This is a genomic window from Catenulispora sp. GAS73, assembly GCF_041262085.1.
Lineage (GTDB): Bacteria > Actinomycetota > Actinomycetes > Streptomycetales > Catenulisporaceae > Catenulispora.
The window spans coordinates 1-56,734 of sequence record NZ_JBGCCM010000031.1 but is presented as its reverse complement, the minus strand read 5'-3'; the positions used below and the strand labels follow the sequence as shown (position 1 = coordinate 56,734).

55 protein-coding genes, 1 pseudogene and 1 riboswitch (1 of these 57 cut by a window edge) are annotated in these 56,734 nt (G+C 70.3%); of the genes and pseudogenes, 18 read left to right on the top strand and 38 right to left on the bottom strand.

Annotated features, from left to right (window positions below):
* From ABH935_RS37020 to mqnE, 17 genes are all read right to left on the bottom strand, one after another.
* A protein-coding gene (locus tag ABH935_RS37020) for a bifunctional 5,10-methylenetetrahydrofolate dehydrogenase/5,10-methenyltetrahydrofolate cyclohydrolase (protein WP_370382636.1) crosses the window boundary here: on the bottom strand, positions 1-518 show its 5' portion. Its footprint begins 319 nt before the window's first position; 518 of the gene's 837 nt are visible here — the first part of the coding sequence; the start codon lies at positions 516-518; the stop codon falls past the left edge of the window.
* Positions 519-544: 26 nt separating this feature from the next.
* A riboswitch (ZMP/ZTP riboswitch) is annotated at positions 545-630 on the bottom strand.
* 32 nt (positions 631-662) lie between these two features.
* The gene (locus ABH935_RS37015; protein ID WP_370382707.1) at positions 663-1,982 is read right to left on the bottom strand and encodes a geranylgeranyl reductase family protein; all 1,320 of its coding nucleotides are present in this window, start codon (positions 1,980-1,982) and stop codon (positions 663-665) included.
* A gap of 223 nt (positions 1,983-2,205) precedes the next feature.
* Positions 2,206-3,831, bottom strand: a complete 1,626-nt coding sequence (locus ABH935_RS37010; protein ID WP_370382635.1) for a N,N-dimethylformamidase beta subunit family domain-containing protein — start codon at positions 3,829-3,831, stop codon at positions 2,206-2,208.
* Between the two features lie 4 nt (positions 3,832-3,835).
* Positions 3,836-4,531, bottom strand: coding sequence for a demethylmenaquinone methyltransferase (locus ABH935_RS37005; protein ID WP_370382634.1), 696 nt, complete (start codon positions 4,529-4,531; stop codon positions 3,836-3,838).
* 42 nt (positions 4,532-4,573) lie between these two features.
* Positions 4,574-5,830 (bottom strand): amidohydrolase family protein, encoded by a 1,257-nt coding sequence (locus ABH935_RS37000; RefSeq protein WP_370382633.1) that lies wholly within the window; start codon positions 5,828-5,830, stop codon positions 4,574-4,576.
* Positions 5,831-5,967: 137 nt separating this feature from the next.
* Positions 5,968-7,641 (bottom strand): alkaline phosphatase family protein, encoded by a 1,674-nt coding sequence (locus ABH935_RS36995; RefSeq protein WP_370382632.1) that lies wholly within the window; start codon positions 7,639-7,641, stop codon positions 5,968-5,970.
* 225 nt (positions 7,642-7,866) lie between these two features.
* A complete protein-coding gene (locus tag ABH935_RS36990) occupies positions 7,867-8,712 on the bottom strand; it encodes a hypothetical protein (RefSeq protein ID WP_370382631.1) in 846 nt (281 codons plus the stop codon).
* 104 nt (positions 8,713-8,816) lie between these two features.
* Positions 8,817-10,361, bottom strand: coding sequence for an AMP-binding protein (locus ABH935_RS36985; protein WP_370382630.1), 1,545 nt, complete (start codon positions 10,359-10,361; stop codon positions 8,817-8,819).
* A gap of 124 nt (positions 10,362-10,485) precedes the next feature.
* Positions 10,486-10,926: a DUF1003 domain-containing protein gene (locus ABH935_RS36980; protein WP_370382629.1), complete on the bottom strand. Its 441-nt coding sequence runs from the start codon at positions 10,924-10,926 to the stop codon at positions 10,486-10,488.
* Between the two features lie 22 nt (positions 10,927-10,948).
* Entirely contained in the window at positions 10,949-12,163 is a 1,215-nt protein-coding gene (gene mqnC, locus ABH935_RS36975) for a cyclic dehypoxanthinyl futalosine synthase (protein WP_370382628.1), read from the bottom strand.
* Between the two features lie 53 nt (positions 12,164-12,216).
* Positions 12,217-13,179: a DUF1152 domain-containing protein gene (locus tag ABH935_RS36970; RefSeq protein ID WP_370382627.1), complete on the bottom strand. Its 963-nt coding sequence runs from the start codon at positions 13,177-13,179 to the stop codon at positions 12,217-12,219.
* 105 nt (positions 13,180-13,284) lie between these two features.
* On the bottom strand, positions 13,285-13,833 hold the full coding sequence (locus ABH935_RS36965) for a PaaI family thioesterase (protein ID WP_370382626.1): 549 nt from the start codon (positions 13,831-13,833) through the stop codon (positions 13,285-13,287).
* A gap of 147 nt (positions 13,834-13,980) precedes the next feature.
* A complete protein-coding gene (locus tag ABH935_RS36960; protein WP_370382625.1) occupies positions 13,981-14,871 on the bottom strand; it encodes a menaquinone biosynthetic enzyme MqnA/MqnD family protein in 891 nt (296 codons plus the stop codon).
* A gap of 101 nt (positions 14,872-14,972) precedes the next feature.
* Entirely contained in the window at positions 14,973-15,353 is a 381-nt protein-coding gene (locus ABH935_RS36955; protein ID WP_370382624.1) for a DUF4229 domain-containing protein, read from the bottom strand.
* A gap of 47 nt (positions 15,354-15,400) precedes the next feature.
* A complete protein-coding gene (locus tag ABH935_RS36950) occupies positions 15,401-15,910 on the bottom strand; it encodes an N-acetyltransferase family protein (RefSeq protein WP_370382623.1) in 510 nt (169 codons plus the stop codon).
* 17 nt (positions 15,911-15,927) lie between these two features.
* A complete protein-coding gene (locus ABH935_RS36945; RefSeq protein ID WP_370382622.1) occupies positions 15,928-16,185 on the bottom strand; it encodes a hypothetical protein in 258 nt (85 codons plus the stop codon).
* Positions 16,186-16,738: 553 nt separating this feature from the next.
* The gene (mqnE, locus tag ABH935_RS36940) at positions 16,739-17,899 is read right to left on the bottom strand and encodes an aminofutalosine synthase MqnE (protein ID WP_370382621.1); all 1,161 of its coding nucleotides are present in this window, start codon (positions 17,897-17,899) and stop codon (positions 16,739-16,741) included.
* Positions 17,900-18,026: 127 nt separating this feature from the next.
* Between mqnE and ABH935_RS36935 the strand changes: the two genes are divergently transcribed.
* Positions 18,027-18,785, top strand: coding sequence for a hypothetical protein (locus tag ABH935_RS36935; RefSeq protein WP_370382620.1), 759 nt, complete (start codon positions 18,027-18,029; stop codon positions 18,783-18,785).
* Positions 18,786-18,859: 74 nt separating this feature from the next.
* Here ABH935_RS36935 and ABH935_RS36930 read toward each other — a convergent pair whose 3' ends face one another.
* The 5 genes from ABH935_RS36930 to ABH935_RS36910 all read right to left on the bottom strand — a co-directional run bounded on the left by ABH935_RS36930 (position 18,860) and on the right by ABH935_RS36910 (position 23,657).
* Entirely contained in the window at positions 18,860-19,330 is a 471-nt protein-coding gene (locus ABH935_RS36930; RefSeq protein ID WP_370382619.1) for an Lrp/AsnC family transcriptional regulator, read from the bottom strand.
* 628 nt (positions 19,331-19,958) lie between these two features.
* Complete coding sequence (locus tag ABH935_RS36925) at positions 19,959-20,444, bottom strand: DUF3291 domain-containing protein (RefSeq protein ID WP_370382618.1); 486 nt, start codon at positions 20,442-20,444, stop codon at positions 19,959-19,961.
* Positions 20,445-20,533: 89 nt separating this feature from the next.
* Positions 20,534-21,196 carry a UbiX family flavin prenyltransferase gene (locus tag ABH935_RS36920; protein WP_370382706.1) on the bottom strand — a complete coding sequence of 221 codons (663 nt, stop codon included), beginning with the start codon at positions 21,194-21,196 and terminating at the stop codon, positions 20,534-20,536.
* Positions 21,193-22,161: a menaquinone biosynthesis prenyltransferase MqnP gene (mqnP, locus tag ABH935_RS36915; RefSeq protein ID WP_370382617.1), complete on the bottom strand. Its 969-nt coding sequence runs from the start codon at positions 22,159-22,161 to the stop codon at positions 21,193-21,195. The genes ABH935_RS36920 and mqnP overlap by 4 nt, the downstream gene beginning before the upstream one ends.
* Complete coding sequence (locus tag ABH935_RS36910; RefSeq protein WP_370382616.1) at positions 22,161-23,657, bottom strand: menaquinone biosynthesis decarboxylase; 1,497 nt, start codon at positions 23,655-23,657, stop codon at positions 22,161-22,163. The genes mqnP and ABH935_RS36910 overlap by 1 nt, the downstream gene beginning before the upstream one ends.
* Before the next feature lie 110 nt (positions 23,658-23,767).
* Between ABH935_RS36910 and ABH935_RS36905 the strand changes: the two genes are divergently transcribed.
* Positions 23,768-24,199 carry a PLDc N-terminal domain-containing protein gene (locus ABH935_RS36905; RefSeq protein ID WP_370382615.1) on the top strand — a complete coding sequence of 144 codons (432 nt, stop codon included), beginning with the start codon at positions 23,768-23,770 and terminating at the stop codon, positions 24,197-24,199.
* A gap of 61 nt (positions 24,200-24,260) precedes the next feature.
* Here ABH935_RS36905 and ABH935_RS36900 read toward each other — a convergent pair whose 3' ends face one another.
* Entirely contained in the window at positions 24,261-25,700 is a 1,440-nt protein-coding gene (locus tag ABH935_RS36900) for a hypothetical protein (RefSeq protein ID WP_370382614.1), read from the bottom strand.
* Positions 25,701-26,027: 327 nt separating this feature from the next.
* Here ABH935_RS36900 and ABH935_RS36895 point away from each other — a divergent pair, with 327 nt between their 5' ends.
* Positions 26,028-26,726: a DUF4230 domain-containing protein gene (locus ABH935_RS36895; RefSeq protein WP_370382613.1), complete on the top strand. Its 699-nt coding sequence runs from the start codon at positions 26,028-26,030 to the stop codon at positions 26,724-26,726.
* A 90-nt stretch (positions 26,727-26,816) separates the two neighbouring features.
* Here the strand turns inward: ABH935_RS36895 and ccsB are convergent, their stop codons facing one another.
* The 9 genes from ccsB to ABH935_RS36850 form a co-directional block, all read right to left on the bottom strand.
* Positions 26,817-27,791, bottom strand: coding sequence for a c-type cytochrome biogenesis protein CcsB (ccsB, locus tag ABH935_RS36890; RefSeq protein ID WP_370382705.1), 975 nt, complete (start codon positions 27,789-27,791; stop codon positions 26,817-26,819).
* Between the two features lie 47 nt (positions 27,792-27,838).
* Positions 27,839-29,524 carry a cytochrome c biogenesis protein ResB gene (locus ABH935_RS36885; protein WP_370382612.1) on the bottom strand — a complete coding sequence of 562 codons (1,686 nt, stop codon included), beginning with the start codon at positions 29,522-29,524 and terminating at the stop codon, positions 27,839-27,841.
* 22 nt (positions 29,525-29,546) lie between these two features.
* Entirely contained in the window at positions 29,547-30,371 is an 825-nt protein-coding gene (locus tag ABH935_RS36880; RefSeq protein ID WP_370382611.1) for a cytochrome c biogenesis CcdA family protein, read from the bottom strand.
* A gap of 10 nt (positions 30,372-30,381) precedes the next feature.
* Positions 30,382-30,966, bottom strand: coding sequence for a TlpA family protein disulfide reductase (locus ABH935_RS36875; protein ID WP_370382610.1), 585 nt, complete (start codon positions 30,964-30,966; stop codon positions 30,382-30,384).
* Positions 30,967-31,143: 177 nt separating this feature from the next.
* A complete protein-coding gene (locus ABH935_RS36870; protein WP_370382609.1) occupies positions 31,144-31,797 on the bottom strand; it encodes a histidine phosphatase family protein in 654 nt (217 codons plus the stop codon).
* A 32-nt stretch (positions 31,798-31,829) separates the two neighbouring features.
* The gene (gene hemL / locus ABH935_RS36865; protein ID WP_370382608.1) at positions 31,830-33,152 is read right to left on the bottom strand and encodes a glutamate-1-semialdehyde 2,1-aminomutase; all 1,323 of its coding nucleotides are present in this window, start codon (positions 33,150-33,152) and stop codon (positions 31,830-31,832) included.
* Between the two features lie 12 nt (positions 33,153-33,164).
* A complete protein-coding gene (locus ABH935_RS36860; RefSeq protein ID WP_370382607.1) occupies positions 33,165-33,587 on the bottom strand; it encodes a hypothetical protein in 423 nt (140 codons plus the stop codon).
* The gene (locus ABH935_RS36855; RefSeq protein ID WP_370382606.1) at positions 33,584-35,032 is read right to left on the bottom strand and encodes a sugar MFS transporter; all 1,449 of its coding nucleotides are present in this window, start codon (positions 35,030-35,032) and stop codon (positions 33,584-33,586) included. The genes ABH935_RS36860 and ABH935_RS36855 overlap by 4 nt, the downstream gene beginning before the upstream one ends.
* 17 nt (positions 35,033-35,049) lie before the next feature.
* The gene (locus ABH935_RS36850) at positions 35,050-36,099 is read right to left on the bottom strand and encodes a DUF3027 domain-containing protein (RefSeq protein WP_370382605.1); all 1,050 of its coding nucleotides are present in this window, start codon (positions 36,097-36,099) and stop codon (positions 35,050-35,052) included.
* 133 nt (positions 36,100-36,232) lie between these two features.
* Here ABH935_RS36850 and ABH935_RS36845 point away from each other — a divergent pair, with 133 nt between their 5' ends.
* The 3 genes from ABH935_RS36845 to ABH935_RS36835 all read left to right on the top strand — a co-directional run bounded on the left by ABH935_RS36845 (position 36,233) and on the right by ABH935_RS36835 (position 39,610).
* Positions 36,233-38,032, top strand: coding sequence for an MFS transporter (locus ABH935_RS36845; protein WP_370382604.1), 1,800 nt, complete (start codon positions 36,233-36,235; stop codon positions 38,030-38,032).
* Between the two features lie 103 nt (positions 38,033-38,135).
* Complete coding sequence (locus ABH935_RS36840) at positions 38,136-38,783, top strand: futalosine hydrolase (RefSeq protein ID WP_370382603.1); 648 nt, start codon at positions 38,136-38,138, stop codon at positions 38,781-38,783.
* 8 nt (positions 38,784-38,791) lie between these two features.
* Entirely contained in the window at positions 38,792-39,610 is an 819-nt protein-coding gene (locus ABH935_RS36835; RefSeq protein ID WP_370382602.1) for a 1,4-dihydroxy-6-naphthoate synthase, read from the top strand.
* 62 nt (positions 39,611-39,672) lie between these two features.
* Here ABH935_RS36835 and proS read toward each other — a convergent pair whose 3' ends face one another.
* A complete protein-coding gene (proS, locus tag ABH935_RS36830) occupies positions 39,673-41,115 on the bottom strand; it encodes a proline--tRNA ligase (protein ID WP_370382601.1) in 1,443 nt (480 codons plus the stop codon).
* 102 nt (positions 41,116-41,217) lie between these two features.
* Between proS and ABH935_RS36825 the strand changes: the two genes are divergently transcribed.
* Entirely contained in the window at positions 41,218-41,796 is a 579-nt protein-coding gene (locus ABH935_RS36825) for a dihydrofolate reductase family protein (RefSeq protein ID WP_370382600.1), read from the top strand.
* A 12-nt stretch (positions 41,797-41,808) separates the two neighbouring features.
* Here ABH935_RS36825 and ABH935_RS36820 read toward each other — a convergent pair whose 3' ends face one another.
* Entirely contained in the window at positions 41,809-44,136 is a 2,328-nt protein-coding gene (locus ABH935_RS36820; protein WP_370382599.1) for a helicase-associated domain-containing protein, read from the bottom strand.
* Between the two features lie 118 nt (positions 44,137-44,254).
* On the opposite strand from ABH935_RS36820, the gene ABH935_RS36815 reads away from it, so the two are divergent.
* Positions 44,255-45,256, top strand: a complete 1,002-nt coding sequence (locus ABH935_RS36815) for a hypothetical protein (protein ID WP_370382598.1) — start codon at positions 44,255-44,257, stop codon at positions 45,254-45,256.
* Here ABH935_RS36815 and ABH935_RS36810 read toward each other — a convergent pair.
* A complete protein-coding gene (locus ABH935_RS36810; protein ID WP_370382597.1) occupies positions 45,243-45,917 on the bottom strand; it encodes a sucrase ferredoxin in 675 nt (224 codons plus the stop codon). The genes ABH935_RS36815 and ABH935_RS36810 overlap by 14 nt on opposite strands.
* Positions 45,918-46,061: 144 nt before the next feature.
* A complete protein-coding gene (locus ABH935_RS36805; protein WP_370382596.1) occupies positions 46,062-46,355 on the bottom strand; it encodes a hypothetical protein in 294 nt (97 codons plus the stop codon).
* Positions 46,356-46,412: 57 nt separating this feature from the next.
* On the opposite strand from ABH935_RS36805, the gene ABH935_RS36800 reads away from it, so the two are divergent.
* The 7 genes and pseudogenes from ABH935_RS36800 to ABH935_RS36770 all read left to right on the top strand — a co-directional run.
* Positions 46,413-47,030 carry an HAD family hydrolase gene (locus ABH935_RS36800; RefSeq protein ID WP_370382595.1) on the top strand — a complete coding sequence of 206 codons (618 nt, stop codon included), beginning with the start codon at positions 46,413-46,415 and terminating at the stop codon, positions 47,028-47,030.
* A gap of 206 nt (positions 47,031-47,236) precedes the next feature.
* Complete coding sequence (locus ABH935_RS36795) at positions 47,237-47,632, top strand: cold-shock protein (protein ID WP_370382594.1); 396 nt, start codon at positions 47,237-47,239, stop codon at positions 47,630-47,632.
* A 62-nt stretch (positions 47,633-47,694) separates the two neighbouring features.
* A complete protein-coding gene (locus ABH935_RS36790; protein WP_370382593.1) occupies positions 47,695-48,900 on the top strand; it encodes a PLP-dependent aspartate aminotransferase family protein in 1,206 nt (401 codons plus the stop codon).
* Between the two features lie 60 nt (positions 48,901-48,960).
* Positions 48,961-49,320 carry a hypothetical protein gene (locus ABH935_RS36785; RefSeq protein WP_370382592.1) on the top strand — a complete coding sequence of 120 codons (360 nt, stop codon included), beginning with the start codon at positions 48,961-48,963 and terminating at the stop codon, positions 49,318-49,320.
* A gap of 55 nt (positions 49,321-49,375) precedes the next feature.
* A complete protein-coding gene (locus tag ABH935_RS36780) occupies positions 49,376-49,987 on the top strand; it encodes a MarC family protein (RefSeq protein ID WP_194916361.1) in 612 nt (203 codons plus the stop codon).
* 14 nt (positions 49,988-50,001) lie between these two features.
* The gene (locus ABH935_RS36775; protein ID WP_370382591.1) at positions 50,002-50,613 is read left to right on the top strand and encodes a hypothetical protein; all 612 of its coding nucleotides are present in this window, start codon (positions 50,002-50,004) and stop codon (positions 50,611-50,613) included.
* A 235-nt stretch (positions 50,614-50,848) separates the two neighbouring features.
* Positions 50,849-50,893 (top strand): annotated as a pseudogene (locus ABH935_RS36770) (hypothetical protein); the annotation flags it as partial.
* Between the two features lie 126 nt (positions 50,894-51,019).
* Here ABH935_RS36770 and ABH935_RS36765 read toward each other — a convergent pair.
* Together ABH935_RS36765 and ABH935_RS36760 are read right to left on the bottom strand one after the other, a co-directional pair.
* A complete protein-coding gene (locus tag ABH935_RS36765) occupies positions 51,020-51,403 on the bottom strand; it encodes a hypothetical protein (RefSeq protein WP_194916363.1) in 384 nt (127 codons plus the stop codon).
* Between the two features lie 110 nt (positions 51,404-51,513).
* The gene (locus tag ABH935_RS36760; protein ID WP_370382704.1) at positions 51,514-51,960 is read right to left on the bottom strand and encodes a MarR family winged helix-turn-helix transcriptional regulator; all 447 of its coding nucleotides are present in this window, start codon (positions 51,958-51,960) and stop codon (positions 51,514-51,516) included.
* A gap of 278 nt (positions 51,961-52,238) precedes the next feature.
* Between ABH935_RS36760 and ABH935_RS36755 the strand changes: the two genes are divergently transcribed.
* The 3 genes from ABH935_RS36755 (at position 52,239) to ABH935_RS36745 (ending at position 56,581) form a co-directional block, all read left to right on the top strand.
* A complete protein-coding gene (locus ABH935_RS36755; RefSeq protein ID WP_370382703.1) occupies positions 52,239-53,204 on the top strand; it encodes a hypothetical protein in 966 nt (321 codons plus the stop codon).
* Between the two features lie 94 nt (positions 53,205-53,298).
* Entirely contained in the window at positions 53,299-54,783 is a 1,485-nt protein-coding gene (locus ABH935_RS36750; protein ID WP_370382590.1) for a beta-N-acetylhexosaminidase, read from the top strand.
* Between the two features lie 151 nt (positions 54,784-54,934).
* Positions 54,935-56,581, top strand: coding sequence for a DNA repair helicase XPB (locus tag ABH935_RS36745; protein WP_370382589.1), 1,647 nt, complete (start codon positions 54,935-54,937; stop codon positions 56,579-56,581).
* Positions 56,582-56,734 lie beyond the last annotated feature (153 nt).

The following is a 56,734-nucleotide window of genomic DNA, read 5'->3' as shown; positions in this document are numbered from 1 at the left end:
ATGCCCACCGGCTTGCCCAGGATCGGGCTGCGGCCGACCACCACCGCGTGCTTGCCGGCCGGGTCGACCTCGTACTCGTCGAGCAGGCGCAGGATCCCGCCGGGGGTGGCCGAGACGAAGCCGGGCTCGCCGAAGGCCATCGCGGCGAAGGAGTGCATCGTCACGCCGTCCACGTCCTTGGCCGGGTCGATGGCCTCGAAGGCGGCGCGCTCGTCGATGTGCGGCGGGACCGGGTGCTGGAGCAGGATGCCGTGCACGTCCGGGTCCTGCGACAGTTCGGTGAGCGCGGCGACGAGGGTGCCGGTGGTGATGGTGTCCGGCAGTTCCACGTGCCAGGAGCCGATCCCGGCCTTCGCACTGCGGTTCTGCTTCATCCGGACGTAGGTCACCGACGCCGGGTCCGAGCCGACGAGCACCGTCGCCAGGCACGGCGTCACGCCGTTGGCGGTCAGGGCGGCCGCGTCGGCCGCGGCCTGGTCGACGATGCGCCGGGCCGCGGCGGTTCCATCCATGAGCATGAGCGCGCCTCCTGGGCGGCTTGTCACGAAGTCGCCCAGGCGCACGGCAAAGACACGGTGTCAGGCCGCTCCCCGGTGGTGTCCCACCTCAGCGCCAGTCACGGCCCGACAGCACTCTAATTGAAAAGCCGGCCGACGCGAGCCCTACGCGTCCGGCGCGATCTTCGCCATCGCGTTGATGATGCGGTCCATCGCGTCGCCGCCCTTGGGGTCGGTGAGGTTGGCGAGCATCTTCAGCGTGAAGCGCATCAGCATCGGGTGCGACAGGCCGCGCTGGGTGGCCAGGCGCATCACCTTCGGATTGCCGATCAGGCTCACGAACAGCCGGCCCAGCGTGTAGTAGCCGCCGTAGGTCTCCTTCAGCACCCGCGGGTACGCCGACAGCGCGAGCTCGCGCTCCGGGCCGGAGGGGCGCGCCAGGGCCTGCGCGATCACGTCCGCGGCCAGCTCGCCGGACTCCATCGCGTAGGCGATGCCCTCGCCGTTGAACGGGTTCACCATGCCGCCGGCGTCGCCGACCAGCAGCACGCCGCGGGTGTAGTGCGGCTGGCGGTTGAAGCCCATCGGGAGCGCGGCGCCGCGGATCGGCTCGGTACGGTTCTCCTCGTTGAAGCCCCACTCCTCGGGGGTGTTCTTCAGCCAGGCGCGCAGCAGGTCCGGGTACTTGACGTTGCGGAAGGACTTGGTGGTGTTCAGGATGCCCAGGCCCACGTTGGAGGTGCCGTCGCCCATGCCGAACACCCAGCCGTAGCCGGGGAGCAGGCGCGTGCCGTCCCAGAGCTCCAGCCAGGATTCGAGGTAGTCGTCGTTGGTGCGCGGCGACTTGTAGTAGGTGCGGTAGGCGACACCCATCGGCCGGTCGTCGCGCTTGTGCAGGCCCAGCGCGATCGAGAGCCGGGTGGAGTTGCCGTCGGCGGCGACGATCAGCGGGGCGTGGAAGGCGGTGTCGCGCTTGGCGCCGTCGGCGTCGGTGATGCGCGCGGTCACGCCGATCACCCGGTTGCTGCGCGGGTCCACCACCGGTCCGGTGACGTTCGTGTTCTCGTGCAGCCGGGCCCCGGTCTTCTGCGCCTGCCGGGCCAGGATCTGGTCGAAGTCGGCGCGCGGCCGCACCAGCCCGTAGTTCGGGTAGGCGGCCAGCTCCGGCCACGACATCTCCAGCCGCATCCCGCCGCCGATGATCCGCAGGCCCTTGTTGTGCAGCCAGCCGGCCTCCTCGGACGTGTCGACACCCATCCTCACGAGCGACTTCACCGCGCGCGGCGTCAGGCCGTCGCCACACACCTTCTCCCGCGGGAACTGGGACTTCTCCAGCAGCAGGACGTCCAGGCCGGTGCTGGCCAGATGGTGGGCCGTCGCCGAGCCCGAGGGCCCGGCCCCGACCACGATGACGTCGGCGACGTTCTCCGAGGGCACGGCCTCGCTCGGAGCGGTGGAAGAGGTTTGCGCGGTCACCCGCCCGATTCTAAGCGCAGGCCAGTCGGGCGCCGCGCTCAGGCCGGGCGATGCGGCGCGGTGCAGCGTGATGGGGCGCTAACAGACGCCGACCTGGGCGCCGACAAAGTGGACGGCGTCGGACGATCTCAGCCGGCGCCACGGCGAGCCGGGCAAGCATCCGGCACGAGCAGGCATCGCGATCATGCATCGCGCGCACCCGAATGGTGGCACCGCACGCCGAGCTCACCCGCTACGGCGCGACCCCGCCCCGGCTCGGCGCCGGCTTGAACTTCGCCGTGTTGTCCACCGCCGGGTGCGCCTGGCCGGCCGGGCCGGCGGCGAAGGCCAGCAGCATGTTGGCCGTCACCTGCTGCGCGAAGGTGTGCGCGGCGGCGTCCATCTTGTCCGTGCAGCCGCCGCTGACCAGCGCGCAGTTCCAGCGCATCGTGCCGCTCGCGAAGACGCCGGCGCCCGAGGGCACCGTGTAGTACGCCGAGTCCGCGTAGGAGGCCTTGCCCTGGCAGGTGATCGGCGAGTGCGTCAGCGCCTCGATCGGGTGCGGGGTCGAGGAGTCCGACACCACCCGGTCGTACTCCACGCCGATCAGCCCCTTGAACGACTCCCCCGCGTGCGCGTTCGTGCCGGCCAGGAGCCAGGACGTCGGGTCGTAGACGACCATGTTCGCGTTCGCCGGGTTGCACTCGTAGTAGACGCCGGTCAGCACGTTCTCCGGCCGCGGGTCCGGCGGGTTGCGCCAGTCCTGGGTCGACTCCTCCGGATTGGTCACGTGCATCGGGTCCTCGGCCGCGTCCTTGTAGTCCACCTGGATGCGGTCCTTGCCCAGCGGCGAGTCCTGGAAGCGGATGTGGCGGAAGACGGCGTTGGCCCCGAGGAAGGCGAGGTTCGTCCCGGCGCCGCGCGCCTGCGTCAGGGTCTGGCGCATCTGCGTCGAGTAGTACTCGTCGTGGCCCAGCGAGATGATCGCCCGCGCGCCCTGGAACAGGCCGGGGCTCTCGTGCAGGTCGAGGTCGGTGGCGTAGGCGAGCTGCAGGTTGTGGGACGCGGCCAGCTTCTCGGCGAAGACGATCGAGGACTGCTCGTAGGTCTGGAACCGGTCCGCGCCGGTGGTGTCGTACGGCCGGTCGAAGGACACGATGCGCGCGCGGTGCGCATAGTCGTTCTTCGGTCCGCCGCTGTAGAGGTCGTAGCCGCCGTACGAGTTGTAGGCCTGCCACGTGGTGACGCCGTTGAGCAGCACCACCTTGCCGGCCGTGGACGTCGACTTGACGGTGATCGGCACGAACCGCGCGCCCTTCACCTTCCCGCCGACCGCGTCCAGCCGGATCAGGTACGAGCCCTCGGGCCAGTTGTTCGTGGCCACGGTCAGGGACGGCTGCCACGTCGTGCTGACCGTGTTCACCTGCGACTCGACGGTGTCCTTCGGCTGCACCTTCCCCGGCGTCGCGTCGGACTTCCACACCTGCCGGGCCTGCGTCCCGCCGTAGTAGCCGATCCGGTACGCGGTGGCCGTGAACTGCGGCGCGGTGGTGTTGACGTACAGCTTGAAGCTCTGGCCGGAGGTCACCGCGATCTGGTCGGCGTACCCCTCGATCCCGTGGTCGTCGGCGGAATCTATGTCCTTGTTCCAGTTGGGCGCGCCGGGCTGGGCGTTCTCGGCCGCGGCGTTCAGGGCCCCAGCGGGAGCCCCAGTAGACCCTCCGGGATTGGCCCCGGATGTACCGCCCTGAGTAGTACCCGGCGCCCCGCCGTTGTTCGGACCCGACTGCTTCGAGCCGCCCCCCGAACACGCCGCCGCCGATGCCACCATGAGCACCGCGGCGACGAGAGCTGCCGCCCGGCCTATTCGAGCCTTCACAGGCTCAGTCTTCCTTATACGCGCGATGCAATGCGACGATTCCGCCAGTCAGGTTACGGTGCGCGACCCGGCGCCAACCCGCTGCGCCGATCACGCCAGCGAGTTCGCGCTGGTCCGGCCAGGCGCGGATGGACTCGGCGAGATAGACGTACGCGTCCGGGTTCGAACTCACCTTCGTCGCCACCGCGGGCAGCGCCTTCATCAAGTACTCGATGTACACGGTGCGCAACGGCGCGAGCGTCGGGTGCGAGAACTCGCAGACCACCAGGCGTCCGCCGGGCTTGGTGACGCGCAGCATCTCGCGCAGCGCGCCCTCGGTGTCCTGGACGTTGCGCAGCCCGAAGGAGATCGTCACCGCGTCGAAGACGCCGTCCCGGAACGGCAGCCGCGTCGCGTCCCCGGCGGCGAACGTCAGGTGCGGCAGCCGGCGCTTGCCGACCTGCAGCATGCCCAGCGAGAAGTCGCAGGAGACGGTGTCCGCGCCGGCGGCGTGGAACGGCTGCGTGCTGGTGCCGGTGCCGGCCGCCAGGTCCAGGACGCGCTGCCCGGGCCCGGCGTCCACCGCCTGCCGCACCGCCCGGCGCCACAGGCGCGTCTGGCCGAGCGCGAGCACGTCGTTCGTCAGGTCGTAGCGCTCGGCCACGCCGTCGAACATGGCGGCGACCTCGTGCGGCTGTTTGTCCAGGGATGCTCGGCTCACGGGGCGATTCTCTCACCCGGGGTGCCCGGCTCCCGTACCGCCTCAGACGGTGCGGTGCACGATAGTGCCGCCGAGCACGGTCGCCACGCACGTCCCGTGGTCGATCAGGCGCCGGAAGGGATCGCCGTCGCCTTCCTCAACGGAGAACACCGCGAAGTCCGCACGGACTCCGGGCTCCAGCCGTCCGACCCGGTCCGGCCCCTCGGTCAGCCCGAGCGCGACCGCGCCGCCGAGCGTCGCCGCCTCCACGATGCGCCGGTCCAGATCGTCGGCGGCATACCCCTGGGCACGGGCCACCGCACGCAACGCCCGCGCCTCGTCCAGCAAGTCGAGGGAAGGCGAGGAAGCGGCCGAGTCGGTGCCCACCCCGATCGGCGAACCCTCCTCCAGATACGCGGCCACCGGCGGCTCCCCGGCCTCCAGAATCCGGTTCGAGCGCACGCACAGCGCCACCGCGGTCCCCCGCTCGCGCAGCAGCGCGCGGTCGGACTCGCTGACGTGGATGCCGTGCGCGATGTGGCAGTCGTCGCCGAGCGCGCCGCGCGCGTCGGCCCACTCCACCGGCGTCATGCCGGTGCCGCGGTCGAGGATGTCGGAGAAGTCGAGCCCGAACTGCTTGGCGTTGTCGGCGAAGGGGCCGGTGCCGGTCAGCACGTACTCCGATTCCTGCGTGGTCTCGGCGATGTGCGGGTGCAGGCGCCTGCCGCGCTCGTGCGCGATGGTGACGCAGTCCTCGTACACGCCGGTGCTGATGGTGAACGGCGTGTGCGGGGAGACGCCGCGTGTCGGGCCGCCGGCGCCGTCGACCGCCGCGACGAGTTCGGCCCGCTTGCCGGCCGCCCACGAGGCGTCGTCGGCGAAGACCGCCTCGATGTAGGCCACGCCCCGGATCCCGCTGCGCGCGATCGCCGAGAGCACCACCGGCTCGGTCACGATGTCCGCGACCGCCGTGGTCCCGGTCTTCAGATACGCGTGCAGCCCGCGCCGCGTGGACTCCTGCCACATCGCGTCGGTGAAGGTGGCCCGGCGCTCGACCATCTGGTGCAGCCACTCCGGGAACGGCAGGCCGGAGGTCGCCAGGTCCGCGAAGTCGTAGTACTGCGTGTGCGCGTGGCTGTTGACCAGTCCCGGCGTGAGGATGCCCCGCCAGTCGCGCACGCGCGCCTCCGGGTGCGCGGCGACGAGGTCGGCACGGGTTCCGACGGCGGTGACGCGGTCGTTGTCCACGACGATCGCGCCGTCGGCGATCGGGGCGGAGGTCATCGGGAGGACGAGCGGGGCGGCGTGGAGGGTCAGCACCGTTCGAGGTTAAGGCACGGCATGCGGCCGGGGCCGTGCGAGGGCTTACGGTCCGCGGAAGAACCGCCGGGCCGGTGCGCGAACGCACCGGCCCGGCGGCCTTGTCTCAGCTCAGCTCAGCTGAGCCCGCGATCAGCTCAGTCGCACTCGCGACCCAGAGCCGGCAGCACCTTGGTGTGCTCGATCCGCACCGCCTGCAGGCGCTGCGGGTCCAGGCCGAGCAGGCGCAGGATGGTCGGCGCGATCTGCGTGGTCTCGACCTGCTGGTCGTTCACGCCGCGCGCGCTGACGCCGGCGCCGGAGACCACGATCGGCACGTTGCGGTCGTCCTCGGCCGCGCCGCCGTGCTCGGCGATCTTCGCCTTGCCGCCGGTGAACACCACGCCGTGCTGCGCGATGCCGAAGATGTCCGGCACCCGGGTGTCGCCCGGCTGCACGTGGAAGTACTTGCGAGCCTCGGCGCCGGCGTAGACGGTGGTCAGACCGCTGTGCGTGTACGCCTTCGGGTTGCCCTTGATGTCGTTGCCGGTACCGCTCTGGGCCAGTAGGTACTTCTTGGCGAAGTCCGCGGCGGCCTGGCTGCGGTCGTTCAGCCACAGCAGCATGCCGTCGTCGTCGGTGGACAGCGCGACCAGGTCGCCGGCGCCCGGATGGGCCTTCTTCCAGGCCGCGTTCAGGCCGTCGATGAGCGGCCCGTCCGGGATGCGGGTGAGCGCGGCCGGGTTCTTCGGGGACTGGCCGTGCTTGGCCGACAGGATGACCGTGGTGTTCTTCGCCAGGCCGTCCTTCTTCAGCTCGGCGGTGAACCGGCCGACCTCGCCGTTGACGAAGTCCAGCGCGCCGGACAGCAGCGGGCCGGGGGTCTGGCCGTCGGCCAGGTAGCCGCCGGTCTGGCCGTCGGAGGTCGGCAGCTTCTGCGCGGTGGAGACCGCCTGGAAGTTCAGGCCGAAGATGGCCGGGGTCCCGACCTTGGTCTTTCCGCTGTGGTCGTAGCCGTCGATCTCGTGCAGGACGCCTTGGACCTTGTAGTCGTCGTACTGCCGGGTCGCGCCGTTGTCCGTGGTCCAGTCCGAGCCCGCGGCCAGCGCCGGGTCCTGGCTGTTGATCTCCGGGGAGAACAGGTCCTGGATGCCGGTGCCCTCGGGGCCGGACAGCAGGTCGTAGGCGGCGTGCTTGTCGGACCAGGCGGTGCCCAGGCCGGCGTCGTGAACCACGTTGAAGACCGTGTTCACCTGCAGGTAGTTGTTCGGGTAGACCGGCTTGCAGGTCTTCGGGTCCACGGGCAGCTTCGCCGGGTTGATCAGCGACTTGGCGTCGCCGGTGAGGTTCAGGATCGAGTTCGGCAGGCCGGTCAGGCCTTGGCCTGCGTCGATGGAGTTCTTGTTCCAGTCCAGGTCTTCGGTGTAGTCGACCTCGGCGCCCAGCGGGACGCTGCCGTCGCACTTGGTGGTGCCGGCGGGCAGCAGGCCGTGGTTGAAGGTGTCGTCGTAGTACACGCCGGTGGTGCCCGGGTTGCCGCCGGTGACCTGCGCGGTCATGCCGGGGAAGGAGTCCGACGGGACCGGGGTCGAGGCTGCGGAGTAGTCCACGCCGCCCTTGACCAGCTTGGCCAGCGCCGACTCCGGGTGCTGCTTCACGTACCAGGCCAGGTCGGACTGGTGCAGGCCGTCCACGGAGATCAGGAGCACGTGCTTGGCCGGGGCGTGCGACTTGGTGGGCGAGGCGGCCTGCGACGGGGCGACGGCCAGGACGCCGCCGAGCAGGACGGTGAGGCCGCCGGCGACGGCGAGCCGGGTGACGGTGCGGGACAAGGTTGGGACCCCCTTGTGATGTGCGAGCAGCCCGGGATGGCCGGTCGCCGCCCGGTATCCTCCGAGGCGAAGATGGACGGCGGGCGCACCGTCGGTTGAACAAAGTCCCAACTGCACGCTTCTGGATCATGGATGGTACGACAAAGAGGCGCGTTGTGGATGGCAGGGAGCTGATGCCGCGCCGCTGGTGAACGGCCGCTGAGCGGCGCCGGCGACCTCGGGAGGTCAGCAGGATCCGGTGGCGAGCAGAGTGCTGAGCATCTCGCGCAGAGCTTCGGCTTTCAGCACGACGGCTTCGTCCCAGGCCTGCTCCGTGGCGAGGAATCGGCGCACCCGGGCCAGGGATCCGGCGCCCGCGACGGAGATTCCGGCCTCGACGACCGCGCCGCCCTCGGGGCGCTGGAACCTGCGGATGCCGTACGGATAGGTTCCGCCGCGGTCCTTGCGCGGGGTCAGCGCCATGTCTGTGAGGATGCCGGCGACCTGGCCCTCGGAGACCAGGCGGTAGCGGGTCATCCAGCCGAGCGGGCCCAGGTTCTCAATGTTCTTGTACGAACCCGCCGGCAGCGCGACCGGCTCCTCCACGACCACTCCGCGCACCGGCATGCCCGGCTCGCCGACGGCGAAGAACCGCAGACCCCGCGTCTTCTTGCCCTCGACTTCGGTGACCACCAGGTAGGTCGGTTTCCTTTGCGCGGCCTGCACGATTCCCAGTTCCGGCGACATCGTCCAGACCGCGTTTCCCGGACTTCCGGGGCTTCCCGCGCTCGTCGCGTTCGTCGCGTTCGTCGCGTTCGCCGTGTCCTCGGCGGGTTCGGTCCTGATCAGTCCGCGGCCGAGCAGTCCGGCCAGCGACAGCTCCGTCGCCTTCGTGCGCCGGCTCTCGCCGAACCCGTCCCAGGCCAGGCGGACCGGCCGTTCGAGCAAGGCGTACGCGGGCCGGCCGAGCACGCACCGCTCCAGGCCGGACAGGACGGCGAGCTCCACGCTCTCCCCGGCCGCGGCCCGCTCGAAGAGGCGGACGGCCACCGCGCCGAGATCGCGCGGTGCCGTCCGCGAGCTGCCTGCCATGTCCCGCCCCCGTATGCGCTTTTGACAACGCGCGACAATGTAGCGGGGCGGCGCACACATATACAAGAATGCTGAGATAATCGCAAATCAGTTCACAGTGTCGCTCAGTTCACCTTGCGTTCCCGGCCCTCCCAGTACGGCTCACGCAGTTTGAACTTCTGGAGCTTGCCGGTCGCGGTACGCGGCAGGGTCTCCCGGAACTCCACACTCGTCGGCGCCTTGTAGCCCGCGATCAGGCCCTTGCAGTGCTTGATCACCTCGGCCTCGGTGGTGGCACGCGAGGAGTGGTCCTCCTTCAGCACGACGAGCGCCTTGATGGTCTCGCCCCACTTCTCGTCCGGCACCCCGATCACCGCGCACTCGGCGATCGCCGGGTGCTTGTAGAGCGCGTCCTCGACCTCGATGGAGGAGACGTTCTCGCCGCCGGTGATGATGACGTCCTTCTTGCGGTCGGAGATGGTCAGGTAGCCGTCGGACCCGACGGTGCCGCCGTCGCCGGTGTGGAACCAGTCTTCGGCCAGCGCCCGCCCGGACTCCTCGGGCTGCTCCCAGTAACCCTCCAGGACCATGTTGGAGCGCACCAGGACCTCGCCCTCGGGGTCGGTGACCATCCGGGTGCCGAGGGAGGGCACGCCGGCGCGCATCAGGTTCTGCGCGCGCTCCAGGCTGGACAGCGCGTCCCATTCCTCGCGGGTCCGGTTCACGGTGACCAGCGGCGCGGTCTCGGTCAGGCCGTAGATCTGGTTGAACTGCCAGCCGAGCACGTCCTCGACCTGCTGGATGACGGTGCTCGGCGGCGGCGCGCCGGCCACCACGATGCGCACGCGGTCGCGGCCGGGGATCTCGCCGTCCCACTCCTTCGCCGCGGCCAGCACCATCGCGATGACGGTCGGGGCGCCGTTCAGGAGGGTGACGCCGTGCTGGTCGATGCGCCGCAGGACCTCGGCCCCGTCCACCTTGCGCAGGACCACCTGCTTCGCGCCGAGGCCAGTGACGACGTACGGCATGCCCCAGCCGTTCGCGTGGAACATCGGGAGCGTGTGCAGGTAGACGTCCCGGTCGCTGACGCCGAGGTGCAGACCCATCAGGACGGCGTTCAGCCACAGGTTGCGATGCGTCAGCTGCACACCCTTGGGCCGCGCGGTGGTGCCCGAGGTGTAGTTGATCGTCGCGGTGTCGTTCTCGCCGACCGGGTGCCGCACCGGCTCGTGGTCGCCCTCGAAGAACTCGGCGTCGGTCTCCGCACCGATGACGAAGCGGTGCCGCGCCTTCACGTCCTTGAGCGCGTCCTCCAACTCCGGATCGACGAGCAGCACGTCGGCACCACTGTGCTCGACGATGTACGCCACCTCGTCAGCCCGCAGGCGAAAGTTCACCGGCACCAGCACCCGGCCGTAGCCGCTGACGCCGAAGAAGGAGGTGAGCAACCGCGCGGAGTTGTGCGAGACCACTGCCACCCGGGCCCCTGCGCCGACGCCTAGGCGGTCGAGCGCGGCAGCCTGCGCACGCGCACGCTTAGCGATGTCCTTATACGTGAGGGTGCCCCAGGACGGCGCAGGCTGGTCGGGTTCGTCGACGACAGATGCTCGGTCGCCGTAGACGACTTCTGCGCGGTCCAGGAAGTCGGAGACAGTGAGGGGAATCTGCATTCCCTCACTGTCTTACTTCCCAGTAGCTCTGCATAGAGGCTGTTCGGTGTGTCGCGGAACTGATCGGGATGCGGATATAGACACCGCCGCGCAGGCGCCGTCGCCAGACCGACGCCGCGCAGCGTCAGTCCTGCTGCTGCTTCTCGGTGGCCACCGCCGCGTGGATCTCTATGGTCAGCTGGTGGATGAGTTCGGTGACCTTCGTGTTGTGGTCGAGCTCCAGTTCCTGCGACCGATAGTCGTGGTCCGCCTTGGCCTGCGAGATCTCGGCCTGGCGGTTCTGGCCGATCATGACGAAGGTGGACAGGAAGATCGCCTCCAGCGACACGACCAGCGTCAGCGTGGGCCACGGGCTCTTCTCCAGCCACAGCATCCAGACGGCGAAGATCACCGCGTGAATGTAGACGAACTGCATCGACCCGGCGAAGCGGGTGATCTGGTCGGCGACCCGGAGCTGGACGTTCTGGGCACGCTCGCGCTGGACCTCTATGACAGCCGGGTGCCGGAGGGTCGAGCGGTGCTTCTCAGCCGGGGCGGGCTGCGGCGTTTCAGTCGCACTGGTCATGCGCTGAATTATCGAGGACGCCCTACCGCACGTCGACGAGCTTCAGCTCCGGGTGCGCCGTACCGCCCTCGATCGCCGTGGAGGCGATATGGCTCATCACGTGGTCGTCGACCGGGTCGTGCGCCGGGTCGTCGTGCACGGTGATCAGCTCGTAGGTGGTGCTGCGCTGGGCCGGGACGCGGCCGGCGGCGCGGATCAGGTGGATCAGCTCCATGCGGTTGGAGCGGTGCTTCGCGCCGGCGGAGGAGACCACGTTCTCCTCCAGCATCACCGAGCCGAGGTCGTCGGCGCCGTAGTGCAGGGACAGCTGGCCGGCCTCCTTGCCGACGGTCAGCCAGGAGCCCTGGATGTGCGCGACGTTGTGGAGGTACAGGCGGGCGACCGCGATCAGGCGCAGGTACTCGAACATCGTGGCCTGCGTGCGGCCCTTCAGGTGGTTGTTCTCCGGCTGGTACGTGTACGGGATGAAGGCGCGGAAGCCGCCGGTGCGGTCCTGGACGTCGCGGATCATGCGCAGGTGCTCGATGCGCTCCGCGTTGGTCTCGCCGGTGCCCATGAGCATCGTGGAGGTGCTCTCCAGGCCGAGACCGTGGGCCGTCTCCATGATCTCCAGCCAGCGCTCGCCGGACTCCTTCAGCGGAGCGATGGCGGTCCGGGGGCGGGCCGGGAGCAGTTCGGCTCCGGCGCCGGCGAAGGAGTCCAGACCGGAGTCCTTCAGGCGGGTGATGGCCTCTTCGATGGTGACGCCGGAGACCTTCGCCATGTGCTGCACTTCGGAGGCGCCGAGGGAGTGGATGACCAGCTGCGGGTACTCGGCCTTGATGGCGCGGAAGTTCTCTTCGTAGTACTCGACGCCGTAGTCCGGGTGGTGGCCGCCCTGGAACATGATCTGTGTGCCGCCCAGGGCCACGGTCTCCGCGCAGCGGCGGAGGATGTCCTCCAGCGGACGGCTCCAGACCTTGTCGGACTTCGGGGCCGCGTAGAAGGCGCAGAACTTGCACGCGGTGACGCAGGCGTTGGTGTAGTTGATGTTCCGCTCGATGATGTACGTCGCGATCTCGCCGTGCTCGCCGTACACACCGGAGTAGCGCTTGCGCCGGGCCGCGTCCGCGGCGGTGCCCAAGGAGTGCAGAGGCGCATGACGGTACAGCTCCAGCGCTTCCTCATACTCGATGCGCCCACCGTCGGCCGCTCGGTCGAGGGCGTCTTGGAGCTCCGCGGAGATCTGCTTGCTCATCGGGCGTGCCCTTCGTCCGGGATCTTCAGTGCCCCTCCAGGGTACTTCGGTTGTCAGTGCGGAAACTGTCTGGGTATCCGGCGGTCCGCCAGACCGTCGCGGAACCGCTCGATGATCGACGAGATCTGTCGGAAGGTCTGAGTACCTTCCAACTCCGGCAAGTAGAGGTGTCGGGCCGCGAGTCCGTCGACAGTGACTGTGAAGTACATCGCCATGAGTGGGTTCACAAAAAGCACACTGTTGTGTGTGCGTTGTGTGAAGTGGATGTCGCCGGACACGCCGAGCATCGCCGAGGCGATCTGGCCGTGCACGATCGAGGGCCGCAGAGGCGTGTTCTCCTGCGCGTATGCGACGGCGTCGAGGTAGAGCGAGCCCTCGCGGCTGGCGCGCGGGATGGAGAAGGCACCCAGGTACGCGCCGTCTGTATCGAGGTCTGCGAGGTTCTCTAGGACCTGCACGTGATTCACGCCGTGGTAGGCGTCGATGCCGAAGCCGATGCTGACCACCAGCCGGACCGGGATCTCGGTCAGACCGGCCACGACCGCCAGGCTCAGCATGTCCTCCGCCGGCGTGCCCAGGCCCGTCTCGTCGCCGCGCATGAGGATGTCGGTGCCGCCGTCGACCAGCACGATCGCGTCGATCTCGTGGTGCGCGATCAGAGCCCGGTAGGCCTCACGCAGGGGCTCGACACCGGTGCGCTGGAAGGAGTAGACGGTCGACGGCTCCCCGACGGTCTTCAGCCAGCGCGCGAGCGTGCGCTCCGGGAAGTAGTCGGTGAAGCCGCCGCTGGTCGGCGTGATCGCCGCGACGTCGGGGGCCAGCCACGCGTCGAGGCTGAAGCCGGAGGCGACGAAAGTCAGGTTGCCGAGGAACACCTCGGCGCCGTGCTCCCGCAGCGCCAGGGCCAGGGGGATCCCGCCGAGAACATCGAACCCGCCGCCGGCGCCGGCGATCAGGACGCGGCGCGAGTCGGCGAGGGCGGCGAACAGCGGCAGGTCGCGCAGGCTGGTGGTCACGGGAGAGCACGATAACGGCGGAGCGGCTGCTGTGCGCGCGGTGAGACAGTGCGCTGCCACGCGGTCGCTATACGCGGTCGCTGCGTTCGGTCGCTATGTGTGCGGCTACTTGTCGTCGGCGCGGAAGATCATGCAGGTCGACGTGGCGGTTGCGTAGAGCTTGCCGTTCGCGTCGACGATGCGCGCCTCGGCGAGCGCCGTACGGCGGCCCATGTGCGTGACCGTACCGATGCACTGCACCTCGCCGGTGTCCTTCGTCATACCGCGCACGAACTTCACCGACAGGTCGAGCGACGTGTAGTAGTCGCCGGCCGGGAGCAACGACTGCACGGCGCAGCCGCAGGAGGAGTCCAGCATCGTGGCGAAGACGCCGCCGTGCACCGACCCGATCGGGTTGTAGTGGAACTCGTCGGGGGTCAGGGTGAACACCACCCGGCCCTCCTCGACGTCGCCGAGGTAGATGCCGGTCGTCGCGGCGATCGGCGGCCAGGGGATCCGGCCCTCGGCCATGGCCCGCAGGTATTCGATACCGGACAGGCCCGCGCCCTCGGCGAAGGAGGCCAGCGGGTCGCTCCAGCTGTAGGTGCGGGTGCGGGTGCGGTCGGCGTCGGCCGTGGTGCCGGCGTCGTCGACGCCCTCAACGGTCTCGGTCATGGCTGCGGTCCTCCCAGATCCGGGCGCGACTCACTGAGTTAGCTACCGATAAGTAACAACCAGTCTAGCCCACGCCGCGCTTCCAGGCGGGGTGCGGACGGCCCCCGTGGCGCCGGCTCCCCTCCGGCGCCGCCGGACGAACCCTGCTCAGACCTGCCGCGGCAGCAGCATGACCTCCGGCACGTCCAGCACGCCGATCTGGTCGCCGACCTGCCGGGCGAACTCGCGGACCCCCTCCAGCTGGCGCTCCCCCAGGGAGAAGTCCAGCGTCGTGAAGTAGTCCTCCAGCTCCGCGGCCGGGAACTGCTCCCAGCGCTCGACCTGGCGGGCCACCTTGTCGACGTGCTCCAGCGAGATGTCGCGGCTGCGGAGGAAGCCGCGGTGCACCTCGTGGACGATGTCCGGACAGCGCTCCAGGTACTCCTTGCGGACCGCCCAGACGGCGAACACCATCGGCAGGCCGGTCCAGTCCTTCCAGGCCTGGCCGAGGTCCAGCAGGTTGGTGCCGAGGCGGTTGGAATCGTAGAGCCAGGCGCGCAGGGCCGGGTCGCCGATGATCACCCCGGCGTCCCCCTCGCGGAGCATCTGCTCCAGGTCGGGGGCGCAAGGGAAGTAGTCGGGCGTGACGCCGTACTTCTCGCGCAGGATGAGCTTGGCCAGCTGGACCGTGGTGCGGCTGGTCGAGCCGAGCGCGACGCGGGCGCCCTGCAGCTGCTCGTAGGGGATCTTGCTGACCAGGTTGCAGCTGGTCACCGGGCCGTCGCTGCCGACCGCGACGTCGGGGAGGACCACCAGGTCCTCGGCGTTGCGGAGGTACTCCACCAGGCTGATCGGGCCGATGTCCAGGTCGCCGGCCACCAGCATGTTGGAGAGCACGTCAGGGCTGTGTTTGATCAGCTCCATGTCGAGGATCGCGCCGGAGTTGACCAGACCCCAGTAGATGGGCAGACAGTTCAGGAACTGGATGTGCCCGACACGGGGTCGCCGCCGGCACTGGGAGAGGTGCGCTTCGAGCCGCGCTCCGGAGAGTTCGTCCACGGGGTTAGGGTACGTCCGGGTGATCAGGTGTCCAGAGGCGGGGCAGTCGGGCGAAAGCGGCGAGCCGGACACGCGCCCCCCGGCGCGCCGCGTCCGCCGAATCAGTCCTCGTCCTCCATGGCCGCGTTCTCCTCGAACTTGTGGGCCATGCGCTCGGTGCGGCGGGTCACCTGCACGGACATCGCGTCGCGCTGCCGAGAGAGCAGGAAGAAGGACGCCACGCCCGAGACGAGCAGCGCGCCCATCATCAGGTACAGCACGCCGTTGCCGGTCACGATGTGCCCGGTCGCCGCGACCGCGCCCCACAGCACGGCCAGCGAGACGATGAAGATCGCGATGCGCAGCGTCGCGTAACGCATCGTGGCGTGCTTGCCCTGCGCCACGGCCGCACCCGCGGCCAGCACCTCGGAGTCGGACCCGGGCTCGGAGCCGGCCGCGTCCTGCACCTCGGCCTTGTCAGCCGTCTTGTTGTCGGCAGGCATCCGCCGACTCCTTCCATCGCTATGAGAGACCAGCCCCGGACCGAGGTCTACAGGCTCAGGGCCATGTGGATCTCGTCCCGGTAGTCGTCCGCGGCGACCCGCAACATACGCGGGATGCGGCCGACCTCGGTGTATCCGCACTTGCTGTAGAAGTGTTCCAGCCCGAGCCCGCCACGGCAGGTGAGGTGGAGCATTTCGACACCGTCGAGGGTACGCGCCACCCGCTCGGCCTCCCGCAGCAGTTCCGCCCCGTACCCCCGGCCCTGGTGCTTCGGGTCCACGACCACGGTCTTGAGCAGCCGCGCGTGGTCCATCAGCGGGAACTGGTGGTCCACGATGACCAGGAACGCGGCGGCCTTCCCGTCCGCAAAGCCGATCAGCATCAGGTCCTTGCCGACCGTGAAGGCACGGAAAGCCTTGGCGTCCACGCTCTCGCGCTCCACCGGCGCGACGAAGCCGACGGCACCGCCGGCGTTGGTGGCATCGGTCCAGATGTCGACGAGCACAGGACGCAGGGCCTCGGGGATCTCGGCGTACGTCTCAAAGGTCAGAGCCATGACGATCATCGTTCCGTTCAGCGCTCGACGGCATCGGCCCCACGCCGCGCACGACGCAGACCCACCGCGATGTTCAGCACCGTCACCGCGACCACGACCAACGCGGCCCCACCCACCTCAGAAGGGGCGACCGGCTGCGACTCGCGCAGCAGCAGCGCGCCACCGGCCACCGCGAACAGGCCGACGGCCAACACCCGCAGCTCGGTCGCCAGACTGAAAGCGCGGGGACGGCGGGGCCGACGGCTGCGGCGGCTGAGGCGGTCGCGGAAGTTCACAAGATAGGACTATGCGGCACCGGCGCGCCGATTCCCAAATCAGTCCCGCAGCGCAGACGTGCCCCCTACCGGTGGCGGCGGGGCTGGGGGTTGGGGGCGGCCGACCGCTCAGCTCGCACGACGCCCGACGACTCAGCACGATCCGCTCACGCCAGGCACAGCAGTCCGGCCGCCCAGGAGGCGCCCGCCCACCAGCCGCCGGCGTGCCCGACCGCGCATCCCGCAGCGCGCCTGCCGCTCAGCCGGCAGGATGCCCGGGTCACACCAAGCGCGGCGGTCTGGCTGCTCGACCCGCAAGCCAACTCAGCCATGGGGCGCCCGGCCGCACATCCCGCAGAATGCCCGAGTCACCCGGCGCGGCGGTCCGGCCGCTCACCGCCGGCGCCGGCAGCATGCCCGACCGCTCAGCCGCGCGATGCCCGGCAGCCGAACCAGCAACCCGCCCGGCGCGCATCCGCTCAGCCTGCAAAGCGACCGAATCACCCGGCGCGGCGGTCCTGCCACTCACCACTCAGCCGCGCCGAGCCCGGCCCTGCCCTGCCCTGCCCTGCCCTCAGAACGTCATCAGCTGCGGCTCTTCGCGCCGATCGGGCTCCGGCCCCTCGTACTCGCGGATGACCTCGTAACGCGTGTTGCGCTCGACGGGGGTGAAGCCGGCGTCGCGGATCAGTTCCAGGAGGTCGTCGCGGGTCATTTTGTTCGGGGTGCCGAAGTCGTCGGCGTCGTGGGTGATCTTGTACTCGACGACCGAGCCGTCGAGGTCGTCGGCGCCGTAGTTGAGGGCGAGCTGTGCCGTGGACAGGCCGTGCATGACCCAGAAGCACTTCACGTGGTCGAAGTTGTCCAGGAGGAGGCGGGAGACTGCGAAAGTCTTCAGGGCCTCGACGCCGGTGGCCATCGGCTGGTTCATCAGGCGGTTGCGGACCTTGCCGTCCTTGCTGTCGTGGAAGTCGTGCTGGAAGCGGAGGGGGATGAAGACGGCGAAGCCGTTGGTCTCGTCCTGGAGCTCGCGCAGGCGCAGGACGTGGTCCACGCGGTGGCGGGGCTCCTCGATGTGGCCGTAGAGCATGGTGGCGGGAGTGCGGAGGCCCTTGGCGTGCGCCAGGCGGTGGATGCGGGACCAGTCCTCCCAGTGCGTGGCGTGGTCCACGATCTGGGAGCGGATCTCCCAGTCGAAGATCTCCGCGCCGCCGCCGGTCAGGGACTCCAGGCCGGCTTCGATCAGCTCGTCCAGGATCTCGTCGGCGCTCAGGCCGGAGATCTTCTCGAACCAGTGGATCTCGGTGGCCGTGAAGGCCTTGATCGAGACGCCGGGCAGTACGGCCTTGAGCTCGCTGATCGACTTCGGGTAGTAGCGCCACGGCAGTGTCGGGTGCAGGCCGTTGACGATGTGGAGCTCGGTGATGCCGTCCGGCTCCATGTCCTTGGCCAGGCGGACGGCCTCCTCGATGCGCATCGTGTAGGCGTCCTTCTCCCCCGGCTTGCGCTGGAAGGAGCAGTACGCGCAGGAGGCCGAACAGACGTTCGTCATGTTCAGGTGGCGGTTGACGTTGAAGAAGACCTTGTCGCCGTTCTTGCGCGTCCGCACCTCGTGCGCGAGCTCGCCGAGCCAGGCCACCTCGTCGGTGTCGTACAGCGCCACGCCGTCCTCGAAGGACAGCCGCGAGCCGGCGAGGACCTTCCCCTCGATCTCCCGCTTGAGCCCGGAGTCCATGGCCTCACCCTTCCCGTCCGACGTCTACCTGATCACACAGCAGAGTACGGCAGGGCCCGGTGACGACCTCGTCCGGATTGCGTGATCACGTTGCGATGGGGCGGCCGGACAGCGGATAGTCGTCATCATGTCCGAATCACCCTCACGACGAGCCGCCGGCCGATCCCCCGGCCGACCCCCCGGAGACGACCGGAGTCGTCGTGGGCGGTACGACGAGCGCGAGCGCTATGACGAGCGCCCCGACCAGCGCTATGGCGAGCGCCAAGACAGCCGCTATGAAGAGCAGGACCGCTACGACGCCCCACCCCGGCGCGGCAGCGCCCCGCGGCCCGCAGCGGCCCGTTCCGGAGGCTCCCGCCGCGCCGGCGCGGCCACCGCCACCGGCACCGTGGCGACGGCCGGCGGCCCCGCACTCCCCCTCGGCCCGCGACTCGGCATGGCGTTCGTCATCGGCGCGATCCCGGCGCTGCTGGTCGCGTTCCTGTGCGGCGTGGCCTCCAGCGGCGGCTCGTCGCGGTCGATCGCGGGCGTCACGCTGAACTCCAAGCTGCTGGCGCTGTCGGTCCTGGCGATCCCCGCGATGATCCTGATCATCGGCGGGCTGCTGCGCTGGCGGCGCCTCAACCCGCTCGGTCTGACCTGGGGCTTCACCGTCGTGGCCGGGCTGAGCTGGCTGACCCTGCTGTTCGCCGCGCAGATGGAGAAGGTGATCCCGCACCTGACGCCGCTGCTGACGGTGCCGCTGGTCACCGGGGCCGCGGTGGCCGCCGCGGCCTACCTGACCGACGAGAACACCACGACGACCGGCCGGTACGCGTGCCTGGCCGCGGTGATCGCCTCGCACATCGGGATCGTGACGATCGTGGTCACAATCGTGCTGGCCTGAGCGACGCCCCGAACAGCCCAAGGGCCGCGCCGGAATCCGATCCGGCGCGGCCCTCGGGCTGTTCGGGCCAGGTGCTACTTGGCGTCCTCTTCCTCCGGCTCGGCCAGCGGCATCGGCCGGTCCTCCCACTTCGTCGACAGCGCGACCGTGGTCCGGGTCCGGGCCACGCCGCGGATCCGGGTCAGCCGCCCGATGATCCGCTCCAGGTCCTCCGGGTGTCCGGCGCGCACCTTGAGCAGGAACGACTCCTCGCCGGCGACGAAGAAGCAGTCCTCGATCTCCGGCACGTCGCGCAGCCGCCAGGCCACGTCGTCCAGCTCGGCCGAGTCCGAGAGCAGGATCCCGATCATCGCCGTCACGTTCAGGCCGAGCTGCTCGGGGGCCACCATGGCCCGGTAGCCGGTGATGACTCCGTTGCCCTCCAGCCGGTTGATCCGGTCGGTCACCGACGGCCCGGACAGACTGACCAGGCGTCCCAGCTCCGCGTACGACATCCGGCCGTTGGTCCGCAGCGCGTCGATCAAGGCGCGGTCCACCGCGTCCATGCTTCCTGATCACCTCATCCGCATCGATGGACGCACCCGCCTGGTTCTCCCATCGAGTTCAGCGTCCGTTTCACCGCCGGTGCGAGCGTATCGGCTCCCCGGACGGCCCCGGCCCCCGCGCGGGGCCGTCCGGGGTGCGCGTGGCCCCCCGCTAACGATCTGTGACCGTCTTCACCTTCAATCAATTGGACACAGAGCGTGGAACTCCTTAGAATCTAAGGCATAGAACAGATTAGGCCCGACGGATCAAAGGAGTCAACGATGAACTTCCAGCCGTACGAGCTGCAGGCCGCGAACAACCGCCTAAACGACCTGCGCAAGCAGGCCGCCAAGGCCCGCCTGGCGCGCGCCGCGAAGGCCGCCCGCAAGGCCTGACCTGCGGCGGTACCCGCAGAGCAGCACGAACGCAGTAGCGAAGACAGCACCGAACGCACCACGAACGCACCATCTAGAGCTCCGGCCGCCGGTCGCGTCGATCAACTCCCCCCCGTGATCGACGCTCGACCAGCCGCGTTGGTCAACACCCCCCCGGATCAACGCGCGGGTGATCGGCGGCCGGGAACCACGGGAGCGCCCCTCCAGTCCGTCCCCCCGGGACTGGAAAGGGCGCTCCTTTGCGTTCGCCTCTTTAGCGTTCCGGCGCGAACAGCCGCTGGAAAGAGAACGCATGAGGCGTGGCACCGTGTTCACGGAAGTGCGCCAGCCGATCGCGCGCGTCCTGGATGGTCGGGACGGTGCCGGCCGGGACCCACCACATCGTGGCGGTCGCCTCGGGCAGCTTCTGGAAGAACTCCTTGCGGCGCGCCAGCAGCGTGCGGTGCTCGCCGGAGAAGGCGAAGTCCCGCAGCGCGCCGACGGATTCCCAGACGGTGAGGTTGACGAACATCTCGGGGTCGCCGGGCCAGGCGACGTCGGTGGCGCCGAGCTCCGGATCGGAGCCCTCCAGCAGCCAGACGAAGCCGGGCATGGCCCGGCCCTGGTCGTTGACGCGGGACAGGTTCTTGGTGAAGTCCTCGATGGCCGGGTCGCCCAGCGGCGCGACGAGCCGGCCGATGTTCAGCTGGGCCAGGTGGAAGCCCTCGAAGGGGCCCAGAAGTACGTCGGGAGTGTCCATGGGCGCAGGCTACTCAGAGGACTTACGTCTATGCGCCCCGCGTCTCGGGTCCCGGGACCGGGCACGGATTCAGCGCGCCGAGCAGGGGTTCATAAACGACGCAGATCCCCGCGCCAGCGCTGGAAGAGCGTGTGCGGGACGCCGAGCACGTCCAGGATCTTGCCCGCCACGAAGTCCACCAGCTGCTGCACGTCCTTCAGCCCGGCGTAGAACCCGGGCGCGGCCGGCAGCACCACGGCCCCGGCCTCGTCCAGCTCGACCATGTGCCGCAGCGTGCCGCGGTTCAGCGGCGTCTCCCGCACGCAGACCACGACCGGCCGCCGCTCCTTGAGGTTCACGTCGGCCGCGCGCTGCAGCAGGTCCTTCGACAGCCCCAGCGCGATCCCCGCGACGGCCGCGGTCGAGGCCGGCACCACCACCATGCCCTTGGCCGGATAGCTCCCCGACGACGGCCCCGCGGCGAAGTCCCCGGCGGGCCAGTACCGCACGACGTCCAGCCGCGGGTCCTCCGGCACCCACCCGAGCCACGTCGCCAGGTCCTCGCGCCAGTGCGCGTCACGGAAGGAGATCCCGGTCTCGTCCAGGATCGTCAACCGCGCCGCCCGGCTCACCACCAGGTCCACCGCCTCCCCGGCCGCCAGGAGCGCGCGGATGGTGGCGGCCGCGTAGGGCGTGCCGGAGGCGCCGGAGACGCCGACGATCCAGGGGGTGCGGGCGGCGTGGGGAGTGCGGGGGCCGGTCACCGAGCTCAGACCCCCAGCCCGCGCACGATCAGGTCCACCAGCGCGAAGCAGAACAGCGAGATCCCGACGAAACCGTTCGTCGTGAAGAACGCCCGGTTCACCTTCGACAGGTCCGTCGGCTTCACCAGCGAGTGCTCATACCAGAACGCCGCCGCGACCACCGCGACGCCGATCCACCACAGCGCGCCGCCGTGCGCGACCACGCCGAACCAGATCAGCAGGCCGAGGGTGATCACGTGCGTGGCGATCGAGGCGCGCAGGGCGGCGGCGATGCCGAAGCGCGCCGGGACCGACTTCACACCGATCACGCGATCGGCGGCGACGTCCTGGCAGGCGAAGATCAGGTCGAAGCCGCCGATCCAGAAGCCGACCGCCAGGCCCATCAGCGTGGCCTGCCACGACCAATGGCCCGTGACCCCGATCCAGGCGCCCATCGGGCCGATGGCCTGGGCGATGCCGAGGATGGCGTGCGGGTAGTTCGTGAAGCGCTTGCCGTACGGGTACAGGACCAGCGGGATCACGGCGACCGGGGCCAGGTACAACGACAGGCGGTTCAGGGAGGCCGCGGCGGCCAGGAACACAGCCAGGGCCGCGAAGGAGCCGAGGTAGGCCGTCTTCACCGACACCGCGCCGGTCACCAGTTCGCGCATCTGCGTGCGCGGGTTCCGGGCGTCGATCTCGCGGTCGATGATGCGGTTCATCGCCATGGCGAAGGTGCGGGCGCCGACCATCGCGATCGTGATCAGCAGCAGCTTGGCCCAGTTGACGTGGCCGCTGGTCTCGAACATCGCCCACAGGGCGCTGATGTAGGCGAAGGGCAGGGCGAACACCGAGTGCTCGATCAGCACCAGGCGCAGGAACGCCCGGGTGCCGCCGACCACGCCCCGGGCGGTCTCGGGGGCCTCGTTGACCTCCCGGGTGGTTCCGGTGGGTTCCTCCACGGGGTCCACAGAGGATGCAGCTGTGGCGGACATCAGAAGCCGTACTCCTTCCAGCGGCGGTCGACCTTGGCCGCGGTCATCGGGTCGGAGGTGATCATCTCCGGCCAGCCGCGGTGATAGCCCTCCTCCGGAAGCTTACGAGTCGCGTCGATTCCCGCCTTGCCACCGTAGAACTGCTGGTAGGAGGCGTGGTCCAGATGGTCGACGACGCCCTCGACCACGGTGAGGTCCCGGGAGTAGTCCACGTTGCCGAAGGCGCGCCACGCCACCTCGGCGTAGTCGTGGACGTCGCAGTCGCTGTCCACGACGATGATCAGCTTGGTCAGGGACATCAGGTGCGCGCCCCAGATCGCGTGCATCACCTTCTGCGCGTGCTTGGGGTAGCGCTTGTCGATGGAGACGATCGCGCAGTTGTGGAAGCCGCCGGCCTCGGGGAGCGCGTAGTCGACCAGGTCCGGAATGATGATCTTGAGCAGCGGCAGGAAGAAGCGCTCGGTGGCGCGGCCCAGCGGGCCGTCCTCGGTCGGCGGCCGGCCGACCACGATCGACTGGAGCATCGGGTCCTCGCGCATCGTCATCGCGGTCACCGTCAGCGCCGGGAACGGCTCGACCGGCGTGTAGAAGCCGGTGTGGTCGCCGAACGGGCCCTCGGGCAGCGTGACGCCGGGCTCCAGCCAGCCCTCCAGGACCACCTCGGCGTTCGCCGGGACCTGGAGCGGGACCGTCTTGCAGTCCACCAGCTCGACCCGCTTGCCCTGCACGAAGCCGGCGAACAGGTACTCGTCGATGTCCGAGGGCAGCGGCGCGGTGGCGGCGTAGGTGACGGCCGGCGGGCAGCCGAAGGCCACCGCGACCGGCAGCCGCTCGCCGAGGCGCTGCGCGACGGCGTAGTGGTTGGTGGAGTCCTTGTGGATCTGCCAGTGCATGGAGATGGTGCGCTTGTCCTGGCGCTGGAGGCGGTACAGGCCCAGGTTCCGGCCGCCGGTCTCCGGGTGCTTGGTGTGGGTCAGGCCCAGGTTGAAGAAGGAGCCGCCGTCGTCCGGCCAGGTGTGCAGGGCCGGGAGGAGGTCCAGGTCCACGTCGTCACCGGTGAGGACGACTTCCTGCACCGGGGCCTTCTTGACGTGCTTGGGCGGCACCGACTTCAGCTGCGCGGCCTTGCCGAGGGCGTCGCGCAGGCCGGAGACGCCGTGCGGGAGCTCGGGCTTGAGCAGGTCGCCGATGCGGTCGCCGATCTCGTCGAGGTTCTTCAGGCCGAGGGCCAGACAGAGGCGCTCCTCGGTGCCGAAGACGTTCATGGCCAACGGGATCGGCTTGCCGTCGGGGGTGCGGGCGCCCCGCACATTTTCAAACAGCAGCGCGACGTTCTTCGTGGGCCCGCCGCCATGGTGATCTTCCCGCGGCGCCTTCTGCACCCGGTCGGTGATCTCCCCGACCTCCAGGTGCGGGTCGACCTCCGCACGGACGCGCTTGAGCTGCCCTCGGCGTTCGAGGGCTTTCAAGAAGGAGCGCAGATCGTCATAGGCCATGGTGACCAGTATCCGTCAGAGGGGGGAAGACCCCCGTACCGGTCCCGTAGTGACGGCGCGGCCGTTACTGTTGAATGTGGAAAACCCACGACTTCCCGGGAGGCTGGGCGTTGCTCCGTTTCGTGGTCCAGTGGCTGGTGCCGATCGCGCTGGCCATCTTCGCCTGGGTCGACTGCCTGCTCACCCCGCGCCCCTGGGTCCGCTTCCTGCCGAAACCGGTGTGGGCGGTGCTGATCGCCGTGCCGTACCTCGGGGCGCTGGCGTGGATCTTCACCGGACGCACCGCGCAGCCGCGGGACATGCGGCGGCGGGCCACGGACGCGCATCCGGGGCTGTTCTCGTCGCTGGGGCGGGGCGGGACGCATCAGAGGCGGCCGCGGATCGTGGACACTTCGGGGTCCGGCTCCGGGATGACCGGCCGGGGCGGGAGGTCCGGGCGGACGGGCACCGCGCCGAGCACGTGGGCCGTGGCTCCGGACGATGATCCGGAGTTTTTACGTCAGCTCGGCGAGCAGTTGAAGAAGGACCGGCCGGAGGGCTGAGCCCACCGCCGGCCGGAGAGTTCAGTTCAGCTCTCCGGCCGTCGCGATACGCCGGACCCGCTCAGCCCGCTGAGGACTGCATCGTGAACCCGAACATGTGCCGGTCCATCGTGAACACCGGGTCCGCGTACGAATGCGGGAAGTCCTCGAAGCTCTCGCCCACCGCCTCGACCAGGTAGTCGCCGATCGGTTCGGCCAGACCCACCCTGCGGGTCGACCAGCGGGCCCAGGCCAGCGCGGCCGGTTCCAGGAGCTCCAGCTGAGTGTCGTCGGCGTTCACCCGAGCCGGGATCAGGACGTTGATCAGGGTGTCGAACTTCTCCGGGCCGTACAGCGGCGGGTCGCCGGCGAACTCGGTGAGCCCGAGGCGCGCGAAGATTTCGCCCCATTCGCGGACGATGGCCTGGTGCGGGAGAGCCCGGGCGTCTTCGGAGGCGGCGAACTCGTCCAGGAGCGGCGGGAGGTCGTCGAGGTCGTAGCCGAAGTCGGCGCCGCCGGGCAGTTCCGCCGGTTCGGGCAGGACCGCCAGGCGGGACAGCATCAGGGCGCGCAGGGCCGCGAAATCGTCGCCCTCGTCGTCCTCTTCGTCGTCCTCATCGTCTTCGTCGTACTCGGTGTGGTGGCTGTGCGTGTCGGGTTGAGCCGCCAGGGCGTCCAGTTCGGCGAACGCCTCGTCCACGGCCTCCGGCTGGAGTGCGGGCTCGTCCTCGAACTCCTCGCCCAACTGATCGAGCTGGTCGAGCTGATCGAGCTGGTCCAGGCCGTCCTCGTCCTCGTCTTCGTCGTCCACGAAGACGTCCTCGAACTCGTCGTCCTCCTCGTCGTCGACGAGGGTCTCGCGCACCGCCGGCTCCAGGCGCCGGCGCAGCTCGCCGGCGTCCAGCTTGTCCAGGGAGAACACGCCCTCGGGCCCCTCGGCGAACTCCGCACGGATCTCGCCGAGGATGTCCGGGAGGTCCACCGGGTCGACGAGCAGGACCTCCACCACGGTGCCCTGGGCGTTGTTGGCGACGGTCGCGGTGAACGCGTAGCGGTCCTTGCCGCGCTTGAAGGCGGCGATCAGCAACTCGCCGTCGGCGAACACGTCGGAGACCGACCAGGCCTCCAGGAACTCCACCTGCTGGAGCGCGGCTCCGTACCACTCGGGGCGCCGGACGCCCTTGTGGAACAAGCGCTCCGAGGCTTGTCCGGCGCGGGCGGCGACCTCCGGGGAGGCCACCGAGGCCAGTGCGCAGAGCACCGCCTGCGTGCGCGGGGAGCCGACCAGCTCCAGGACCTCGACCAGACCGAGTTCGGCACCCTCGGGCTCGTCGTCCTGTTGCAGCGCCGCGGTCCACAGGCCGCCCAGGAAGGCCGACGCCCACAGCTCGGCGTCCAGGGGCGTGCGGACCGTGCGCGGATCGCCGTAGACCTCGTCCAGGGCGTCGAAGAGCTGCCCGAACTCCGGGGGCAGCTCCGGATGCCGGGCCGGGGACGGCGGATGCGCCCTGCGGTTGGGCACGCCGGGACGCGAGGAGTGGTGGGGCTGACGACGAGGCTTCGGTCTCACCGTCTCATGCTCTCAGATCGCCGGATCCCGGATACGGGCAATCCCCGACACAGGGCACCACAGACCGCGGCGGCAACCCATTCGGATGGAGATGGCCTTTGTGGAACCCGCCGAACATCAAGGACAACAGCAGCATCACGATGAGGAAAATCAGGGCGAACCACAAACAGCCGGCGTTCCGGGACCGACGTCCTCGCCGCTCACGGTCTTCCTCACGTCTCGCCGGGCGCATACGTATGGCTGCCATAGGTCATAAGATAACTGTGATAGGGGGTGCCCGTGGCGGCTAAGGGCGAGCAGGTTGAAGAAGGCTCCAAGAACGAGACGCGCATCATCGTCCGCACCCGGGGCGGCGGGCTGCGTTCGACCCTCCTGCGCTGGGGCGTGGGCGGGGTCGTCGTGGTGGTCGTGCTGGCGTTCCTCGGTTCCCTGACGAACCTGATCCACTTCAGCAATCCGTTCGGCGAGACCACCACGACCCGCAGCGGGCCGGTGCTCCTGAAGTCGATCACGGAGCTCAAGCGCTTCGAGGCGGCCAGCGGCGAGTTCCAGGTCGTGACCGAGGTGCAGAACTCCTCGTGGCTCCCGTCGTTCCTGGCCGGCAGCGACACGTTCTTCCTCGGCGACGGCACCGTGAACGCCTTCGTGGACTTCAGCAATCTGGACGCCAACCACGTCACGGTGTCCTCCGACCGGCTGTCGGCGTCGATCACGCTGCCCAAGCCGGTGCTGGACCCGACCGCGCTGGACGTGCACAAGTCGTACATCATCGGCCAGCAGCAGGGCGTGTTCGACCGGCTCTTCAACAGCGACCCGAACCAGGTCCAGTCGCTGCTGGTGGAGGCCACCAAGCAGATCGACGGCGCGGCGCAGAAGAGCTCGCTGGTGTCGGTCGCGGAGAAGGACACCACGCAGATGCTGCAGAGCCTGCTGCACTCGCTGGGGTTCACCGGCACGATCACGGTGAACTTCAAGTAGAACAGCAGCAACAGCCGGAACAGCGAGCGGCGCCGGGCGAATCCGCCCGGCGCCGCTTTCGTTCTCAGCTCTCGACCGCTCAGCCCGCGGCTACTTCACCCCGGCGTAGGAGTGCATGCCGTTCACGAAGATCGAGACGATGAAGTAGTTGAAGATGAAGCACCCGTAGCCGACCAGCGCGATGAACCCGGCGCCGCGCCCCTTCCAGCCGCGCGTCGCGCGCGCGTGCAGGTAGGCCGCGTAGACGACCCAGGTGATGAACGCCCACGTCTCGGTCGGGTCCCAGCCCCAGTAGCGGCCCCAGGCCCGCTCGGCCCAGATCGAACCGGCGATGACGGTGAAGGTCCACACCGGGAAGGAGAACGCCAGGATGCGGTAGGCGGTCAGGTCCAGCTTCATCGCCGAGGGCACACGCCGCCACATCGAGTTCGGGTTCGCGGTGCCCAGCTTCGCCTTGGTCTCGTAGCGCGACTTGAACAGGTACAGGACCGTGGCGACGGTCGCGACCGTGAACATGCCCGAGCACAGCACCGCGGCGGCGACGTGCACCACCAGCCACGGCGAGTGCAGCGCCGGGACCAACTGCTCGGCGTCCTTGTACAGGACCTCCATGGCCAGGCCGAGGATCGCGACGATCACGCCGGTGACGAACACCCCGAGCCAGCGTGCTCCTCTGCGGAAGAGCAAGCCGACGTAGAGCGCCATGGCGACGGCCGAGCCGGCGATGGTGAACTCGTACAGGTTGCCCCACGGCACCCGGCCGGCGGCCACGCCACGGGTGACCACGCCGATCACGTGCAGCACGAAGCCCAGCACCGTGGTGCTGACCGCGATGCCGCCGGCGGTGATGGCGCGCAGGTTGCCGCCGTCGATCGCCGGGGTCTGCTCGTCGGGGTCGGGCCGGTCGTCCAAGTCATCGAGCGCCGCGAGGTCGTCCGGCACCGTGACAGAACCAGCCGCCACCAGTGTCTTGGCTTTCGCCGCGGCCTCCACGACGAATGTCGACTTCCGCCCGAACACCCATTCCGCGGTGTAGGCGAAGAACGCGATCAAGTACACGAACATCGCGCCGTAGATGGCGTAGTTCGAGAACCGCGCCAGGGACTCGTTGATCACTTCTGGACTCCCGCCTTCGGAGGACGCAGGCCCCTGCCCACACCCCGCACTTCGTCCCGCAACCGCGCGTCCTCGGCCCGCGCCAGCCCGGCCACTTCCACTCGCACGGTGTCCTGCTCATCCGCGGGCCGGACCCGCACGAACACCCGCCGCCGCCGGATGCCCAGCGACCCGATCAGCCCCACGACGATGCCCACGGCCGAGACGAACACCAGCATCTTCGACGGGTCGTGGTTGAGGTCGAACTGCGCCCACTGCTTCACGCCGTCGAACTCGATGGTCCCCGTGCCGTCCGGCAGGGCGACCGTGTTCTTGCCCTTGTCCAGGGTGAGCACCACAGCCGGGTTCGTCGGCTCGACCGGGTTCGGCAGCTTGACCTGCTGTGCCTTGGTCACGTCCATGGTGTACACGCCGGGGTTCGGCCCCAGGTCGCCGGTGTACGCGGTGAGCACCAGCGCCGGGTTCGCGGCCACCGGGGACAGGGACACCGCGCCGAGCCCGGGGATCATCGCCCCCGGATAGTCGGGCACGAAGATGCCCGACAGGCCCAGGTCCTGCGGGCTGTCGAATTTGTCGACGTAGCCGTTCTTGACCTTGTAGATGCCCGAGCCGACGCCCAACGCGCCGGAGTCGAAGAACGGCACGGCCGCGTGGTCCACGATCACCTTGCCGTTCTTGTCCCGGACGGTGATGACCGGCGAGTAGCCGTGACTGCTCAGGTAGACGCTGACGCCGTCGACGCTCAGCGGGCTGTTCTCCTTCAGCGTCGCCTTCTTCTCCGGCGCCGAGAGCGAGGACTTGTAGCTGACATCAGCGGTGAAGTCCCGGGCCTGGCCGTAGTCCGGAGCGTTGTGGTTCGGCTCGTAGGTCGCGGTGAACTTGTTCAGCGTCAGCCCGAAGGGCGGCAGCTTCATCGGGTCGACGCCGCCGCCGAAGGTGTGGTCGTCGTAGTCCATCGTGATGTTCGAGAACGACTCGCCCTCGCTGATCACGACCTTGGCCTGGTAGCCGTAGTAGCCCTTGATGGCGAACCCGGCCAGGATGCCCACCAGCGACAGGTGGAAGATCAGGTTGCCGGCCTCGCGCAGGTAGCCCTTCTCCCCCGAGACCCACCCGCCGCCGTCGGCGTCGGTTCCACGCACGACGCGGAAGCGCTTCTTCTTCAGCGCCGCCTCTGCGGAACTGAGCTTGTCCTCTATAGAGGTGCCCGAAGTGTCGTTCCAGCGGAAGTGCGCCGGCATGCGCGCCAGGTTGCGCGGAGCGGCCGGCGGGGGCTTGCGCAGCACTTTGAGATGCTGGGCGGTGCGCGGCAGGATGCAGCCGATCAGCGAGATGAACAGCAGCAGGTAGATCGAGGAGAACCACACCGACTTGTAGACGGTGAAGAACTGGAGCTTGTCCAGGACAGGCCCGATTGTCTTGTGCTTGGCCAGCCAGTCGGTGACGGTCGTCGGGTCGGTGTTGGCGCTGCGCTGCGGCAGCAGAGACCCGGGGATGGACGCCAAGGACAGCAGGAACAGCAGGATCAGCGCCACGCGCATGGAGGTCAGCTGCCGCCAAGCCCAGCGCAGCATCTCCAGCGGGCCGAGCCTGGGCAGGGTGACGGAATCCGCGGCGCTGCCTTCTTCGCGCGGCGCCGTGGTCAGGCTTGCCGCGTCCATCTCTTCTGTGGGCGATGCCATTCGATACGTCGTCTCGTTCTAACTAGATCGGGGACTGGAAACCGGGTGTCTGGCCCTGAAGCCAGGTCACCAGGTGGTCCCACTCACCGGTCACCAACAGGACGCCGATCAGGACGAGCATGCCGCCGCCGATCCGCATCACGGCCTGGTAGTGGCGCTTCACATAGCCGAACGCCCCCATCGCCTTGCGGAACGCGATCGCGGTGAGGACGAACGGAAGACCCAGCCCCAGACAGTACGCCACCCCGATGAGAACCGAACGACCGGCATTCCCGGAGTCGATGGACAGCGAGGAGACCGCCGACAGCGTCGGTCCCATGCACGGTGTCCAGCCCAGCCCGAACAGGATCCCGAGCAGCGGCGCGCCGGCCAGGCCGACCCGCGGGTCCTTGTGGAACCGGGCCTCGCGGTTGAACACCCGGCTGATCGCGCCGGGCACCACGCCGGCGAAGGACAGGCCCATCAGTATCGTGACGCTGCCCAGCACGATCTGGATGATGCGCTTGTGGGAGTACAGGAACTGCCCGCTCCAGCCGGCCAGCGACTCCAGCAGCACGAACACGATGCTGAACCCGAGCACGAACAGCAGCGCGCCGGCGATCATCCGGCCGCGCTTGGCCCGCGCTGCCTCGTCCAGGGTCTGGTCGCCCAGATCCACGCCGGTGAGTCCGGTCACGTACGACAGGTAGCCCGGCACCAGCGGCAGCACGCACGGCGACAGGAACGAGATGAGCCCGGCCGCCAGCGCGATCGGCACGGCCACGAGGAAGCTGCCGTACTCCACCTTCGTCTCGGTGGAGGTGTAGCTGGAGGCCAGATGCGTGAGGACGGCGGCGGTGGCGCTCATCGTCGGGGTCTCACTTACCGGACAGGACGGTGTCGAGCGCCGCGGACACGTCGTTGAAGTCCACGGGCCGCAGCGCCCGCCAGGCCAGGCCGCCGTTCTTGTCGATGATCAGCGTCGAGGGGACCGAGGCCAGCGAGGTGATCCCGGCCAGCTGGCCGAGCAGCGTCTCGTTGCCGTCGTCGAACAGGTTCGGATAGCTGATCTGCTTGGCCTTCACGAAGGCCTGGGCCTGCCCGGTGTTGTCGCGGGTGTCGATGCCCACGAACTGCACGCCCTTGTCCCGGTACGCCTCGTTCGCGTGCTCCAGGTACGGCGCCTCGGCCTGGCAGGGATCGCACCACGAGCCCCAGATGTTCACGACGATGACCTTGCCCTTGAACGAGGACAGGTCGAGCTTGGAGCCGTCGAGCGTGGTCCCGGAGAGCATCGGGAACTGCTTGCGGTCGTTGACGGAGAACGCGGCGGCGGTCCCGAGACCGTCCTTGTTCTTCGAACCCGACCCGCCGCAGGCGGTCAGGCCGAAGGCGAGTGCGGCGGCCGTCATCACCGAGAGCACGGCGACCGACCTGCGTGTTCCATCCGTCCTGCGCAGCATGTGAAAAGTTTCGCATGGCCGCCGCGCGCTCTTGCGGCAGGGTCCCCGAATCGGACGAAGCGTCGCGCTCCGCCCATGCTGGAAGACCCTGCGCGACGGCGCTATGACGGCGCTATACGGAGGACTCCGTATAGCGCCGTGCGGCTAAGAGGCTTTACAGAGCGACTCTGCGCAGCTCTACGCGCCCGCGACGAACTTCTTCGTGTTCTTCACCGGCAGCAGGTCCTTGGCCGGCTCGCTGTAGCGCACCGCGGTGATCCGGCCGTCGGTGATCTCGAAGGAGGTCAGCGAGGCCAGCGTGCACTCGCGCTTGCGCGGGTCGTGGAAGAACGAGCGGTGCTCGGCGGCCAGCCGGCTGATCCAGATCGGCAGCTGGTGGCTGACCAGCACCACCTCGTGGCCGGGAGCCAGCGACGCTGCATCAATGAGCGCCGCGTGCATCCGCTTCACCTGGTCCTTGTACGGCTCGCCCCAGGACGGCTTGAACGGGTTCCACAGCTTGAACCAGACCGCCGGCCGCTTGAGCACGCCGTCGCCGACCGAGAACTTCTTGCCCTCGAAGAAGTTCGCCGCCTCGATCAGCCGCTCGTCGGTGCCGACCTCCAGGTCGTGACGGGCCGCGATCGGGGCCGCGGTCTCCTGCGCGCGCTGCAGCGGCGAGGCGACGACCGCCTTGACGTCGTGGTCGGCCAGGTGGTCGGCGACCCGCTCGGCCATCTTCTGCCCGAGGTCGGAGAGCCGGAAGCCGGGCAGGCGGCCGTAGAGGATGCCGTCCGGGTTGTAGACCTCGCCGTGGCGCATCAGGTGGACGACGGTCTTGGTCTCAGCCATGACAGGTGGGGTTCCCTTCCGGGGATCAGGGATCAGTGGGATTTCTCGGCCGCGGCCGCGGCCTTCGCCGCGTGCGGCAGTGCCTCGGCGATGGTCTCCACGGCCGCGGCGTCGTGCGCGGCCGAGACGAACCACGCCTCGTAGGCGCTCGGCGGCAGGTAGACGCCGTGGTTCAGCATCGTGTGGAAGAACTCAGCGTAAGCCTTGGTGTCCTGCGTCTTGGCGTCCTCGTAGTTCTTCACGGGCCGGCCGGTGAAGAACACGGAGAACATGGTGCCCGCGAACTGCACGGTGTGCGGGACGCCCTCCTTGGCCAGCGCCTCGGAGGCCAGGTCGGCGATCTGGTGCGCGGTGGTGTCCAGGTGGCTGTAGACGTCCGGGGTGCAGTGCCGCAGCGTGGCCAGGCCGGCGGCGGTCGCGACCGGATTCCCGGACAGCGTGCCGGCCTGATAGACCGGGCCCACCGGCGCCAGGTGCTGCATGACGTCGGCCCGCCCGCCGAAGGCCGCCGCCGGGAAACCGCCGCCCATGACCTTGCCGAAGGTCATCAGGTCCGGGACCACGCCGTCGATGCCGTACATGCCCTCGCGCGAGGCGCGGAAGCCGGTCATCACCTCGTCGGAGATGAACAGCGCGCCGTTCTCGCGGCAGATGTCGGCGAGGAACTGATTGAAGCCCGGCTGCGGCGGGACGACGCCCATGTTGCCGGCCGCGGCCTCGGTGATCAGGCAGGCGATCTCCGCGCCGTGCGCCTCGAAGGCGGCCTTGACGCCCTCGGTGTCGTTGTACGGCAGCACGATCGTGTCCGCGGCCTGCGCCCCGGTCACGCCGGGGGTGTCCGGCAGCGCGAAGGTGGCGACGCCGGAGCCGGCCGCGGCCAGCAGCGAGTCGACGTGGCCGTGGTAGCAGCCGGCGAACTTCACGATCTTGGTCCGACCGGTGAAGCCGCGAGCCAGCCGGATCGCGCTCATCGTGGCCTCGGTCCCGGAGGAGACCAGGCGGACCTGCTCCAGCGGGGCGATGCGCGCCACCATCTCCTCGGCCAGCTCGACCTCGCCGGCCGACGGCGCGCCGTAGCTGGTGCCGTGGTGCAGGGCCTTGAGCGCCGCCTCCAGCACCGCGGGGTGGTTGTGGCCGAGGATCAGCGGACCCCAGGAGCAGACCATGTCGACGTAGCGGTTGCCGTCGACGTCGGTGAGGTACGCGCCTTCACCGGACGCGATGAAACGCGGGGTGCCCCCGACCGCGCCGAACGCCCGCACCGGCGAGTTCACCCCGCCGGGCGTGACCGCCCGGGCCCGGTCGAACAGGTGCTGGGACTGGGTCTCGGGGGGCTCGTACGGATGCGCGTTCATGCCGCCATGGTCTCAGATGCGCCGAGCGGGACGCATCGCGGTCACAGCCTCGACGAACTCCGCCGGCGGCTGGTAGGCGTGGTCTCGGATGTAGTGGACGACCAGGGAGGGGGCTGTCAGCTGGCGACCATCGGCGGCGACCACGCGGATCTCGGCATTGCCGAGGTACAGCACGCGGGTTCCATAGACGGCGCGGTACTGGAAGTCCGCCTCGAAAAGGTGTCGGAAGCGACAGCCGTGGACGCCACGGGTGGCGGCGACGAGGTGGTCGGCGGCCAGCGTAACCAGGTTGCGCCAGAAGACGGGATCCAGGTCGTCGGCCGCGGTCGGGAACTCGTGCCCGGGCTCCAGCCACCCGACGGTGAGGAGTTCCACCCCCTCCGGCACGGTCTCCGGCAGGTATTCGTACGGCGCCAGGTCGGGGTAGTACGTCATGCCGGAATGGTGCCCTCCCGCGACGCCCACCGGCCAGAAGCCGCGACCGCGACCATCGCCGCGATGATGAACGCCGGCAGCAGCAGGTACGCGGTGTGGATGCCGACCCGGTCGGAGAGGAAGCCGAGCGCGAACGGCGCGGTCCCGACCGCGATCCCGCCGCCGAACATGTTCACCGCGCCGGCCAGCTCCGCCTGTCCGCCGGCCATCTCGATCCCGCGCGCCGCCAGCAGCGGGTACTGCAACGACACCCCGAGCCCGGCCACCGCCAGCCCGCCGAACATGATCACCGGGTTCGGCGTCGCCCAGAAGAGCGCGAAGCCCAAGAGATTGGTCCCGAACGCGGCGAAGATCAGGCGGTCGATCGGCACCCGGAGCGCGAGACGACCGCCGACCGCACGGCCGACGGCCATGCCGGCGACGACGGCGGTGACGCCGGTCGCGGCGACGCCGGCGGACAGGTGCGCGCGATCGCGGAGCAGGGTCGCGCACCACAGGGTGAGACAGAACTCGATGGCGCCGGCGCAGACGCCCGCGACCTGGTTGATCCAGAAGCGGCGCGGGAGGTCGCGGAAGGTGGCGGCGGCGGCCGGTTGGTCGCTCGGGGAGCGTGGTGCGGGAATTGTGGCCCGACCAAGCGAAGTATTCGCTGCGACGACCTGAGCACGCGCGCCAAGTCGTTCGGTGCCAATGTCGGCGAGATCCTGGGCGCCGAGCCGACGCGCGCCGCATTCGGCCGGTTCCCACTCGTCCGAACCGCCGGTCTCAGCACTCGTGCCGACCGTGTCGACCATACCGAGCCCGTAAGCCTCGACCGCTTCACCGACCGCCACCGGCCCGGTCTCGACCGCCACCCACGCCGGCTCGCGAACCCGTCCGAGCGCCACGTACAGCAGCGCGCACAGCGGCGCGACCGACAGCAGCGCCGTGCGCCATCCGATGCCCGCCGCGGCCGCGCCGCCCACCGCGAGCGGGGCCGCGATGCCCACGAAGGCGGCGACCGCGTTGGCCTCGGTGATCGCGGCCGGGCCGGTCTGCGGGCCGTGCGCGCGCGACAACGCCGCAGGCACGGCTATGCACAGCAGCGAGCCGAAGACTCCGCAGATCACGGCCGCCGGAAGCGTTACCGACAACGACGGGACGGCACAGAACAGCCCCACCGACAGCGACAGGCCGACCAGGCCCCACCACAGTGCGGGGCGTGAGCCGCCCATGCGGCGGATGTACCAGGGTGCGCTGAGGCTGCCGACGGTGACTCCGGCGGCGTAGCACGTGCTGTGCAGCCCGGCCACGCCCGCGGAGAGGTGGAGGTCGTCCTTGAGCAGGTCGATCGAGGGGCTGAAGGCGTAGAGGAAGAAGGCGAAGGCGCCGAGTTGCAGATAGAGCAAGCGGGTCCAGCTGTCGTGCCGGACCCGCAGGACGGGCTCAGTGGGGGTGGCGCTCACATGTCACGCATCGCGGGTCAGCTTTCATCGACGGGCTCTTCCTCTTGCACAACCTCGGCTCGCACGACCTCGGCCACGACCTCGGCCACGACCTCGGCGTCGGCGTCGGCCTCGGCGTCGGCGGCGTCCGGGCCGGTCGCGGCGGGCGCGTCATCCGCGCCGGCCACCGCCACGGCCACCCGCACCGCCGCCGCAGCCGCCTCAGCGGCCTGCGACGCCTCGTCGGCGGGCCGCACCACGCGCTCGCCGAAGGTCACGGTGTCGTACTTGTACTCGTCGACCACCGGCTCCGACGTCGGGTACGTCACCGGCACCACGGCGGCCTCCGAATGCGCGCCGCAGCCGAAGTCCAGGGACACCACGCGGCCGTCGCTCGGGGAGATCTCGTTCGTGCACACGCCGAAGCCCTGGCCGAGCATCCCGGCCAGCGGCGCCAGGAAGCCGCAACCCGAGCAGCGGGCCGGCGCGGCCTGCGCCATCGGCGAGTGCGGACCGAACTCGCCCTCGTGCCAGCGCTCGGCGGCCTCCTCGCGGCCCTCGCGGGAGAGCACGCGGGGCCGGCCGAGGCCGATCTGGTAGGCGATCAGCGGCAGGGAGTCGCGGGTGATCTCGCGGTAGGGCTCGGGCCGCTCCTCGTCCTCGCCGGTGTAGGCCGGGACCAGGCGGGCGTCGTCCTCGGCGATCGGCAGCAGGTCACCGGGGCCCAGGTCGCCGGGGCGCAGGCGCTCGCTCCACGGCACCCACTCCGGGGCCAGCACCGATTCGCGGCCGGCGACGAGCACCGTCTCGTCGAGCGTGACGAACTTCGTGCGCGGGGCGCGGGTCAGCGTCACGGCCCAGTTCCAGCCGCGGTACCCCCGCTCCTTGCACTCGAACAGGTGGGTGACCACGCGGTCCCCCTCGGCGAGCATGCCGACGTGCCGGCCCACCTCGCCGATCCCGGCGACGTCCTCGGCCGCGGCCAGGGCCAGGTCGACCGCGTCGGCGCAGACCTGGTCGAGGACCGGCTGGCGTCCGCGCGGCCGGCTGTCTGTGGAGCGGGCTGGGGTGGCGGTCGCGGCGTTCACGCCTCGATTCTCCCCTATCTTGAGGTGTTCGTGTGACAGCGGTTCGGCTGACGGTGCATCGCGGCCGGTCCACAAGGGTCGCCAATTGAATCACCGGCTCCCCACGTTCACTTTTTCCGGGCAGGATAGGGGCGTGGCCAAGGATCAGACGCCGAATCGGGACGGCGAGGAGCGGACGCGGGTTTTCGACGCCCCGGAGGCGACCCGGCCGTTGATCCCGCAGCCCCCGCCGTTGCCGCCGAAACGCCCCCGGGACGGCCGGGACACCCGGGACGCCGGCGGCCGCACGCAGAACGGCGGCGGCGCGGCGACCGATCCTGGGCTCGCCGACACGCTGCCCATCGGCGATTCCGCGGCGGCCTCGGCCGCGCGCGGCGGCGGCCACCACGACCCGGTCCCGACCCGCACCATGGCCGCCCACCACCCGGACGACGTCCCGGTCGCCACCATCGACCTGGCCGCGACCCTGCCGGAGCTGGCCGAGGTCGCCCCGGACCTGTCGGCGGCCGACATAGAGATGCTCACCCCGGTCCGGCCGGAGTCCGACGCCGCGCGCATCCTGCGCCGGGTCGGCGAGGGCACCGAGGCCACCGGCCGCGCCATGGGCAAGGTCGGCGGGGTCCTCGGGCGCCGCATCCGGAAGTACACCGAGTCCGGCGGGGCCCGGGAGTCCGGGCTGTCCCGGCTGATCGAGCTACACGCCGTGAACACCGCCGGCGACCTGCTGATCACCCTGGCGCTCGCACAGTCGGTGTTCTTCGGGGTGCAGCCGGGGCAGGCGCGCGGCAAGGTCGCGCTCTACCTGGTGATCACCATGGTGCCGTTCGTCCTGCTGGCCCCGGTGATCGGCCCGCTGCTGGACCGCTTCGGGCACGGCCGGCGCATCGCGATGGCGCTGACCATGGCCGCCCGGCTGGTGCTGGCGCTGATCATGGCCCGCACCGTGAGCGGCAGCGCCAACCTGGCGCTCTACCCGGCCGCGTTCGGCTGCCTCGCGGCCTCCAAGGCTTACGGCGTGACGCGCAGCGCGGTGATCCCCCGGCTGGTCCCCCACGGCAGCACTCTGATCAAGGCGAACTCGCGCACCTCGATGGCCAGCATCATCGCCACCTTCGTGTTCGCCCCGGTCGGCGGCCTGCTGCTGAAGCTCGGCCACGCCGGCCTCTGCCTGATCGGCGCGGCGGTGGTCTTCACGTTCGGCGCGTACCTGGCGCTGCGGCTGCCCTCCCACGTGGACTCGGCCGCGGGCGAGCAGAAGGCGCAGCTGAAGAAGAAGGACCGGAACATGGACCCCCGCCTGGAGGAGACCATGCCGAACCTGCGGCTGCGCTCGGTGGGCCCGGCGGTGATGCTGGCGCTGCGCGCCAACGCCGCCTTCCGCTGCTTCTCCGGCTTCCTGACCATCTTCATGGCGTTCCTGGTCCGCTACCACCCGCTGGCCGGCTACAAGGACCTGGTCGCGATCGGCATGATCGCCGGCGCCGCGGCCGTCGGCAACGCCGTGGGCACCTCGCTGGGCTCGATGCTGAAGGCCCGGGCCCCGGAGGGCGTGATCTCCGCGATGCTGGCGCTGACCACCGGAGCAGTCCTGGCCTGCGCCTTCTATTACAACCTGATCACGGTACTCACCGTAGCCGCGGTCGCCGCCATGAGCGCTGCGCTGGCCAAACTGTCCCTGGACGCCCTTTTGCAGCGCGACACGCTCGAACGTGTGCGCACGTCGGCCTTCGCCCGGTCTGAGACACTGTTGCAGCTGGCCTGGGTGGTCGGCGGCGGCCTGGGGATCGCGATGTCGTTCCCGGGCAACGGCAACGGAACCTTCGCGTTCATCGTGGCCGCCATCGCGTTGCTGGCGGTCTGCGTGGTGACTTTGAAGGCGTTGTCGGATCTGCGTTTCGTGGCACCGAACCCCGCGCAAAGTCTCGGAGTCTGAAGGCTCAAGGGCACAAGGGATGGGGAGCCGGATGCCGGGTACGTTTCCGGCGTGCGGCGAAGCGAATACGTAAGCCATCCGCGGGACGACGGGGAGTGACCAAATGTACGAGTTCTTGCTGGCGACAGCCGTCGGCGCCGAGCGTGACGCTCTTCAGCGGCACGCAGAGGGCCTGACGGTGATAGTCACCGGCGCGGGCCCCGCGGCCGCGGCCACCGGTGCGGCCTGGGTCCTGGCCTCCGAGCCCTACAAACTGGCGGTCTCAGTCGGCATCGGCGGCGGCTTCGCCCCGCGCGCGCCGATCGGCTCGGTGGTGGTCTCCACGCGCGTGGTCGCGGCCGACCTCGGCGCCGACTCCCCGGAGGGCTTCCTGCCGATCGAGGAACTGGGCTTCGCCCCGCGCGTGGAGCAGCCGGACGAGGCCTGGGCGGCCCGGATCGGCGCCGCGCTGGGCACGGCCGGCCTGAACGTGGTCACCGGCGCGGTGCTGACCGTGGCCACCGTCACCGGCACCGCCGAGCGCACCGCGGAGCTGCTGGCCCGGCACCCGGACGCGGCGGCGGAGGGCATGGAGGGCTTCGGCGTGGCGAGCGCCGCGACGATGGCCGAGCTGCCGTTCGTGGAGATCCGCGCGATCTCCAACGTGGTCGGGCCCCGCGACCGGGAATCGTGGCGGATCGGTGAAGCCCTGGACGTCCTGGCGACCGTCGGGCAGACCCTGGCCGCCCTTCAGGCGCCGGGCGTCGCATAATCAGCCATATGTCTGACGCCGCGACCGTCCTGCCCGACAAGCTGTCCATCGCCTACTCGCCGTGTCCCAACGACACGTTCGTCTTCCACGCGCTGACCCACGGCCTGCTGCCCGGCGCCCCGGACTTCGACGTGACCTTCGCCGACATCGACGTCACGAACTACTGGGTGCAGGAGGCGGGCGCGCCGGACGTCCTGAAGATCTCCTACCCGGCCCTGCCCCTGGTCGCCGACCGCTACGAGCTGCTGCACTGCGGCGGCGCCCTGGGCCGCGGCTGCGGCCCGCTGGTGCTGTCCCAGGGCTCGGTGTCGGCCGAGGCGCTGGCCGGCGGCGTGGTCGCGGTGCCGAGCCTGCTGTCCACCGCCTACCGGCTGTTCGAGCTGTGGGCGGAGCAGAACATCCCCGGCGATGTGGAAATCAAGGTTCTGCCGTTCCACGAGATCATGCCGGCCGTCGCGGCCGGCGAGGTGGCCGCCGGCCTGGTGATCCACGAGGCCCGCTTCACCTACCAGAACTTCGGCCTGACCTGCCACGCCGACCTCGGCGAGTGGTGGGAGTCCGAGACCGGCCTGCCGATCCCGCTGGGCGCGATCGTGGCCCGCAAGGACCTCGGCGCCGAGGCGCTGGCCGAGCTCAGCGGGCTGATTCGGGACTCGGTGGAGTACGCCTGGGCCGACCCGAAGGCCTCGCACGAGTACGTGATGGAGCACGCGCAGGAGATGGACCCGGAGGTCGCGCAGCAGCACATCGGGCTGTACGTCAACGAGTTCACCCGGGACCTCGGCGCGGACGGGTTGGCGGCGGTCGAGGCGTTGCTCGCGAAGTAGCCGAGCGAAAAAGCCGAGGTCCCGGCGGCGTCCGCCGGGTCTCGGCCAACAATACTGTTTTCTCAGTATGCCCGCCCGAACAGCACGCGCTTGCCATACGCCGACGGAGCATCGCAGCGCACGCACGTTCCGGACTCGGCCGGCGCCTCCAGCGGGATGCAGCGCGGCGTGGCGGCGGTCTCGGCCTTGATGTCCTCCTCGCACTCTCGGCGTCCGCAGTGCAGGGCGCGGGCCCAGCCGGTGGCGACGGCCGCGGTGAACTCGTCCCAGGTGTCCACGGTGAGGGTGTGCGCGTCGCGGAAGGCGGTCGCGCGCTCCAGCAGGTACTCCTGGAAGTCGTCGAGGGTGTCGAGCAGCACCTCGGGGGCGGTGTCGAGGGAGATCGCGACCTTCCCCTCGTCGCCGAGCCGCTTGGCCAGCAGGGCGGTCCCGGCCGCGAGGTCGCGCGGGCCGATCTCCAGGCGCAGCGGGACGCCGCGCATCTCCCACTCGTTGAACTTGAAGCCCGGGGACACCTGCGGGCGGTCGTCGACGTGCACGCGGATCCCGGCGTCCGTCAGCCGCGCGGCCAGCTCGCGTACCGCTTCCAGCACGGTTTCGGCCTGGTCGCCGCGCGCGATCGGGACGACCACCACCTGGTACGGTGCCAGCTTCGGCGGCAGGACCAGGCCCTTGTCGTCGCCGTGGGTCATGATCGTGGCGCCGATCATGCGCGTCGTCATGCCCCACGAAGTGGTGTGGCAGAGCTGGAGTCGGCCGGTGTCGTCGGAGTACTGGATGCCGAAGGCCTTGGCGAAGTTCGTGCCCAGATAGTGCGAAGTGCCGTTCTGCAGCGCCTTTCCGTCGCGCATCATGCCCTCGACGGTGAAGGTCTTCACCGCGCCGGCGAACCGCTCGCCGGGCGTCTTCTCGCCGGGGACGACCGGGATCGCCGCCAGGTCGCGGCAGACGTGCTCGTAGACGCCGAGCATCTGCAGCGTCTCGGCCATGGCCTCGGCCTCGTCGGCGTGCGCGGTGTGGCCCTCCTGCCAGAGGAACTCGGTGGTGCGCAGGAACAGGCGGGGACGCAGCTCCCAGCGGACGACGTTCGCCCACTGGTTCAGCAGCAGCGGCAGGTCGCGGTAGGAGGAGACCCACTTGGCCATCATCTCGCCGATGACGGTCTCCGAGGTCGGCCGCACGACCAGCGGCTCCTCCAGCTCCTTGCCGCCGGCGTGGGTGACGACCGCGAGCTCCGGCGAGAAGCCCTCGACGTGCTCGGCCTCGCGCTTGAGGTAGGACTCCGGGATGAACAGCGGGAAGTAGGCGTTCTCGTGCCCGGTGTCCTTGATGCGGCGGTCGAGGTCGGCCTGGAGCAGCTCCCACACCCGGTAGCCGTACGGTCGGATCACCATGGTGCCCTTCGCCGGGCCGCGCTCGACCAGCTGGGCTTTGGTGACCACCTCGTTGTACCAGGAGGAGAAGTCCTCGCTCTGCGGGGTGACCCCGCGCTCGTCACGTGCCATGACGGAACGCTACCGAGCCGGGACGCGGTCGGGCGATGAGTTTAGACGTGGCGGATCGTCTGTATCACCGACAGCGACCGACCGAAGCACCGGGAGACCACCATGACCGCCACCTACACCTTCGACGTTTTCTCCAGCCTCGACGGTTTCGGCGCCGCCGGCGGCGACTGGACCGGCTACTGGGGCAAGCAGGGCCCGGAGCTGCTGGAGCACCGCCTCGGCCTGTACAGCGCCGAGCAGCGGATGATCTTCGGCGCCAACACGTACCGGATGTTCGTGGGGTTTCTGGCGCAGGCCGCGGACGACGCCGATGTGCGCGACCCGTGGGTCACCCGGATGATCGACACGCCGGCGACCGTGGTGTCCTCCACCCTGACCGGGCCGCTGGACTGGCCGGACGCGACCCTGGAGCGGGGCGACGCCGTCGACGTCGTGGCCCGGCTCAAGGAGGAGTCGGACGTGCCGCTGCGCTCGCACGGCAGCCTGGCGATGAACCGCGCGCTGATGGCCGCCGGCCTGGTCGACCGGGTCCAGGTGACCGTGTTCCCGGTGATCACCGGGCAGCACGGGCTGGCCCCGATCTTCGCCGGGGCCGCCGACTTCGACCTCGAACTGTTGGAGACGCGGACGCTCGACGGCCGGATCCAGGAGCTGGTCTACCGGCCCACGCTGCACGGCTGAAACCTGCCGGGGCTACCCCCCGGCCACCAAGTCCTCCGCCAACGCCACCACAGCCGTCGACCCCGGCAGCGCCTGCCGCTGCACCGCGTACGGGTGGAACGACGTCGCCCGCCGCGCCCGCGCGGTCGCGACCACCACCGGGGCGCCGCTGCCGTCCTCGTTCTCGGCCATCGGGGCGTAGCCGTTGGCGCGCAGCCCTTCGAGCAATTCCGACGGCGGGAGCTCGGAGACCGCGACGCCGGGGGCGATGCGGCGCAGGCCCAGGCCGCCGGTGCGGCGGTCGGCCAGCATCTCGGTGAGCGCCGCGTCGTTGTCGGCGCGGACGTAGGAGACCGCGGCGCCGACACGGATGCGGCCGTGGCGGCGCGCGACGTCGTCGACGAGGTAGGTCAGGGCCTGCGGGATCTCGTGGAGCGAGTGCTCGGCGAGGAAGGCGTGCAGGTCGTCGGCGCCGCGGCCGGCGTCGAAGGCGCGGCGCACCGAGGCGGTGGTGAAGCGGTAGACGGTCGCGGCGCCGGCCGACTCGATGTCGGCGACCAGCGCCATCTCCCGGGCCAGCTCGGGGGCCAGCGGGCCGGGGGCGATCGCGGTCAGGTCGCCCTGGATGAGCACGTGCCGCACCGGCTCGGGCAGGGCCGTGCCGAGGGCCGAGGCCAGCGCGTCGCGCGGCAGGCCGAGCAGCAGGGCCCGGCCGTGCGTCGACAGGATCCCGGCGCCGCCGCGCACCGGCGCGACCACGCCGAGCCAGACCGCCTCGCGCAGCGTCCAGTCCACCAGCTGCCGCACCGCCGGGCCGCTGCGGCGCGGCCGCTCCCAGAACAGCCGGTCCACGACCGCGTCCAGCGCGGTGGTGGCGCCCCGGGGCAGCCGGTCGAGCTCGCCGAGCAGGTCGCGGCGCAGCTCGGTCACGGCCCAGGAGGCGACCTCCGCGGACAGCGGCGCCACCTGCCGGTTCCGCTCGTCCGGCGCCCCGACCCGGCCCGCGGCCCGGTCCGAGACCAGCCACGCCGCCGCCAGCTCCGCCCAGCGCCGCTCCGGCGGCAGGTCCAGCCAGCGGTCGTAGGCCGGGGTCGGCAGCCAGAAGCCGGAGGCCAGGTCGGCGGCCACCAGCCCGGCGGCGTAGGCCAGCTCGGTCAGGAACGCGGCCTCCTCCTCGGGCACGTCGAGCAGCGCGGCGGTGCGCCGCAGGTCCCTGATGCCGGCGCCGCCGGAGCGCAGCACGCCGGGGGGACCGGCCGCCCAGGCGTCGAGCAGCTCCTCGACGCGGCGCGGCACGGCGATCGCCGCGGCGCCGGCGGAGGCGTCGGCGTTGCGGGCGTCGTGCTGGGTGACGGCGACGGCCGGCGGCTCGGCGGCGAGGTCGTGGTGCAGCCCGGTGCCGAAGACGTGGCGGCGGAGGAAGAAGGCGATCTCGCGGGGCAGCACGACGGTGTCCTCGGTCCAGCGGCCGAGGATGCCGCGGGCCAGGAGCCATTCGAGGGGGGATTCCGGGGACTCGGAAGATTCGGCGGTGCCAGAGGTCTGCGCCGCCCCGTCGTCGTGGTGGTCGTAGCCGTAGGAGTCGGCGGAGTCGGCAGCCGTCCCGATCCTGCCGAACGGAGGCCCCCAGACCAGTTTCTCCAGCACCGCCTCCACCCCGACCGGCGCGGCGTCGAGCACGGCGCGCATCCGCGGCGCGTCCGCGGCCAACGCCGAGATCGCACCGACCGCGCTGACCGGATCCGGGGTCGCGGGCAGGCCGAGCCGGCGCAGGAACTCCTGCATCCCGGCCGGGGACGAGTTGTTCAGCGCGGAAGCCAGCGGCGGTCCGAGCCCGACAGGGTTCTCCCCTAACGCCTCGCGCGCGTTGACCAACGGCCGCAGCCCCTCGTCGGGTCCCCACAGCAGCGCCGTATCGCGCAACAGCGCGACGGCTTCGGTGACGTCGCCGTCCTCCGGCACCCCCAGCAGAGCCGCCGTGGACCCGGCGGTCACCGGCTCCGGCGAGACCGCGAGCGCTTGGAGCACTTGCAAAGTGAATGCGTCAAGTCGGTCCATCGCGAGCGCGACAGACGCCCGCTGCGACGCGCGCTCCGCCAACGCCGCGATCGAAGCCGGCGGGGGCACCGCCAGATCCGGCCGCACCGCGAGCAGATTCGCCAGCCGCTCCACGGGCCAGGACCGCAGCTCGTCGGCCAGCGAGCGCCGGCGCGGCGGGGAGCCGTTCGCCCGGCCCCCCGGGCCTGGAGTGTCCGAACCCTGAGACACTTTGCCGCCCGCCGGCCCCGCGTCGGCGCGCGTCATCGCCCGCGCACCTGCGGTGCCGGGTGACGCGGAATGGCCGGGGTGTTCGGTGGGCATCAAAGACAACGGTAGTCGAGTCCCGACGATCACAGCGCCCGCATACGATACGGATGCGGGTGCCACAGGCACCACACACGACGTACGGTGCCTCAACAGAAACAGGGGGAACGCAGCGGTGACGGCCGAGACCGACCAGGAGATGTTCCGGTACCTGGCCGAGCTGTCCACGCTGGCGGAGGGTCGCATGTCGCCCACGTCGCGCAGCCAGCTCGTCTCCCGCACCCGTGCGGAGATCGAGTCACGGGTCTCCGCGCGCAAAGCGACGCGCACAGCCGACGTCCGCCAGATCCTGCTGGGCATGGGCCGCCCCGAGGCCCTGGTGATGGCCGAGGCGAACAAGGACCCGCTCTACGCCGCCCGCGAGCGGCAGCGGCGAGGCGCCGGCAGCAGCACCGGCTCGTACGGCGCGGCGTCCGTCTTCTCTCCCGAGGTCGACCCGGCCATAGCCCGGCTGGTCACCCCGGAGTCGCTGACCAACCCGCCGCCCGGCGGCTTCGGCGCCTCGGACTCCGACGGCGACGCGCTGCCGGGCCCGGAGGTCCCCGCCGAGCCGGACCCGTTCGGCGCCGGCAGCCACGACTGGTACTACAGCGGCGAGCCGGAGGAAGGCGGAGAGGGCGGCGGCAGCGCCGGAGGCCCGCAGATCCCGATCGAGAGCGGCAGCAGCTTCACGCCGACTCCGGGCCCGGCGCCCGCGCCGCCGCCGGCGCCGATCGGTGCCGGGCCGATGGTGCGGCGCACGGCGCACAGCCACACGCAGGCGCTGGCCGCGGTCACCGTGCTGTGCCTCGGCGCGATCGTCAACGCGGTCGCCATGTCGCCGTACACGATCGCCATAGTGGTGGTCGGCTATCTGCTCGCGATGACGTCGTACTCGTTCTCGCCCGGGGAGAAGCGGTTCGCGCTGATCGGCGTGCCGCTCACCGCGTTCGTGTTCTACGCCTTCGGGCTGTTCCTGGCCCGCGGCCGCTCCACGGGCCACACGACGCCACTGGACAACAGCGCGACCTGGCAGGCGGCCAAGGACGGCTTCACAGCGGTGCCGACCATGTTGGGTCTGCTCGCCGCGCTCTACCTGCTGTGGCGGCTGTTCAAGGCGGTCGCTAAGTCGGGCTGACCCCGGCCCGGCCCCGGTAGTGCGCCGGCGAGATCTCGCCGCGCAGGCAGGCGAACGCGACGTCGGCGGCCGTGCCGCGGTCCAGGCGGCCGTGGTACGTGCCGTCCGGCAGGCACACCATGTTCGCCGCGAACTGGTCGCCGCCCAGGTGCGTGGTCTCCCACGCGGGCAGCCCCCGCGCGGCGAGTTCCCGGGCGACCGGCGCGCCGTAGCGGGCACAGCACACGTCGCGCTTCCCGTGCGTGCACACCAGCAGGACGCGTTCCCGCAGCGGCGCGCCGAATCCGGGCGGGCCGCCCTCGGCCAGCGCGGCCAGATCCAGCTTCTCGACGTCGCCGAGATCGCCGGTGAGCCGCCGCTCCAACCAGCGCGCGCCGACCGGGCCGCCGGCGACGAAGACCACGCGCTCCCCGGTCACCGCGCGGCCCTCGCGATCCGGACGCCGGATCAGCTGCGGACGCACGGCATAGGCCGGCGCGGCCGTCAGCACCTCGGCGACCCCGGAAGGCAGGTCCGCCGGCCAGCCGAACGCCGGCCACGGCCCGGGATGCTCCACCGCGAGCCACGCCTTGGCCCGCGGCGGCGCGGTGTCCCCCAGCGGCTCGCGCGCCGCCCGGCACAGCGCGGCGCAGCCACCGGGAGCGGAATCGCAGACGGACACTGGCGGGTCTTTCCAGGCGGTGCGGTCAGGGTAGCCTCACCTTACCCTCGGCACACGCCGACCTACCCTCCTCGCCCTCCCGGCTCCCCCAAACCGGTGACCTGGTGCGGCGCGACCCGCGGCCGTGCCGGCCCGAACGCGGTCCTACCCGAAGGCGTCGTTCAGCACGCGCCGGAGCACGCCGCCGACCGCCAGGTAGACGATGGTGGCGAGCCCGTAGTTCAGGAACACGTTCAGCTTCGGGCTCTTGGGGGTGAACAGGTCCTTGAACCAGGTCGCGAAGAAGCCCGCCCAGTCCGAGTCCGTCCGCACGATGTCGTTCTGGGCGTTGGCGCCGATCAGGACGAACACGATGTACCCGACCAGGATGATCGCGATGACGGTGACGGCCACGAAGACCAGGTCTCCGGCCGCCCGCTTGCCTCCTGCTCCAGCCATGGCTTCCCGTTGCCCGCCGGGGGACGGCGAAAACGTGTTCGGCGATACCCTGTTCGCATGATCGCGACCGCCCTGACCGTGGGCTTCGACCTTGACATGACCCTGATCGACTCGCGGCCGGGCATCCACGCGACGATGACCGAGCTGTCCCGGCGCACCGGAGTGCACATCGACGCCGACGCGGCGGTCACCCGGCTCGGGCCGCCGCTGGAGGAGGAGCTGGTGCGCTGGTTCCCGGCCGAGGAGATCGACGCGGCCGGGGACGAGTACCGGAAGCTGTATCCGGAGTTCGCGATCGCGCCGACGCCCGCGCTGCCCGGCGCGGCCGAGGCGTACGCGGCGATCCGGGAGCACGGCGGCCGGGTCATGGTCGTCACCGCCAAGTACGGGCCCAACGCCGCGCTGCACCTGGAGCACCTCGGCCTGGTGCCGGACGTCCTGGTCGGCTGGCACTGGGGCCCGAAGAAGGGTGAGGCGCTGCGCGAGCACGGCGCGACGGTCTACGTCGGCGACCACATCGGCGACATCCTCGGCGCGCGGGCGGCCGGGGCGGTGGCGGTCTCGGTGGCGACCGGGCCGGTCAGCGCCGCCGACCTGGCCGCTGCCGGAGCCGACACCGTGCTCCCCGACCTGCGTGGTTTCCCGGCGTGGCTCGACGGGTATCTGGCCGCCTGATCCGTATCTGTATCTGTATCGGCCCGTGAGAACCCGTATTCGCCCATGAGGATCCGCCCGCGTTTCCGGGCCCGGCAGCCCCGTCCCGAGCTGCCCCGGAACTCCCGGTCGGGCCCTGGGATAACCCTGCCCAAGGGGGGCGTTTCCTGGTTACGCTTACCCCGCAAGAGTGAATCACCGACGACAGCAGACGCGAGGGTCCCACCGTGCCTACCGGCAAGATCAAGTGGTACGACACCGAAAAGGGTTTCGGCTTCATCACCCGCGACGACGGGCCCGACGTGTTCATGCACTCCTCCGCTCTGCCCACGGGCGTCGCGGAGCTCAAGAGCGGCCAGCGCGTCGAGTTCGGGGTGGCCGCGGGCAAGCGCGGCGACACCGCGATAGGCGTGAAGCTGCTGGAGACCCGGCCGAGCGTGGAGGCCGCGGTCGCGGCCCGCGACCGCAAGCCGGCCGAGGACATGGTGGTCATCGTCGAGGACGTGATGAAGCTGCTCGACGGGATGTCCGAGACCTTCCGCCGGGGCAAGTACCCGGACAAGGCCACCTCGCGCAAGCTCGCCGGGGTGCTGCGCGCGGTCGCGGACCAGCTGGAGAGCTGAGCAGGCCACCACATCGTGAACGGCTATGCCGCATCCGCCGGCCTGCTCGCATAATCACTTCCATGAGCGCTGATCGGAACATAGCCCGGGTAACCGCCACAGCAGCCGTCCACGCGGGGCGAACCGCCACGAACCCGACGCCGCCGATCGACCTGTCGGCGACCTACTACCTGCCCGGCGTCGACGCCGGCGGCGAGAGCTACGAATCGCTCACCGCCGGCGGCCCGCCGACCGCCGAGGGCGGCCTGGTCTACCAGCGGATGTGGAACCCGACCACGGCCGGCTTCGAGCGCGCGCTGGCCGAGTTGGAAGGCCTGCCCGAAGCGGTCTCGTTCGCCAGCGGGATGGCCGCGATCACCGCGTGTCTGCTGGCGGCGACCGCCCCGACCAGCACTGTGGCCGACAGAAGGCGGCACGTCGTGGCCCTGCGGCCGATCTACGGCGGCACCGACGGCCTGCTCACCAAGGGCACCCTGGGCACCGAGGTGACCTGGGTCGACGGCCCGGCGGACATCGCCCCGGCGATCGCCGCGCGCCCGGACACCGCGCTGGTCGTGGTGGAGACCCCGGCGAACCCCACCGCGCGCCTGCTCGACCTCGACGCGGTCGCCGCGGCCTGCGGGGACGTGCCGTACCTGGTCGACTCGACCTTCGCCACGCCGGTCCTGCAGCAGCCGGCCCGGCACGGCGCGACGCTGGTCGTGCACAGCGCGACGAAGTACCTCGGCGGACACTGCGACGTCCTCGGCGGCGTGGTGGCGACCACCCCCGAGTGGGCCGCGCGGCTGCGGGACATCCGGATCCAGACCGGCGGCCTGCTGCACCCGATCGCCGGCTACCTGCTCCACCGCGGCCTGCAGACGCTGCCGCTGCGTGTGAAGCGCTCCTCGGAGACGGCGGGGACGGTCGCCACGTGGCTGGCCGCGCACCCGGCCGTGGAGCGCGTCCACTACCCCGGGCTCCCCGGCGGCGACCCGGACGGCCTGATCGGCCCGGACAAGCAGATGCTCCTGCCCGGCGCGATGCTCTCCTTCGAGATGCGCGGCGGCTACGACGCGGCCGCGACGGTCGCCGAGAACGTGAAGCTGATCCTGCACGCGGCCTCGCTCGGCGGCGCCGAGTCGCTGATCACGCACCCCGCCTCGCTGAGCCACCGGCACGTCGCGCCGGACGCGCGGCCGGACGCCGGGCTGCTGCGGTTCTCGGTGGGCCTGGAGGACGCCGAAGACCTCGTCGAGGACCTCGAAGCCGCGTTCGCGAAGATCTGAGGCGTCACCCGTTTCCCGCCCCGGCATGCACCGGCATGGCGGGCGGGTGATAAAGGCTCCATGGACCCTCTGGAGCTGACGCGCCTGGACTTGCTCTGGGCTCTGATCCGGGTCCTGCTGGGCGGGACGTTCCTGCGCCGGGCCTGGGTGCACCAGGGCTCGGCCTGGTCCGACCGGCTGCTCGTGCTCGCCCTGGCCGGTGCCGGGACGGGCTTGGTCCTCGGGATCGTCATGCGGTTCACGGCGATGGGCGCCGCCGCGCTGCTGCTCCTGGCGCACAGCGGTCCCATCGTGGACCACCGCCTCCTCGTCGCCCTGGTCGTCCTGGGCATCGGGTTCACGACGCTGGGGTGGCGGTACGGCCTGGGGCGGTGGTGGTCCGGGACACCACTCGTGCAGCGCCATCCGTGGCTGGCGTGAGCGGTGTGGACGCAGGTGTAGATACAGAGTCCTTCCAGGTGATAGGTCTTCGAGCGTGTTCGACAGCAAGCTCTTTCTCGAGGCGTACATCACCCTGTTCGTCATCATGGACCCGCCGGGGACTCTGCCGATCTTCCTGGCGCTGACCAACGGCCGCAGCAAGGCCCAGCGCACCAAGGCCGCGTGGCAGGCGGCGCTGGTCGCGTTCTGTGTGATCTGCGTCTTCGCGCTGTTCGGGCAGCAGATCCTGGACTACCTCGGGGTGACGCTTCCGGCGCTGCAGGGCTCCGGCGGCCTGCTGCTCCTGCTGATCGCGCTGGAGCTGCTGACCGGCCGCAGCGAGGAGCCCTCGCACTCCAACGAGGCGGTGAACGTCGCGCTGGTGCCGCTGGGCACGCCGCTGCTCGCCGGGCCCGGCGCGATCGTCGCGGTGATGGTGTTCGCCAAGCGCACCGACCACCACTGGTCCGGCGTGCTCGCGGTCGGCGCGGCGATCGTGGCGATCCACATCACGCTCTGGCTCACCATGCGCTTCTCGGTACAGGTGATCCGGGTGATCAAGGACTCCGGTGTGACGCTGGTGACGCGGATCGCCGGTCTGCTGCTGTCCGCGATCGCGGTGCAGATGGTCGCCGACGCGGTGCGCGCGTTCGTCAAGGCCGGGTGACCTAGGATTTTTCCGTGACCTTCGGACAGCAGTTCCTCGACCAGATCGACGCCTCGGCGCAGGACTTCACCTTCCCGTTCCTGGACCACGGGTTCTATTCGGCGATCGACGTCCGCCTGCACGTCTACCGCGACAGCGAGCACTGGGCGGTCGTCATCGAGACGGTGGGCTTCAACCCGAAGGCGCGCAGCGTCACCGACGCGCTGACCGGCTACGGCGTGCGCGTCGGCAGCCAGCTGAACCGCGTGGAGAACATCGAGGCGCTGATGGACGCCGACGAGAACTACGTCGGCGGCGTCCCGATCCGCGTGCGCGGCGTGGACCTGGCGGTGAACGCTCCGGCCGGCGAGTACTTCGCCGAGGTGGTGCGCGAACTCGTGCCCGAGCACCGCGACCTGCTGCTGGCCGACGAGTCCGAGCTGCGGGCCCTGATCCCGCCGGACCTCCCGGAGATCCTGCGCCTGGAGGCCTGGCACCACCCCGACGTGCTGGTCGAGCGCCCGAGCCGGGAGGAGACGTTCCAGCTCGTCGCCAAGGTACTGGACTCCGGGAACCCGCACGACTACCGGCCGACGCAGGCGCCGAACACGCACTGGTCGAACTGGCCGGAGTCGGGCAACGCCTAAGCCAGCGAACGCCTTGGCGCTAACCGGTTCGGCGGCGGTCTTGACCGCCGAACCCGCCGTGCACGCCAGCGCCCACCAGAACGTGGCGCCGTAGGCCGAGGCGACGCGCGACGCCGTCGGAGCCCCGCCGGCCACCCCGCGCACCAGGAGCACCGCCAGGACCACGACCGCGACCGCCGACGAGCCGCAGGGCAACCCGAGGAAGCGGCGCGCGATCCTCGACGCCGCCGGCACGGTGTTCCTGCGCGACGGCTTCAGCCACGCCAGCGTCGATGCGATCGCGGCCGAGGCGAAGGTCTCGAAGCAGACCGTCTACAACCACTTCGGCGACAAAGAGCGCGTTCCGACACACCGAAACAGCCAGACCGCGAGCGTCTCGCAGCAGGGCGTGAGATCCCGAATCCCCTTACGGATGCTGCCCGATCGGCACCGACACCGACCCGCCGAGCGGGCACGTCCACAGCGGGGCCCGCTGCCCGCGGGTGGCCATCATCGGATGCGCGTGGCTCGGCAGGCACGGCGGCCATTCGATGACCCGGCCGCCGATCGACAGATTGCCCTGCACCAGACGCTGCGTCTGCGCGGCCAGATAGAGGGTGCGCGAGGCTGTGTCCAGCACGGACGCCCCGAGCGTCAGCCGCCCCACCTTCACGCCGGACACGATCAGCACGGCCGTGGCGCCCGCCGCCGGCTCGCCCGGGTTCGGGTCCTCCGTCAACTGGCAGTCCAGACCCGCGGCACGCAGATCATGGGCCACCGGCTCGAAGGCCTCCAACAGGGACACGTCCACGCTTCCAGCGTAAGCGCCGAATCAGCAAATGCACAGACCCTATGCACGTGCAAAACAGACCCTTGTTTCGACCGGTCGCCCGCCGGACCCCGTCCGGGCACGATACGCGGTCAGTGCACTGTTTCGGTCATGTCAGGGTCGGAATACCCCCGGGTGATCGCATCGTCACCGGGCGTCGGCGGACCGCCGTTGTAGCGAATCAACAGCTCGGCGAATCGCGCGATGTCATCGTCTCCCCAGCCTTCCAGCCGCTCAGCGACGGCGGCGTGCCGGCTCTCGGTCACCTGCGCCAGGATGTCGGCCCCGGCCGGCGTCAGGTACAGCATCTGCGCGCGGTGGTCTTCCGGCGCGGGCCGGCGCTCCAGGAACCCGAGCCGTTCCAACGCCTGCACCTGGCGGCTGACCGTCGACTTGTCCAGGCCGTAGCGCGCGGCCAGATCCTTGGCCAGGCAGCCGCCGGAGTCCTCCAAGTGCGCCAGCACCGTGTACGACACCAGCGTCAGCTCCGGATGCAGCCGGCCGGCGAAGGCCCGCGCGCGCCGGGCGAACGCCGTCATCTCGCGCTGGATGGCGTCCACCGCCTCGCGGTGACGCGTCTCACTCCCGGTCACGGTCTCACTCCCTCCAGATAGTTGTATAGTACATCTATGGCTAGGTTGTAGTTAGCAACCAATTCGGAGGAAGAAGGCACCGGCCGATGAACGCGGCGACGAATCCGACGACCCCGGCGGCGAATCCGGTCCGGCGGCACCGGAACGGACAGCAGCCCCAGCAGCAGGCGACGCAGACGGCCTCGGTCCGCCACGTCCTCGTGCACCTGATCACCCCGCTCCTGATGTGCGTCGGGATGGGGCTGGCCTACATGAGCGCGTTCATGGTGCCGCACCCGCACCACGTGAAGGTGGCCGTGATCGGCGAAGGGCCGCGGGTGACGGCGGTCGCGCAGGCGATCCAGAGCAAGGCCGGCGACGCGCTCCAGGTGTCCACGCTGCCCACCACCGACGCCGCGGTCGCGCGGTTGCACAGCCGGGATCTGGTCGGCGCCTTCGTCCCCGACCCCGCCAAGCCGCAGCTGTTCATCGCCGAGGGCGACAGCGACTCCTCGGCCACCGTCGCCACCAAGGTCTTCACCACGGTCGCCGCCGTCGAGGACAAGCCGCTGACCCTCACCGACGTCGCCCCGACCACCGCCGACGACCCGGCCAACTCAGGGCCCTTCTTCCTGATGATCGCCGTGAGCATCGGCTCCTACAGCGCGGTCGCCGCGATCGGCGCCGGCGCGGCCGGCTGGTCGCTGAAGCGCAAGACGCTCCTGGCCCTGGGCACCGCGACCGTGGTCAGCGTGATCGGCGCGGCGCTGGCCGGCCCGGTCTTCCACCTCGCGCACCACAGCCTGGCCGGGGTGTGGGGACTGGCCTGGCTCTACTCGGCCTCGATCCTGTTGATCGGCGTGGGGCTGCACCCCTTCCTGAAGCGGTGGACGACGCTGGTGATGATGGTGCTGTTCGTGATGCTGAACTTCACCAGCTCCGGCGGACTGTTCCAGCCCGCGCTGCAGAACGGGTTCTTCGGCGGCCTGCACGCCTTCTGGAACGGCGCGGGCCTCGTCGAGGGCGTCCGGAGCCTGCTGTACTTCGGCGGGACCGGTGTCGCGCGGCACGCCTGGACACTGGTCGGCTGGGTCGGCGTCGGGGCGCTGACCGTCGGCACGGCGGCGCTGGCCGAGCGCCGGAACCGGGTGTCGGAGGACGAAACCGAGGCCGAGGCTGAACAGGAGCTGGAAGAGCTCGTCGCGGTCTGAACCGCGGCCCCTCTATTCGTTAACGCTGACCGGCTATTTCGGCCGGTCAGCATTCCTCGTTTAATCGATGAACGATCCGTGAGATCTTGACCGGATGGACGCGTCCGAGATCTCGATCATCCCCAAGCCCCTGCAGATACAGGCCGGATCCGGCCGGCTCATGTTCGACTCCACCGTCGTCGTGAACGTCTCCGTCGGCCACACCGAACTCGGCCCCGAGGGCTACCAGCTGACCGTGGACGACACCGGCATCACGTTCCTGGCCGGCACCAAGACCGGTGTCTTCTACGCCGAAAAGACCCTGAGGCAGCTCCTGCCCCCGGCGTCGCTGCGCACCGACTCCGGCGACAAGCCCTGGCCGCTCCCCCACGTACAGATCACCGACGCCCCGCGCTTCCGCTGGCGCGGCGCGATGCTGGACGTGGCCCGGCACTTCCTGCCCAAGCGCGAGGTGCTGCGCTTCCTGGACCTGATGGCGCTGCACAAGCTGAACGTCCTGCACTTCCACCTGACCGAGGACCAGGGCTGGCGCATCGAGATCAAGCAGTACCCGAAGCTCACCGAGGTCGGCGGCTGGCGCCGGGAGACGGTGGGCGACGGCCGGCCGCACGGCGGCTTCTACACCCAGGACGACATCCGCGAGATCGTCGCCTACGCCGCCGAGCGGCACATCACGGTGGTCCCGGAGATCGACCTCCCCGGGCACTCCACGGCCGCCATCGCCGCCTACCCCGAGCTCGGCAACCAGGACGTGCCGAGCGCTCAGGAGCCGCGCGAGGTGTGGACGGAGTTCGGCATCGCCAAGACGGTACTGAACGTCGAGGACGCGACCGTCGAGTTCTACAAGACCGTCCTGGACGAGGTCTGCGAGCTGTTCCCGGGCGAGTTCGTCTGCCTCGGCGGCGACGAGTGCCCGAAGGACGAGTGGAAGGCCAGCGCTCGGGCCCAGGCCCGCAAGGCCGAGCTGGGGCTGGCGACCGAGGAGGACCTGCAGGCCTGGTTCATGAACCAGCTCGGCGCGCACGTCTCAGCCAAGGGCCGCAAGCTGCTGGGCTGGGACGAGATCCTGGAGGGCGAGCTGTTCCCGGGCACCGTCGTGTCCGCCTGGCGCAGCACCGAGTACGCGGTCGAGGCGGCCCGGCGCGGCCACGACACCCTGACCAGCCCGACCCGCTGGGTCTACTTCGACTACCGGCAGTCCGACGCCGACGGCGAGCCCGGCGCCCCCTGGGCCGCGCCGACGTCGCTGGAGCAGGCGTACAGCTTCGAGCCCGTCCCCGAGGACATGCCCGAGGAGCTGGCGGGCCACGTCATCGGCTCCGAGGCCACGCTGTGGAGCGAGTACATGCCGGACGCCCGGATCCACGACTACCAGTCCTGGCCGCGCCTGGCGGCCTTCTGCGAGACGGTGTGGTCCGCACCGGGCCGCGACTACGCCGAGTTCCTGCCGCGCCTGACGAAGCACCTGGAGCGCCTGGACGCGCTGGGGGTGGAGTACCGGCCGCTGGACGGCCCGCATCCGTGGCAGAAGCAGCCGGCACCGCGCTGGCGGGAGGACCCGCACGAGGCGGGCGAATAGTTCGCACGGAAAGCGTAGAAACCCGGGATCTCCTCGGAGCCGCCCACTCAGTGGGGCTCCGGGAGATCTTTTGGTCACCAGGACCGGCCGCGATGAGCGACACTAGAAGGATGCCCGTCGCCCGACCCAAGCGCCGCGCCCGGAGGTATGCGTGACCTGCCTGATCGTCCAGTCCGACAAAACTCTCCTGCTCGAAGTCGACCACCCTCAGGCCGAGGAGTGCCGCCGCGACATCGCCCCGTTCGCCGAACTGGAACGGTCCCCGGAACACATCCACACCTACCGCATCACACCGCTAGCCCTGTGGAACGCGCGCGCCGCCGGCCACGACGCCGAGCAGGTCATCGACGCACTGCTGCGCCACACCCGCTACCCGGTGCCGCACTCCCTCCTGGTCGACATCGCCGACACCATGGACCGCTACGGCCGCCTCCGGCTGCTCCAGCACCCGACGCACGGCCTGGTCCTGGAGACCACCGACGTCCCGGTCCTGGAGGAAGTGGTCCGGCACAAGAAGGTGCAGCCCCTGATCGGCGCACGCCTGGACGAGCACACCATCAAGGTCCACGCCTCCGAGCGCGGCACCCTGAAGCAGGTCCTGCTGAAGGTCGGCTGGCCGGCCGAGGACCTCGCGGGCTACGTGGACGGCGAGCACCACGACATCGCCCTCCGCGAGGACGGCTGGACCCTGCGCCCCTACCAGAAGGAGGCCGCCGAGGGCTTCCGCCACGGCGGCTCCGGCGTGATCGTCCTCCCCTGCGGCGCGGGCAAGACGATCGTCGGCGCGGCCGCGATGGCCGGCGTCGAGGCGACGACGCTGATCCTGGTGACCAACACAGTCAGCGTCCACCAGTGGCGCAAGGAACTACTGAAGCGCACCACCCTCACCGAGGACGAGATCGGCGAGTACTCCGGCGCCCGCAAGGAGATCCGCCCGGTCACCATCGCCACCTACCAGGTCCTCACCCGCAAAACGAAGGGCGTCTACGCCAACCTGGAACTCTTCGACGCCCGCGACTGGGGCCTGATCGTCTACGACGAGGTCCACCTCCTCCCGGCCCCGGTCTTCCGCTTCACCGCCGACATCCAATCCCGCCGCCGCCTCGGCCTGACCGCCACCCTGGTCCGCGAAGACGGCCTGGAAGGCGAGGTCTTCTCCCTGATCGGCCCCAAGCGCTTCGACGCCCCCTGGAAGGACATCGAAGCCCAGGGCTACATCGCCCCAGCGGACTGCGTGGAAGTCCGCGTCACCCTCACCGACCACGAACGCCTCCGCTACGCCAGCTCCGAGCAGGAGGAGAAGTACCGCATCGCCGCAACCACCGCGACCAAATCAAAACTCGTCGAAGCCCTGGTAAAGAAGCACGCCGGCGAACCAACCCTGGTCATCGGCCAGTACCTGGAACAACTGGACGACCTCGGCGAACGCCTAAACGCCCCAGTCCTGAAGGGCACCACCCCGGTCAAGGAACGCGAGCGCCTCTACGAAGGCTTCCGCACCGGCGAGATCCCAACCCTGGTGGTGTCCAAGGTCGCGAACTTCTCGGTCGACCTCCCCGAGGCAAGCGTCGCAATCCAGGTCTCTGGCACCTTCGGCTCCCGCCAGGAGGAGGCACAGCGCCTCGGCCGCGTCCTACGCCCCAAGGCCGACGGCCGCGGCGCGCGGTTCTACGCAGTGGTCTCGCGCGACACCGTGGACCAGGAGTACGCAGCCCACCGCCAACGGTTCCTGGCCGAGCAGGGGTACGCATACCGGATCGCCGACGCGGACGATGTGTTCGCCGGCAAGGAGATTTAGGGATTCGGGCTCACGCGGCGCCGCCGACTTGCAGACGACAGGTCGGCGGCGCCGGCGGCGTGGTGAGTCGTGTCCGACCGGACCATGCGGGGTGTTGGTTCTGGGTCCCTCGCCGCGTCGGCGGGCGAAGCCAACCTGGCCGGTTTGGTGGTG

Coding starts and splice junctions, on each gene's coding strand:
- ABH935_RS36805 (WP_370382596.1), bottom strand. CDS start 46,355: ATGGCTGGAGCAGGAGGCAAGCGGGCGGCCGGAGACCTGGTCTTCGTG.
- ABH935_RS36955 (WP_370382624.1), bottom strand. CDS start 15,353: ATGCCTGCCGACAACAAGACGGCTGACAAGGCCGAGGTGCAGGACGCG.
- ABH935_RS36870 (WP_370382609.1), bottom strand. CDS start 31,797: ATGGCTGAGACCAAGACCGTCGTCCACCTGATGCGCCACGGCGAGGTC.
- mqnE (WP_370382621.1), bottom strand. CDS start 17,899: ATGGACTCCGGGCTCAAGCGGGAGATCGAGGGGAAGGTCCTCGCCGGC.
- hemL (WP_370382608.1), bottom strand. CDS start 33,152: ATGAACGCGCATCCGTACGAGCCCCCCGAGACCCAGTCCCAGCACCTG.
- ABH935_RS36885 (WP_370382612.1), bottom strand. CDS start 29,524: ATGGCATCGCCCACAGAAGAGATGGACGCGGCAAGCCTGACCACGGCG.
- ABH935_RS36925 (WP_370382618.1), bottom strand. CDS start 20,444: ATGGACACTCCCGACGTACTTCTGGGCCCCTTCGAGGGCTTCCACCTG.
- ABH935_RS36950 (WP_370382623.1), bottom strand. CDS start 15,910: ATGGCTCTGACCTTTGAGACGTACGCCGAGATCCCCGAGGCCCTGCGT.
- mqnP (WP_370382617.1), bottom strand. CDS start 22,161: ATGTCCGCCACAGCTGCATCCTCTGTGGACCCCGTGGAGGAACCCACC.
- ABH935_RS36785 (WP_370382592.1), top strand. CDS start 48,961: ATGGACCCTCTGGAGCTGACGCGCCTGGACTTGCTCTGGGCTCTGATC.
- ABH935_RS36910 (WP_370382616.1), bottom strand. CDS start 23,657: ATGGCCTATGACGATCTGCGCTCCTTCTTGAAAGCCCTCGAACGCCGA.
- ABH935_RS36800 (WP_370382595.1), top strand. CDS start 46,413: ATGATCGCGACCGCCCTGACCGTGGGCTTCGACCTTGACATGACCCTG.
- ABH935_RS36820 (WP_370382599.1), bottom strand. CDS start 44,136: ATGCCCACCGAACACCCCGGCCATTCCGCGTCACCCGGCACCGCAGGT.
- ABH935_RS36980 (WP_370382629.1), bottom strand. CDS start 10,926: ATGACCAGTGCGACTGAAACGCCGCAGCCCGCCCCGGCTGAGAAGCAC.
- ABH935_RS36840 (WP_370382603.1), top strand. CDS start 38,136: ATGTACGAGTTCTTGCTGGCGACAGCCGTCGGCGCCGAGCGTGACGCT.
- ABH935_RS36935 (WP_370382620.1), top strand. CDS start 18,027: ATGTCCGAATCACCCTCACGACGAGCCGCCGGCCGATCCCCCGGCCGA.
- ccsB (WP_370382705.1), bottom strand. CDS start 27,791: ATGTTCGTGTACTTGATCGCGTTCTTCGCCTACACCGCGGAATGGGTG.
- proS (WP_370382601.1), bottom strand. CDS start 41,115: ATGGCACGTGACGAGCGCGGGGTCACCCCGCAGAGCGAGGACTTCTCC.
- ABH935_RS36825 (WP_370382600.1), top strand. CDS start 41,218: ATGACCGCCACCTACACCTTCGACGTTTTCTCCAGCCTCGACGGTTTC.
- ABH935_RS36755 (WP_370382703.1), top strand. CDS start 52,239: ATGTGCGTCGGGATGGGGCTGGCCTACATGAGCGCGTTCATGGTGCCG.
- ABH935_RS36835 (WP_370382602.1), top strand. CDS start 38,792: ATGTCTGACGCCGCGACCGTCCTGCCCGACAAGCTGTCCATCGCCTAC.
- ABH935_RS36860 (WP_370382607.1), bottom strand. CDS start 33,587: ATGACGTACTACCCCGACCTGGCGCCGTACGAATACCTGCCGGAGACC.
- ABH935_RS36760 (WP_370382704.1), bottom strand. CDS start 51,960: ATGACGGCGTTCGCCCGGCGCGCGCGGGCCTTCGCCGGCCGGCTGCAT.
- ABH935_RS36985 (WP_370382630.1), bottom strand. CDS start 10,361: ATGCAGATTCCCCTCACTGTCTCCGACTTCCTGGACCGCGCAGAAGTC.
- ABH935_RS36750 (WP_370382590.1), top strand. CDS start 53,299: ATGGACGCGTCCGAGATCTCGATCATCCCCAAGCCCCTGCAGATACAG.
- ABH935_RS36990 (WP_370382631.1), bottom strand. CDS start 8,712: ATGGCAGGCAGCTCGCGGACGGCACCGCGCGATCTCGGCGCGGTGGCC.
- ABH935_RS36875 (WP_370382610.1), bottom strand. CDS start 30,966: ATGCTGCGCAGGACGGATGGAACACGCAGGTCGGTCGCCGTGCTCTCG.
- ABH935_RS36790 (WP_370382593.1), top strand. CDS start 47,695: ATGAGCGCTGATCGGAACATAGCCCGGGTAACCGCCACAGCAGCCGTC.
- ABH935_RS36930 (WP_370382619.1), bottom strand. CDS start 19,330: ATGGACGCGGTGGACCGCGCCTTGATCGACGCGCTGCGGACCAACGGC.
- ABH935_RS36965 (WP_370382626.1), bottom strand. CDS start 13,833: ATGACCGAGACCGTTGAGGGCGTCGACGACGCCGGCACCACGGCCGAC.
- mqnC (WP_370382628.1), bottom strand. CDS start 12,163: ATGAGCAAGCAGATCTCCGCGGAGCTCCAAGACGCCCTCGACCGAGCG.
- ABH935_RS36880 (WP_370382611.1), bottom strand. CDS start 30,371: ATGAGCGCCACCGCCGCCGTCCTCACGCATCTGGCCTCCAGCTACACC.